The organism is Phenylobacterium sp. (assembly GCF_036501465.1).
Lineage (GTDB): Bacteria > Pseudomonadota > Alphaproteobacteria > Caulobacterales > Caulobacteraceae > Phenylobacterium.
Map to the genome: position 1 here is coordinate 1 of NZ_DASYAF010000066.1, position 54126 is coordinate 54126.

The following is a 54126-nucleotide window of genomic DNA, read 5'->3' on the forward strand; positions in this document are numbered from 1 at the left end:
GCCAGCCTGTCGGTGAGCTTCATCCGGAAGTTCTCGTACTCGGCATCCTCCAGCGCCAAGCGCAGGTTCGCCACCATCTCCGGGGTCGGGCGGCGCGGTCCGACGAGGGTCTGCAGGTGCGCCCAGCTGATCTGCTCCGCCCTGCCGGCTTCGAGGTAGGTCTGGAGCGGCCCGTAGATGTGCGAGTAGCCCTGCTGTTCGGCGTTCGGGAACAAGCTGGCGCGCCCGCTCTGGGCGGCCGACTCCAGCTGGAAGGTCGAAACCGGGAAGGTGCTCGGGCGACCGATCCAGAGCACGGGCCGGGTGGGCTTACCGGCATCGACCGCGTCCAGGACCGCCGCGATCTCCTTCAGCCGGCGGTCGATACAGGCCCCCTCCGAGCGCCGCCATTCCAGGGCGCCGAGGTTGGTCGCGATCTCCGTTCGCACCGCCTCCCGGGCTTCCTGGGCCTGGCCGCGCCCGTGCACCCACGCGGCCAGTTGCTCCGCGCCTAGCGCCGTCAGCACGCCCACGACGATGATCACGTATTCCTTCAGAAACTCCCGAAGGCCGTGCCAGGGCTTGGGTTTGTGGATGTCCATGCGCCCCCGGCGGTTCACAGAACGGGACTGTAGACGGACTCACCGAAGGTCCGCCATGGGTCGGTCTCTGGCCAGGCCTTGAACGTCGCTTTTCCGGCGCGGAGCCAGAGTCCGCAACTGGCGCGGGGCCGACCTTGCGCGGTCCCTTGGTTGGGGGCGCCCACAGATGGGGAACGGACCTTAGCGGCGCGCCCCGATATCGAACGATGCAGGCCAATAGGGCCCCCAGAGGTTGTCGAGGCGACCAAATGATCGCCGCGCCCACATGCCGGCCTAGCCGACCTGGGTCTTGCGAAAGGCGTCCTTCATGAGGATCCGCCCGCGCGAGAAGGTGAACAGGTCGCAGCCCCGCACGGCGTGAAGGCCGTCGCCGGCGCCCTTCCAATAGGTCCAGGTGGTGATGGCGCGGTCGTTGAGGAACAGCGGTTCGTCGATCACCCTTGGCGCTCCGAGGTCGAGGGCCAACATCGTGGCGATCCCGTCGCGGATTTCGCGCCGTCCGTAGAACGTGGCGCCGGGTTGCGGGCCCACGGAGGCGGCATAGACGCCTTCCGGTGCGAAACAGGCGGCGGCGGCCTCCGCGTCGCCGGCGGCCCAGGCGGCGGTCAAGGTCGCCAGCCGCACGCGGTTGATCGCCTGTGTCTCATCCATCTGACGATCCTCGGCCATGAGGGCGGCCTTGGGCGCCCCTGGATCGGTCAAACATCCCGACTGTTCCGCCAATTGGCGCGCGGAAGGAATTGGCGGGATCGTTGTGATAAGTGGCGAAACCGCCAATGGTAGGGCGGGGCCGATGCGGCGAGAGTTCGGGCGACATCAACGGGAGGTCACCATGAGCAACGTCACATCCCCACCCGCCGCCGCCTCGGAAACAGCCGTCGCCCATTTCGCCGCCAAGCTGACGTTCGAGGCCGATTGTTGGGACGTCCACGACGCCATGAGCCGCGGCGATCAGGACTTCGTGCTGCTGGATGTCCGCGCGCCGGACACCTATGCCGCTGGCCACGTGCCGGGCGCGATCAACCTGCCGCACGGCAAGATCATCGAATCCAGGATGGCCGCCTGGCCGGCCGACACCACCTTCGTGGTCTATTGCGCGGGTCCCCACTGCAACGGCGCCGACCGGGCGGCGTCGCGATTGGCGCGACTGGGCCGACCTGTGAAGCTGATGATCGGCGGCGCGGTGGGATGGCTGGACGAAGGCTTCCAGCATGTGTTCGGCGCCGAGCCCGGCTCGCTGAGCGAGCGGGAAGCGGCTTGATGATCGAGGCTGTCCAGGTCCGCCCGTTCGGGGTCAGCGACATCGCCGCCCTGCGGTGGCTAATGCTGGGCCTTGCCGAGTTCGAGGGCTATGCCGACGCTTTCGCCGTCTCGGAGGCGGACCTGGCGGCCCACGGCCTGGGCGAGGCGCCGCGCTTCCGCGCCTTCGTCGCCGATGGCGGCGACGAAGGGTTGCTGGGCATGGCGGTGACCTATGTCATTCCTTGGACCTTCGACTTCAGGCCTACCCTGGTGCTCAAGGAGATGTTCGTGGCTGAACCCGCCCGGGCGCGCGGCGTCGGACGCGCCCTGTTCGCCGCGGTGGCGGCCGAGGCTGGGCGCATGGGCGCCTCTCGCATCAACTGGACTGTCCTCCCCCACAACACCGCCGCCCAGGCCTTCTATCGGGCCCAGGGCGGCCGGCCCGACGTCGAATGGCAGCCCTGGACCCTGGAGCTGCCGCGACCGGCCCAGGCGGAACGCGGCGCGTGATGGCCGAGGCGTCCTGGCGAAATGCACTTTACCCTGATCGTCCGGTGCGCGAACGCGCGCTAGAGGCGGCCGGCCACTTGGTCTCCGATCGTCTTGCGGACCTCGTCGCCGACCGGCCGGTGACGCCCCGGCTCGATGGGCCAGAAATCCGCGCCCGGCTTGCGGCATTCGATTTCGAAGAGCCCCGGCCGACCTTGGAGGTCGCTCACGCCATCACGCAGCTTCTGGACGAGGGGCTGGTGCAGAGCGCGCATGCGCGTTGCTTCGGCCTGTTCAACCCCACCCCGGCGTTTCCGGGCATCGTGGCCGACATGCTGTCCGCCGCCTGGAACCCGCAGCTCGCCGTCTGGTCGCACGCGCCGGCCGCCGTCGAGGCCGAGTTGCATGTGCTGACCGCCGTGGCGCAACGCCTAGGCCTGGCGGTCGAGCCGGGGTCGTCGCATTTCACCTCCGGCGGGTCTGAGGCCAATGGCGCGGCCCTGACGGTGGCGCTCACCCGGCGGTTCCCAACCTTTGGCGCGGCGGGCGCCGCAAGCCTCGGTGCGCAGCCTCGCGTCTACGCTTCGTCCGAGAGCCACCTGGCCTGGCTGAAGCTGCTGCACCAGGCTGGGATTGGCCGGCAGGCTTTGCGCTTGGTGGACGTTGGCGCGGACGGTCGGATGGACCCGACCCGGTTGCACGCCGCTATCGCGGCGGACCTCGACGCCGGCGACATTCCTGCGCTGGTGGTTGCGACCGCGGGGACGACCAACGCCGGCGCCATCGACCCGCTGGGGCCCATTGCCGAGCTCGCCGAGGCGGTCGGGGCGCACTTCCATGTGGACGCGGCCTGGGCCGGGGCGGCTGGGTTCAGTCCGGCCCTGGCGCCGGCGCTGGCCGGGATCGAATGCGCCGACAGCGTCACGGTCGACGCCCACAAGTGGTTCTCGGCGCCGATGGGCGCGGGGATGTTCTTCTGCCGCAGGAAGGCGTGGCTCACCGACGCCTACCACGTGGCCACCGACTACATGCCGAAAGGCGCCCCGGCTGACGATTTCTACACCCAGTCCCAGCAGTGGTCCCGGCGGTTCATCGGCCTGCGCCTGTTCATGATCCTGGCCGCCCTGGGGCGCGAGGGCGTGGCGGCGCAGATCAACCATCAGGCCGCCATGGGCGATCTGTTGAAGCGGCGGCTGGGCGAGAGCGGCTGGCGGGTGATCAACGACACCCCCCTGCCGGTCGCCTGCTTTGTCGACGTCGGCGGCGCCGAGCCGGAGGCGGTGATGCGCCGGGTCGTCGACACGGGACAGGCCTGGATCTCCACCACCCGCACGACTGGTCACGCTTGCCTGCGCGCCTGCATCACCAGTTTCCTGACCACCGAAGATGACCTTGAGGCCCTGGTGACAGCACTGGACCAGGCCCGGAAGGCGCGCCGATGAGCAACCTCGGCGCCACCCGCGGGCCGCTGGTCGTGGTGGTGGCCTACGACCGGCTCTGCATATTCGAGTTCGGCATCGCCTACGAAGTGTTCGGGCTGCCGCGGCCCGAAATGGGCGAGGACTGGTACCGCTTTGCGGTCGCCGCAGCCGAGCCCGTTCCGCTGCGGGGGCCGGTGGGACTGGAAGTGCTTGGCGACGGCGGGCTGGAGCTGCTGGCCGCCGCAGACCTGATTGTCCTGCCGGGCTGGCGCGATGCGCGCGAAGACCCGCCCGCGCCCTTGGTTGAAGCGCTGCAAACCGCGCAGGCCCGCGGCGCGCGGATCATGTCGCTCTGTTCCGGCGTGTTCGTCCTGGCCAAGGCCGGGCTGCTGGACGGCCGCACAGCGACCACCCACTGGCGCTACGCCAGCCTGTTGCGCGAACGCTATCCCGACATAAGGGTCGACGCCGACGTCCTCTACGCGGACGAGGGCGCGATCCTCAGCTCCGCCGGCAGTGCGGCCGGCATCGACCTTTGCCTTCATGTGGTGCGCCATGACTTCGGGCCCGCGGCGGCCAATGTGGTGGCGCGCCGGCTGGTCGTGCCGCCGCACCGCGAGGGCGGCCAGGCTCAGTTCATCGAGCGCGCCGTGGCGCCGGCCCGGGAAGGCGCGCGACTCGGCCCCTTGTTCGACTGGATCCGAGAGCGCCTGCACGAGCCCCTACCGCTGAAGCGGCTTGCGGCTCAGGCCGGGATGAGCGAGCGCACCTTGATCCGCCGCTTCAAGGCTGCGACCGGCCTTTCTCCGGGCGAATGGCTGCTTGAAGAGCGGCTGGCGCAGGCCAAGACGCTGCTGGAGGAGTCGCGTCGGCCAATCGACGACGTCGCCGAAGGCTGCGGCTTGGGCTCTGGCGAAAACCTCCGACGACACTTCCGGCGTCGCTTCGACGCCAGTCCTGGGAGATATCGCGCCAGATTTGGCCGTGCGCCAGCGGGAGATCATCCGACGGCCGTTCTGGGGAAGTTGGCCTGAGGGGAGCTGGGTGACGCCAGTCTGAAACCAGCCTCGGCCGGCGAGATGCGCGCGCTGAAGATCTCGGCCATAGACGGCGACGACGACGGCGACGGCCGCCCAGGTCAAGGCGGTGTTCAGGATGAGCGGCGTGAGGCTGCCATTCGCCTGCCCGAGGACCCCCAGGGTGCCGAGGGTGGTGTTCATGGCGGCGTGGAACAGCACGGGCATCAGGATGCTCCGGGTGTTCACATAGGCCCAGCCCATCAGCACCGACCAGGCGGTGGTGAGCAAGGCGAACCAGAGGAACGGGATGTGGCCGACCACGCTGGCCCCCTCGGGAAACAGAAACAGCGGCGCGTGCCACAGCGCCCAGACGACGCCGATGATCAGGCTGGCGGTCAGGGCGTCCATACGCTCGCGAAGCTTCGGCAGGATGTAGCCGCGCCAGCCGAGATCCTCGGCGAGCGGCCCGCCCATGAAGATGTTGACGAGGAAGGCGATCGGAATGACCAGCGGCCAGGCGTCGCGCCGAACGCCGGCCGGCAGGCTGAGGGCCGGAACGTGGCCGCCAAGAAGCACGCCGAGCCCGATCGCCGCGTAGGCGATGGCCGCGGTCCCGAACAGCACGACGGCATACCAGCCGAAGCCGACGCGCCATTTGAACAGTCTTCCGAGGTAGCGCTTCACGCCCGCCCAACCCTCGGACACCGCCGTCAGGAGGATGGCGGCAAGGCTCGGCGCCCAGGCGCCCGGGATGATCGCCAGCAATAGAGACTTCGGCGCCAGATAGCCGACCGGCAGCCAGATGGACCAGGCGATCGCGAAGGTCAGGATGAAAAAAGCCAGCCTCGGCCGGCGCAGAAAGATCTGTTGCATCGCGTCTGGCTCCCAGCCCGGCCTGCCCGAGTAAATAAAACGAATAGTCGTTTTTTATTATGGCGTCAACGATCCATATTCTATGGAAAAACAACGTCTTGACTCTTTATATCGAATATGCATTCGTTATTTATGCCGAAGATTTCCGTCGCTCGGAAGGACGAACGCCGCCGCCAGATTCTCGTCGCGGCTATGAAATGCTTTGGCCGCAGCGGCTTTCAGGACGCGACCATCCAGGACATCTGCGCCGAAGCGGGGCTCAGCCCCGGCGCCGTCTACAGCTACTTCGAGAACAAGGATGCGATCGTCCAGGCGACGGCTGAACTCGGTGAGCGGCTCGCGGCCCGGCGTGAGTCAGCTGTCCAGGAGGAGAGAGAGCCCATCGAGCAGCTGCGGGCCTTCTTCAGGGAGTTCGGCCGGTCCGACGCCGCGCACGGCAACCAGTACGATCTGCGCATCTGGGCCGAGGCCATCGGCAACCGCGAGGTCAGATCGATCTATCTTCGCCAGCGCGGCGAGGTGGTCGCCTCGCTCGCGCGCCTGCTGGAGCCAGCGGCGCAGGCGTGTCGCCTGGACCCGGCCGTCCTGGCTGACTTGACCACGGCCGTCATCGCCGGGTGCGAAGTGCGCAAAGCCATCGAGCCGTCGAGCGACGTCGCGCCGGTCTTGGAAGCCCTGCTCCAGCTCATAAGCGGTCCAAGTCTCAAGGCAGACCCTGATGTTGCTTAGGGCGTTGAACGCGGCCTTTCAGAAGGCGCCTGCGGCGCGTGGAGGTTCGGGTCGGCGCGCCGGCCCAGGCTCGCGGCCCTCAGGCGTCGAATTCGGACCAGCCGCCCATCGCCATGGCCGCCGCCTTCGCCGCCTCCCGGACCTCGTCGGCGATCGCGACATTCTCGCTGGCCCGGGCGACCACCATGCCGCCGATACACAGGGCGGCGATCGCCAGCGCTTCGGCGCGGGTCGGCCGGCCCGTCGCCGCCGCAGCATCCGTCTGGAGGTGCGCGATCATCGCCTCCAGGGCCGTCTCGTAAGCTCGCCTGACATTGCCGTCGCTCCGCGCGACGTCGCTGGGCAAGGCCACCATCGGGCAGGAATCCTGGACGTCCTGGAAGTGCTGCCGGGATAGATAGGCGCGCACGATCTGCGGCCCGATCGGCCCTTGGGCGGGATCGACCTCGACGCCTTCCCAACGGTTGCCGCATTCCGGATTGGTGAAGAAGCAGTCCATCGCCTCGGCGTAGAGATCGCTCTTGCTGGAGAAGTGGCGATAGAAGCCGCCCCGGGTCAGGCGCGCGTCGGCCATGATCTGGTCGATCGAAACGCCCTGGAACCCATGCTGATTGAAAAGCCTCTGGGCGCTGCGGACGATCCGCGTGCGGGTCTGGGCGCGATGTCCGGGTGCGTAGGGCACAGACGAACCTCTCATTCCAAAACAAATTCTTCGCGGCCTAGTATGGCCATTCAGAAGATGTTGTTGAACATCTTTTGTGACGTGTTTGCCTCCGATCGAAGGTTAAGGCGCCGCTTCGTCGCGACCTCGGCCTTGCAACAGGAGCTCCGCATGACTGAAGTGATCCGCCAGGACGTGACGTTCGAGGCCACGCCGGATCGGGTGTTCGAAGCCCTTGTCGATGGTCCGACGTTCACCCGAATGACGGGCGCGCCAGCCGAGATCGACGGTTCCGCCGGCGGTTCGTTCTCCTGCTTCGGCGGAGCGATCACCGGCCGCAACCTTGAGGTTGTGAAAGGCCGACGACTGGTGCAGGGCTGGCGCGCCGGACCCTGGCCCGAAGGGATCTACTCCCTCGTTCGGTTCGAGCTGGAAGGTCAGGGTGATGGGACGAAACTGACCTTGGAACACAGCGCCTTTCCGCCTGGCCAGGGCGATCATCTGGGGGCGGGGTGGGAAGCCAACTACTGGGCGCCGATGCGCAAGATGCTCGCTGACCATGCCGCGTAGAACCGAGACGCCAAGCTTTCCTCCCTGCCTCATCCAATTCCGGGAATCTCTATGCCACTGATCACTTCAAACGATCTCTCGATCGATGCTGATAGACGTTCAATCTTCGGAGCTGTTGCGTTGCTCGCCGGCCTCGCTGCAGCGGGCCGCGCGCCCGCGCAGCCCATGGCGGTCAAGCCCGGGCGGGCGGAGACTGCGGGCCGCACCTCGCTCCATCAGGAGGTGACGTTCGCCGCCGCGCCGGCGCGCCTCTATGCCGCCCTGCTGAGTTCCAAGGCCTTCACCGCCTTCAGCGGCTTTCCAGCCACGATCGACCCCAGGCCCGGCGGCGCCGTCTCGCTGTTCGGCGGCCAGGTGATGGGCCGCAACATCGAACTGGTTCCCAACCAGCGGATCGTCCAGGCCTGGCGCGCGGTGGAAGACTTCCCGCCGGGGGTCTATTCGCTGGTCAAGATCGACCTGACGCCCAAGGCCGGCGGAACCTTGCTGACGCTGGATCACACCGGCTTTCCGCCCGGACATTTCGATCACCTGAACGCGGGCTGGGCGCCCCACTATTGGGAGCCCTTGAGGAAGTTCTTCGCCGGCTGACCGGCATGCGCGTGCGCCGAGCGTCTGCTTGCCAGCCCGTCGGCAACGTCGCCTCCCGGCCCAACTCGGTCGCTGAACTCGCCTTCCGGGCCTTGAGCGCATGGAGGCCGTCAGCCTCGGCTTTGCAGCATCTGGCGCTTGGCTTCGCGGCTGTCGAAGTCGGCGGGCCAGGCGAAGTGGCAGCGCCACTTGACCCGGCCGCAGCCGGGGCAGTTCCAGGCCACGCGGCGGGCCACCTGCTCCAGCGGCGTGCCCGTGCCGCCGGTCTTCAGCTCCATCATCCGGGCGATGACGCGCTCGGGATTGTAGGTCTTCTGCCAGCCGCACAGGGAACACGCGATCATCACCCGCGCGCCGGGATAGTGCCGGTGGTCGCCGAGCGTCGCCTTGTCGCCGATCGGCAGGATACGCATCTTCACGTTTCGCATGTGCAGAACAAAAGCAGAACATATGGCGGTTGGCGAGTCCGGATTTCGCGGAACCTCCCGCCGGGCCGCGGCTTCCGTGATCGAGGCGGGTCATGCATCACCACACCCAACTGTTCTGGCTGGCGGGCGTCATCGTCGCGATCCTGGCGGCGATCCTGTTGCTGCGCCTGGGTTTCAAGCGCCGGTCGCTGTCGCGCGCCCAACAGGCCAAGATCGACGCCGGCGTGCCGCTGCCGGAGGTCAAGGATCCCAATTCGCCGGGACCACAAAAGCTCGACCGCTAGAGCTTTCCCCCGCTCATCCCGGCGAAAGCCGGGACCCATGGGGCGGCAGGAACAGAAAGCGCGGTGGTTCCACCTGAACCTCAGCCTGGGTCCCGGCTTTCGCTGGGACGAGCGGGGTTTGGGGCGCTTGGAGGACTGTGCGCCTGGGCCCTATGCTCAAGCCAGCCAACAGGGAGACAGGCTCATGGGCGGGCTGGTGAAGGTGACCGACGCGGGTCACGTGCGCACGATCATGCTGGACCGCGCGGAGAAGAAGAACGCGCTCAGCCAGGAACTGGCCTGGGGCGTGGTGGAGGCGGTGGACGCCGCGGCGGTCGACGACAACGTCTGGGTGGTGGCGATCACCGGCTCGGGCGACGCCTTCTGCGCGGGCCTCGACCTGTCGCCGGGTTCGGAGCCCTATTCGCCCTACACGGCCCAGACGGCGATGCTCGACGACATCGGCTGGGTGGGCCAGTTCCTGCTGGCGATCCGCAAGCGCTGCGACAAGCCGGTGGTGGGCGGGATCAACGGCGTGGCGGTGGGCGCGGGCCTGGGCCTGGCCATGGCCTGCGACGTGCGGCTGATCGCGTCCAGCGCGCGGCTGATGGCCGGCTACACCCGGATCGGCGGCTCGCCGGACGCGGGGCTGACCGTCACCCTGCCGCAGGCCATGGGCTACGAGAAGGCCATGCGCTTCATGATGGAGAACCGCACCGTGGTCGGCGCCGAGGCGGTGGACTGGGGCATGGCCGGCGAGGCGGTGAGCGACGCAGAGTTCGCCGGACGGCTGGCGGACTATTGCCGCAGCCTTTGCGACTGGTCGCCGATCACGCTTCGCCTGCTGAAGCGCGGCATGGTGCGCAGTTCCGAGAGCGCCGACCTGGAGAGCCAGCTGCGCTACGAGGTCTCCAACATCCGCAGGGCCTTCGGCAGCGAGGACGGCCAGGAGGCGCGCCGCGCCTTCCTGGAGAAGCGCAAGCCGGTGTTCATGGGGCGATGAAGGGCGGACGCCGAGGCGTCCGGGCAGCAGATCGCAGTTCGCTGAGGCCCGGTCGGCGACTCTCGTCTAGGATGCAGCTTCAGAATCCACTAGGTTGAGACGAGTCCCGCATCGCGGGCCGCCAAGTCCGCGCATGTGGAGTTCCATGGTTTCGCCAGCCGACCTGCCGGGTCTGTTCCTGAAATTCGACTACCCGGAGGCGCGCGACCTGGCGAAGGCGTTCCTGGGCCTCAACGCCGCGGTCCTGGTCTTCACCCTGACCTTCTCGGACCGGGTGGTGGGGCTGGCGCCGGGCTATCGTCCCGCCAAGGTGGCGATGATCGGCGCCTGGTCGGTGTTCCTGGTCGCCGTGGCCGCCATCGGCGCGGCGATCGGCGGCCTGGTCCTGGCCGGCGGGCGGGCGGTGTACGGCGGCGACTTCGAAGGCGAGGCCCAGCGGTCCTACGCCCTGCTGGTCGGCGCGGGCCTGCTGTTCATCGTCGGGCTGAGCGCGATGGTCGCCGCGGCCGTGCTGAAGATGCGGCTGCGCGAGGAGCCCTGAACCAGGCTGGACCTAGCGCGGCGCGCAGTCGTCATAGCGCGGGCAGGCCGTCAGGCCGGCCTCGCAGGCATGGCCGCGCAAGGCCAGCTCCACCGGCGGCGGCTGGCAACAGGGCAGCACCTGCGTCAGTCGGATGAACAGGGCGACGCCCACCAGCCATCCCATGATCGCAAGCCAACGCCGCTCGCGTGGCGAGAGGCTAATCGCGCGCACCATTTCAATAACTCCCCGGCGGCGCCCAATCCCCGGCGGGCTCCATGGACTGGCCATGTGCCCATGATGGGCGCCTGGGGCGATGTGTAGGAGTGACGCTGCGACGGATTGTCGTCGTATTTGTGATTAAATTCCGGCAGCTTAGCCGTAGAAGTTACAGCTAAGCTTTAGCCATGGTAGAGCTTCGGGTCAATCGCCGCCGCCCATTGGATTGAAGCGGATCGGCACGCGAATCGTCTCGCCCTCGACCGGCGCGCCATCGGCGCTCCAGAAGGTTATCTTCAGGGTCGAGGCGAGTTTCACGCCGGCCGCTGGGGCGCAGGGTCCCGTCGCCGCTCACCCTGCAGCGGGGTGACACCGCGGCCGGCGGTGAGGCCATTGGCCGCGGCCTCTGGCGGCGACGGCCAGGGCGCCCTGGACCGGTCGAAGCCGACGATCCAGGCCGGTGCTGGGAAGCCGGGGCAGCGCCGGCAAGCTTCACCATTCACACCCTGACGTTGTATGGTTCCCGGGTAAAAACCAAAAACTTTGTGATCTCTTCCGAGCTTGACCCGGGAACGGCGTTAGGTGACACCACTCTGCGTTGTGGGGGGCTTTCGAAAAGTTCGGGAGCTGCGGATGCGAAATTTGGTCGGGTTATGCGCCGTCGGGATGGCGGCGCTCCTGGGGTCGGGCATGGCGTCGAACGCCTGGTCGGCGGTGTTTCTAGATGACAATTTCGACGCGGAGGCGGTCCCGCCTGGCGGCTGGGTGAGGAACGATGCGGCGTTCATCAACTTCGACGTCGTCACCGGAACGGTGGACCTGCTGGCCGGCGGCAATCCGTTCGGCCTGGTAGGATCGGGGACCAACAGCACCGGCAATGTCATCGACCTGGACGGCTCGACGATGGCGGGCGGCACGCTGCAGACCAAGAGCAGCTTCGCCTTCAACGCCGGCGACGTGGTGACGCTCAGCCTCGACGTGGGCGGCAACCAGCGGACCGGCGTGGATGACCTGTTCGCCGGCTTCCGGTTCACCGGCGCGCCGGGGATCACCGGGGCGACCGCCACGGGGTTCGGCGCCCCCGTGCTGTCGCCCGGCATGCTGACAGGGACGACGAACCTGGACTTCACGGACCCGTTCCAGGTCTTCACCATCAGCTTCACGGCGACCAGCGCCGGCAGCGTGAGCGCCTTCGTCGGCACCGACAGCGCCGACAACCGGGGCCCGCTGTTGGATCGGGTGACGCTGTCGGACCTCGCCGCCGACATTCCGGAGCCGGCGAGCTGGGCGCTGATCATCATCGGCTTCGGCGGGATCGGCGGCGTCCTGCGCCGCGGTCGCGAGCGTAGCGCCAGGGCCTGAGGCCAGCGGGGCTCCAGTCACCCCGCGCAGCCTAGGCTAAGGTTGGGGGCCCGGCGCCTTTGGCGGCGGGCCCTTGACGTCCCGGTAGGCGACGGAGAAGTCCGGCGTGCGCCGGCGCGCCATGCGCTGCTCGATGAGCGCGGCCAGCAGGGCGGCGACGATCACCCCCGCCAGCGGATGGCCCGTCAGCGGGTGCAGGTGTCGAAGAAGCTCCAAAAACTGGCTGCTGGCCATGGCCGGAACCGTAAAACACGACGCGATGAGGCCCAATCTAAACGCCTATGCCTAAACGGCCGTGAAGCAAGTTGGCTAACGCCGCAAAAAACCAAAGAAAAAGCCCCGACTCTGGGGAGCCGGGGCTTTAACGTCAGTGTTTACACAACCCTTAAGGGTCTATTCGCTGCCCTTGGTTGCGCCGCCGGCCGCCTTGGCCTTGGTTTCCGCCTCCTGGCGCCGCGCGCCGCCCAGCATGCCGGGAAGCGCGTAATTGCCCTCGTGGCAGGCGTATTCGTAGACGATGCCCTGCAGCTTGTAGAACTCGTACTCGCCGCCCCACGGCTTGGCCCAGGTGGTCGGGTCGTCGATCGTGTACTGGTAGAGCACCCGGTCGCCGCCATCACGGGTGAAGCGCTCGGTGACCTTCAGGTTCTTCCACGAGCCGTTGTAGGCCTGGGCCTGTGGGATGTTGGTGGTTTCCACCACCAGGGTATTGCCCTCCCAGTGGCCGATCGAGTCACCCATCCACGGCCGCACGCCGTCGGTGCGGTGGGTGCTGTTCAGCCGGATGATGCGGGTGTCGTGCACCATCTCCACGTCGATGGCGATGGACTCGGGCGTCTGAACGAACTGGTAGTTGTTGTTGTAGAAGCCGTTGGGCAGCATCGGCGGGCCGGCGTTGCGGCCGAAGCCCAGGATGCAGCGCTCGCCCAGCGAACGGTTCTCGGGGTTGTCGAACGAGCCCAGGCCGCCGCGGCCGAAGCCGCGCGGCGCCTGAACCGAGGCCAGGCGCGCCGGCGGCTGGCCGTTCGGGGTGGTCAGGAACGAGGTGCGCGGTTCGCCGTGCACACGCATCACCGAGGAGCCCGGGTCGAGCCAGCCGCGGTTGTAGCCGCCGACGTCGCCGCCGGCCGCGGCGAACTCCGGACGGATCTTGGCCGGATCGATCTTGGGCGCGGCGGCCGGGGCGTTGGGGTCGGTGGGCGCATTGCCCTCCTTGACCTCTTCCACCACGGCGTTCTCGAGCTTCTTGACCTCTTCGGGGGTGTAGACCAGCCGGTCGCCGAGCGCGGCGGGACGCGTCTCGCGGGTCAGGGTGGCGTTGGACCAAAAGCCCGACAGGTCGGGATGGCCGTCGGCGGCCATGGGGACCTTGCCAGGCGCGGTCTTGGCGGCTTTTTGCGGGGCGGCCTTGGCCGGCGCGGGCTTGGCGTCGTCGGCGGCGATGGCCACGAGCGGAACGGCGCAGATCGCGGTTCCGAGGGCGAGGATGAGAGCGCGGTTCACGGCGGACTCCAGGAAATTTCGGTTGGCGCGTCCGTCCTTGTTCCTGGCGGTGGGCGCAGCGGAGATGACTTAATCAAACTACGGCGAGCGCTGTTCTCGGGCAATGAATCCGGGTGAGGCCGGGGTCGCTCGAGGGCATGGCCTTTCGCAGCGCCGCCCCTTTGCACGTCGATCTTTGCGGAACTGTTTCAGCAGGCCGCCACGGGGGGCGCGATTTTGCCGAAGTTGGCGCGCTCAAGTGCGGCAGATCGGCTCACCGGCCTTGCCCCTCAAGGGCTTGGCCACCCCTCCAGCGAGCCGGTCAAGAGCCCCCGACGCTACGAACTCTCCAAGCGCCGGGGGCTCCGCCCGTCGGCGACAAGGCACGCAGCCGCCGCCAGGCCGCCCCAGGAGTAAGGTCCATCGCCTGACCGGCGGATGAACCAAGGTCGAGCTTTCAGGATGTTCAGCGCGGCGCCTCGTCCGGGGTCGCCGCTTGCGGCGGAACGCTCGCGGGCGGAGCAGAGTCGGCAGGCGGGGCGTCCGTGGGCTGGGCGTCGCTGGACTTGGTGTCGCCAGGTTGGGCGTCGGCCGGCTGGGCGGCCGCGGCGCCGGCGTCGGCGCCCAGCGCATCGGCCGCCGCCGCCGTCTCGTCGGGCGCGGCTGCGGCGTGGCGGACCGGCGCGGGCGTCGGGTCCGGCAACAGCGGCGCGGGCGTGGCGGCCGCGGCGAGGTCGGTGCGCAACGGCGGCCCCTGAGGCGCGGGGAACGCCGCCGCCTCGTCTTGGCGCAGCTGATGGCCCAGACCCTCGGCGAAGGCGCCCACGGCGATCACCGAGAGCGCGGCGACCGCAAGGCCGCTGATGCGGCGCGAGTGCGGCCGGATGTCGAGCGTGGCCATGACCTCGCAACCCGCCAGAGTGCGAACGGTTCCCGCGGGTCGCGAAGGACGGCGGCCTGGGCGCTGCTGGCGCCTAGTTGCCGATCGCCGACGTGCGCTTGCCGGCCGCCGACAGCGGCGCGCCATAGCGGGCGCGGTTGGCGGGGGTGTCGGGGATCGGGCCGTTGGTCGAAATCTGCGGGCCATAGGCGTCCGGATCCGGCTCGGTGGCGCTGGTCGGCGTGCCGTAGCGGTCGACGTAGGCCGACGAGCTGGACGCGTCGGCATAGGCCTGGTGGATCTGGCCCATGGCGTCGCGCACCGCGCGATCCTGGCAGGACTTGCCGAGGTTGGCGGCGCTCGGGCTGGCCTCGTTCAGCTGGGTGCAGACCCGGCGCGCGGCGCTGTTGACCCGAATTTCGAGGCGGCGGCGGTCGCCGGCGTAGTTCAGGTCCAGGTCGGCGTAGCTGACCCGCTCGCTCAGGCTGCGGATCCGGAAGCCGGGCAGGTGGCCGGTGACGGTAAGCGCCTCGACGCTGGTGTCGTAGGCGGGCTGGGCCGGCTGGGCCAGGGCGGGCGCGGCCATGAGCGCGGCCGATGCGGTGAGGGTGGCGAGCGCGAGCGTGCGCATGGGTGGGCTCCTTGTTGAAGGGGCCGCGCCGGGAGCGCCTCGCAAGGGGGCGCCGCGCCGCGGCCCCCGACGGGGAGCTAAACCTCGGCGGACCAGCGAGGTTCCCGCCCGGGAAGCAAAGCCCGCCGCCTAGAGGCCCTAGAAGTAGGCCGTCGCCTTGAACTGCACGGAGATCGGCTCGAGCGGGTGGACCTGGAAGTCGGGAATGCCCTCGGCCGGCTCGCCCTTCAGGCGCGCGGCGTAGAAGTAGGCGGCCGCATCGGCCTTGGTGTTGGTCAGGTTGAAGACCGAAAGCTGCAGCCGCAGCTTCGGGCTCACCCTGTAGCCGATGTCGGCGTTGAACTCGGAATAGCCCTTGTCCTGCGGGAACTCCTCGCCGTCGTTGATCGGGTACTTGCCCAGCGCGCGCCACTGGAGGCCGCCGAACCAGGGCCCCAGGTTGTCCACCAGCACCCCGAACGAGCCGATGAAGGTGGGCGCGTTGGCGATGAACGGCTGGGCGAGGTCGAAGGCGGTGAGGTCGCCGGTGTAGCGGGCGCGGCTGAAGGCCAGGTCTGTGTTCAGCTCCAGCCACTCCAGCGGCTTGTACTGGGCGGAGACTTCCACGCCCCGGCGGCGGCTGGGGGCGCTGGCTTCGTCCTGGCCGGCGTCGGCGTTGTAGGTCAGCTCCGAACGGAAGTCCTCCTGGAAGACGGAGAGCTGCACGGCGACGTTGGGGATCAGGTTGGTGCGGATGCCAAGCTCCTCGCCGGTGGCGGCGGCCAGCAGCGGCGTGCGCCCGGCGGCGCCCGGCACGCCCTCCAGCGGCACGGTGCCGAACACCCCGCGGACGTCGTCGGAATGGAAGCCGCGACCGGCCGAGAGATAGAGCTCGGTCTGGTAGAAGGGGCCGAAGACGATCGAGCCCTTGGGCTGGAACAGGGTCTGGCTTTCCGCGCCGGAGAAGCCGGAGATGAAGCTGTGGTCGGTGGCGCGATAGTACTCCTCGCGCAGGCCCACGATGGTGCGCAGCCACGAGGTCCAATAGGTGGTGTTCTCGATATAGGGGCCGAGGTCGAGCAGATGCACCCGGTCGGCGTTGCAGGCGCCGTTGGTGGCCGGGATCTGGATCGCCGGGCCGTCGGGCTGCTCCTCCGAACAGGTGGGCAGCACCTGGCGGTGGTCGGTGTGGCGGCGGTCCACATAGGCGTCGTCGTAGCGCAGCTGCACGCCCACGGTGGTGTCGGTGGAGATGTCGCCGAACGCCTTCAGCAGGCGGAACGCCGAGGCGCCGCCCAGCGTGGTGCGGGTCTCGTCCTGTTTTTCCTGGTCGCCGTTGACCGGGTCGTCGAGGAAGTGGGTGAAGTCGTTGAACAGGAACATCCGCCAGCGGATCGCATAGGCGTTGGCGGTGAAGCGCCAGCTCGCCCCGTCACCGGCGTCGCCCTTGGCGGCGAAGTGGCTGGAAAGGCTGATGCGCTCCGAATAGCTGCCGTCCGACGGGTCCAGGGTGCCGAAGCGGCTGATCAGCCCTTCCCGGATGGCCCGCAGCGGCTGGTCGGTCGTCATGTTCCCCTGGCCCTTGTAGTACATGGCCGTGAGGTCGTAGCCGTCGTCGGTCTGGCCGTGGCTGTAGCGGACCACGCCGTCGATCTTGCGGAAGTTGTCCGGGTGGTCGAACGGCCCGTCCACGTGGCCGAGGTAGAACCCGCCCAGGACCCGGTCGCGGTCGTCGATGTGGTAGGTGCCGCCGATGAAGCCGTTGTAGACGCCCAGCGTGCCGAGCGTGGCCGACATCTGGTTGGGGATCTCGTCGGCCAGCTTCACATGGGTCGAGACCACCGCGCCGAAGTCGCCGACCGCGGCGTAGTAGGGGCCCTTGGTGTAGTCGAGGCCATTGGTGACCTCGGGCATCATGAAGTTGGCGTCGGAATAGCCCTGGCCGTGGGTGTTGGTGGAGCGGTTGACCGGCATGTCGTCGACGAAGTTGGCGATGTCGGTGCCGTGGTCGAGGTTGAAGCCGCGCACCAGGTATTGCTGGGCCTTGCCCTCGCCGGAATGGACGGTGACCACCAGGCCGGGCGTGGTCTCCAGCAACTGGCCCACGCGGTAGACCGGGCGCAGCTGCAGCTCCTCCTGGGTGATCGAGCCCTGGGAGGCGGTCTCGGCGATGCCCATCAGGTTGATGCGCGAGCCGGTGACCACCACCTCGCTGACCGCCTTGGTCTTGGCCGCGGGCTTCGCAGGGGCGGGCGTTCCCGGCGCGGGCTTGGCGGATGCGGGCTGGGTCGCCTGGCCCGCGGCCTCGGCGTCGTTCGTCCCCGCATGGGCCGGGGCCGCCAGGATGAGGCTGAGCGCGCCGGCGGCGGCGAACAGGGAGCGGCGGAGGCTGGGCCGGGCCGCGGTGGCGGAAAAGGTCAACTCGGATCCGATCGTGGGCGCATAAAAAGCCCGCGCCGCTCGGGTCGCCGGGGAGGTGGCGCACGGCGCGGGAGACGGCAACCTCCACCGCCGGCGCGCCACGCCAAGTTTCTTACGGTTCCCGCGGGGTTACAGGACGTTACAGAGTAGCGGTCACTGCGGTTTGGGCTTCTTCTTCGCCTTGGTCTTGGCCGGCGGAGTCGAAGGTTCGAGCATGACGGCCGCCGGGTCGGCCGCGGGCTTGGGATCGGCGGCGGGATCGGCGGGCGGCGGGGCCTCGGGGCTCGCGGCGGCCGGCGCCGGGTCGGAGGTCGCGGCTTCGGCGTGTGCGGCTTCGGGGGGCGCGGCCTCGGCCGGCTTGGCGTCCGCACCCGCCGCCGGGGCGGGCTCGGCCGGGGTGTCGTCCTCGGCGTTGACCTTGAAGGCGCCGCCCAGCAGGGTCGCGTTGGCCTTCAGCGCCTTGGCGGTGACCTCGCAGCGGCCCGGCAGCGCCCAGCTCATCCACTCCTGGGCCAGGCGCGCGGGCGTGACGTCGGGGGCCGCGCGCCAGACGTCGGCGCCCTTGGACACGGCCTGCGCGCCCAGGGTGTTGATCGGCTTCAGGCTGGCCTTTTCGGCGGCGGTCAGGGCGGACTGGAACAGCTTCAGCTGCGCGCGGCCCTCCTTCTGCATGTCGGCATAGACCTTGAGGTCGTCCGACAGCTTGCGGTCCGGTGGCCGGAACTCCGATTCGATGCGGGTGACCTCGGGCATCACCTGGTCGTGCAGGTCGAGATAGCCGCGCAGCATGCCGTAGCACCAGCCGACGAACTGATAGTCGTCCTTGGGCGCGCCGGCCGGCAGCCTGGGTTCTTCCGCGGCCTCGGGCGGCGGGGCGGCCTGCGCCTCGGCCGCGGGCTGGCCTTGCAGGAAGAGGGCGAGAGCGATTGCGATGGAAGCCATGCGGGCCTGAATACCTCGAATTCCAGCGAAAATCAGGCGGGCGCGCCGAAGCCGCCGCCAGGTGTGCTTGTTGTCTATGGCTGCGCCGGCCCGAAGCCGCCGCCGCCGGGTGTTTCGATTTCGATGATGTCGCCGGCGGCGACCTCGACGGCGAAGCAGCCGGGAAGCTCGGTGACCGTCCCGTCAGCGGCGACCAGGCGCTGGCGGCCGGGCAGGGCGGGGCCGCCGCCCTTCAGCCCCTGCGGCGCGTGCTCGCGGCGCGACGACAGCAGGGCCGCCTCCATGGGCGCCAGGAACCGGATGCGCCGGCGCGAGCCGTCGCCGCCTCGCTGCGCGCCCGCGCCGCCGGAGCCATGGCGCACGCCGAAGCTCTCCACCCTGACCGGGAAGCGGCGCTCGAGGATCTCCGGGTCGGTCAGGCGCGAGTTGGTCATGTGGGTGTGGCAGGCGCTGGCGCCGGGCGCGTTCGCCGTCGCGCCGGAGCCGCCGCAGATGGTCTCGTAGTACTGGCGGGTCTCGTCGCCGAAGGTGAAGTTGCTCATGGTGCCCAGGCAGTTGGCCATCACGCCCAGCGCCGCATAGAGCGAATCCACCAGGTGCTGGCTGGTCTCGACATTGCCGGCCACCACGGCGGCGGGCGGGCGCGGATCGAGCATGGAGCCGGGGCGTGTCTTGATCTCCAGCGGCTCCAGGCAGCCGGCGTTCAGCGGGATGTCGTCGTCCACCAGGGTGCGGAACACATAGAGCGCCGCGGCGTCGACGATGGCCGAGGGGCCGTTGAAGTTGGTGGGCAGCTGGTCGGCGCTTTGCGTGAAGTCGAGCGTCGCGGTCCCGGCCGCCGCATCGACGGTGGTGGTGACCACGATCTCGCCGCCGCCGTCCACCGGCACGCGGGCGTGGCCGTCGGTGAGCTTGCCCACCGCGCGGCGCACGGCGGCGGCGGCGTTCTGCTGCACGAAGGTCATGTAGCGGGCGACCACGTCGGCCCCGTAGCTGCGGATCATGTCGGCCACGGCGGCGGCGCCGGCCTGGCAGGCGGCGATCTGGGCCTTCAAGTCGGCGAGGTTCTGTTCGGGATTGCGCGCCGGCCAGGGCCCGGAACCCAGAGCGGCGCGGGTCTCGTCCTCGAGGAAGCGGCCTTCGCGCATGATTGGCAGGGCGTCCAGCATCACGCCCTCCTCGTCGATGGTATGCGAGAAGGGCGGCATGGAGCCGGGCTGGACGCCGCCCACGTCGGCGTGGTGGCCGCGCGCGGCGACGTAGAAGGTCGGCTCCTCCCCCGAAGCGAAGACTTCGGGGGAGGTGTCGGCGGAGCCGACGGAGGGGGCGCGCGGTGGCCGACCCCCTCCGCCTCGCGTCTTCGCGCGATCCACCTCCCCCGTTTCGACGGGGGAGGAGCGATCCATGAACACCGGCATGACCACGGTGATGTCGGGCAGGTGGGTGCCGCCGGCGTAGGGGTTGTTGAGCGCGAAGGCCTGGCCGGCCTGGAGCTTCGGATGGCGGTCGCGCACGGCGCGGACGGAGGCGCCCATGGAGCCCAGATGCACCGGCATGTGCGGGGCGTTGGCCACCAGGCCGCCATCGGCGTCGAACAGGGCGCAGGAGAAGTCCAGCCGCTCCTTGATGTTCACCGAGTGCGCGGTGCGCTCCAGGGCCGCGCCCATGGCCTCGGCCACGCCCATGAAGCGGCGGTTGAACAGCTCCAGGGTGACGGGGTCGGGCTTGTCCAGGGCGATGGCCTGGGACCGCGCCGCGCCGGTGGCGGAGAGCCGGATCAGGCCGTCGGCCTCGGCGCGCGCCCGCCAGCCGGGGGCCACGGCGATCTGGGTGTCGGCGCGGACGATGAGCGCGGGGCCTTCGATGGTCTTGAAGCTGTCGGCGGAGATCACCGGGGCGTCGCGCCAGGCGCCGTGGGCGAACATTCTCACCCGGCCGTCCCGGCGAAAGCCGGGATCCGAGCCGAGTTCGGGGTTTGCTTGCGGCGTCGCCGTCGCCGATGCGCCGCTTGGGGCCCGGCTTTCGCCGGGATGAGCGGATTTTGAATGAGCCGCCGCCTCCACCGCCGCGATCAGGATGGCGCGGGCGGGTTCGGTAAAGCCGAACAGGCGCTGGTGGGCGTCTTCGAAGGCGGCCTTGGCGGCGGCGAGGTCGCAGAGGGCGACCGGCAGTTCGGCGTCGGCGCCGTCGTAGCGCAGGCGAAGCGTGCGGTGGATCGCGCCGGGCTCTGCGCCCTGGTCGGCGAGCGCGGCGCGGGCGGCGGCCTCGACCTCGCCCAGCAGGGCCTCGGCGCGGGCCAGGCCGTCCGCCGACAGCGGCGCCTCCAGCCCCGCCTGGCGCAGGGCGCTGAGTTCGGCCTGGCCGATGCCCCAGGCGCTGAGCACGCTGCCGTAGCGTGGGCAGAGGATTTCGCCCACCGCCAGCGCCTCGGCGGTCTGGCAGGCCACCTGGCCGGCGGCGCCCCCGAAAGCTGTCAGGGCATGATCGCGCGGGTCGAAGCCGCGCTCGGTGGAGATGCGGCGGACGGCCTGGGCCATCTGCTCCACGGCCACGGCCACGAAGCCCTCGGCGGCGGCCTCGACGCTGGCCGCGCCCATGGCGGTCGCAAGCTCGGTGAGGCGGGCGCGGGCGGCGGCCGGATCGAGGGGCGCATCGCCCTTCGGCCCGAACACCTGGGGGAAGAAGCGCGGATCGAGCCGGCCCAGCACCAGGTTGGCGTCGGTGACCGTCGCGGGGCCGCCGCGCCCGTAGGCCGCCGGGCCCGGATCGGCGCCGGCGCTGGCGGGCCCCGCGCGGGCGCGCATGCCGTCGAAGGTGAGGATCGAGCCGCCGCCGGCCGCCACCGTCTCCACGTCCAGCATGGGCGAGCGGATCTTGGCGCCGGCCACCTTGGCGACATCGCGCCGCTCCAGCCGGCCGGCGAAGCGGCAGACGTCGGTGGAGGTGCCGCCCATGTCGAAGCCCAGCACGGCCGGGGCGCCCGCCTGGACCGCGGTCCTGGCCACGCCCACCACGCCGCCCGCCGGGCCGGAGACCACCGCGTCGCGGCCCCGGAAGGCTTCGGCGTGAACCAATCCGCCGGAGGAGGTCATGAAGAACAGCGGCGCGCCGGCCACCGCCTCGGCCACCTGCTGGACGTAGGCCTGCAGGACCGGCGTCAGATAGGCGTCGGCGATGGTGGTCTCGGCCCGCGGGATATAGCGCGGCAGGGGTGAAACCTCGTGGCTCAGCGCAACGAATGGGAATCCGGCGGCCCGGGCGATCTCGCCCGCCGCGCGTTCATGGTCGGGATTGAGGTCGGCATGCAGCAAGGCGATGGCGCAGGACCGGTAGCCCTCGGCGACCGCAGCGCGCAGCTTGGCGGTGAGCGCCTCGCGGTCCAGCGCGCGCACGACGCCGCCCTCGGCGTCCAACCGCTCGTCGGCGGTGACGACGCCCGAATAGAGCGGCGGCGGCCGCACGATGGTCAGCGCGAAGAGCTCCGGCCGCGCCTGGTCGCCGATCAGCACGCTGTCGGCGAAGCCCTCGGTGGCGACGAACAGGGTCCTGGCGCCGGCCCGTTCGAGAAGCGCGTTGGTGGCGACCGTGGTGCCCATCTTGATGGATTCGACGCGGTCCGCCGGGAAGGGCGCGCCGGGCGCGGCGCCCAGGATGCGGCGCATGGCCTCGACCGCGGCGTCCGGATAGGCCGGCGAGGCGGAGAGCAGCTTCACCGAGGTTTCCGCGCCGGCGTCCGGGCCGCTCGCAACCTGGCCGATGACGTCGGTGAAGGTGCCGCCCCGATCGATCCAGAAGCGCCAGGTTGTTTCGGCCATCTATCGGCGCCCAACAGAAAAGGGGGCGATCCAGAAGCGCCAGAACCTATCCAAAACTTAACCTGTCCCGCGATTGCTTCCCGAGCCGCCCGCTCGTATGGCTGCTTATCCCAATGAGCTTCTGGCGCAAGATAGCCGGACTCGCCGCTCGCCGCCTCGACGAGGCCGAGTGCGATGTCTGCCCTCCGGGCCTGCCCGGCGAGGACCCCGCGTTCTCGACGGCCGTCACCGCGCTTGGGGCCAAGCTGGCCAAGGCCGACGGCGACGCCCAGACCGGCGAATGGGACGCCTTCTCCGAGGTCTTCCATCCCGAGCCCGGCAGCGAGGGCAATGTGCGCCGCCTCTACCAGCTGGCCCGTCAGACCACGCGCGGCTTCGAGGGCTACGCGCGGCGCCTGCAGAAGCGCTACCACGCCTGCCCGCAGCTGCTGGAGGACGTGCTGGACGGGCTGTTCTACATCGCCGTCTCCGACGGGACGGTGACGGCGGACGAGCTCGTCTACCTGGAGCGGGTCTCCGAGTTGTTCGGCCAGAGCCCCCTGGTGTTCCGCCGGGTCAAGGCCATCCACATGGGGGCCGAAGCCGACGATCCCTATGTGGTGCTGGGCGTGGCTTACGACGTCTCCGACGGCGAGCTGCGCACCGCCTGGCGGGCCATGCTGAGCCAGGCGCACCCCGATCGCGCCCGCGCGCGCGGCCTGCCGAAGGAGTTCGTCGAGGTGGCCGAGGCCAAGGCCGCCGCGATCAACGCGGCCTTCGACATGGCCATGCGCGAGCGGCGCGCGATGGCCGCCAAACCGCCGCTCAAAGGCGCGGCATAACCCCGCGTTTGCGTCGCCCGGTGGTTGTCCGTGGTTGACGCAAGGCAACCATGGGACAAAATAAGCCTTATATGGCTCCGTACTGGGCCAATGAGGACGCCATGGTGAAAGAGTTCGCCGTCCGGCACGGATCCGCCCTTCGCAGCCTGGCTGTGCTGGTGGGTTTCATCGCGACCGCCGCGGCGGTGGTGGTCGGCGCCGTCCTGGCCGTGGTCTTCGCCGCCACCCTGGCCCTGATCGCCGTGATGGCCAGCGCCTTGTTGGGCTTCGCCGGCCTGGCGCTCCGGGCCCGCCGCACGGCCCGCGCCCGCACCGACGGCGTCATCGAAGCCCGTCACCTGGGCGGCCACCACTGGGTCGCCTACGGCTGGAACGAGAGCCGCTAGCGCCTCCTTCTTCCGCTTGTTCCCGCGGCTGTCATCCCGGTTTTGCGGCACGCAAGACCGAGCCCCATGAACTCCGCATCCGAGGTCCAAGCACGGCGTCGCCCGTGGGGCATGCTCTGCTGCTTCGGCGCCAGGGGTCCCGGTCTTTGCTGCGCAAAACCGGGATGACACTCGCGGAGAGCTTCACTACCGTCTTTCAAACACCTGTTCGGAGGACGGCATGAGCATCGGCGTGATCGCGACCTTGAAGATCCAGGACGGCAAGACCGCCGAGTTCGAGGCGTTCTTCGGCGACCTGGCCCGGCAGGTGCGGGCCAACGAGCCCGGAAACCTGGCCTATCAGCTCACCAAGAGCCGCGCCGAGCCCGGCGTCTACAAGGTGCTGGAGGTCTACAAGGACCAGGACGCGCTGACCCATCATGGCGGCACCGATTACTTCCGCGCGGCCGGCCCGAAGTTCGCCGGCGTGCTCGCCGGACGCCCGGAAATCGAATACCTCGACGGCGTCGACTGACCGGCGAGGCTCCAATCTTAAGGCTAAGCTCCGGAATTAGCGCTTTTTTTCGCGTCTCAGGTGAATCTTACTCAAAACTTAACGCCGTTCTTCGAAATTGCTTGCCAAGCTATGAATCACCTCTAAGGGTGCGCCTCCAAGCCGCAAGTTGCGGTCGGCCCGTTTGGACCTTGGGGGTAGTTATGAAGCTTATTTTCGCCACTGGCGTGCTTGCCGCCCTGGCGGTCGCCGGCAGCGCCAGCGCCGCCGTCAACCTGATCAACAACGGCAGCTTCGAAAGCGGCACGCTCGACTGGACCTACACGGGCACCGGCGACGACGTCGGTCCGACCGGTCACCCCGCGGTGGTCATTCCCTACAATTCCAGCGCGAGCTATCCGGGCGGCGCCTTCGGCGAACCGATCCCGGCGGACAACGCCGTGGGCTCGGGCAGCCCCGATGCGGTCGGCAACAACGCGCTCTACTTCGTGGCCGACCACTCGCAGGAAAGCCTGTCGCAGTCGGTGTTCCTCGACGTCGGCCTCTACACCATCGGCTTCGACGTCTATGTGCCGTTCAACGGCCACTCCAACTCGGGCGACGCGACCTTCGACGGCACGATCGCCGGCGTGGACCTGGCGCACTTCAGCGCCCATGCGACGACGCCTGGCGAGTGGTTCTCGTTCCATGGCGTGGCGGACATCACGGTGGCCGGCAACTACGACACCGCCTTCACCTACAACTCGGGCCTGGCCCCCGCCGCGGACTTCGTGGTCGACCGGGCCTACATCGTGGCCGGCAACGTGGTTCCGGAGCCGACGACCTGGGCGCTGATGATCATGGGCTTCGGTGGGGCCGGCGCCATGCTGCGCCGCCGCCGCCAGGTCGCCCTGGCCGCCTGAGCAGCTCAAGGCGCGGTCCAGCCGGACCGCACGGAATAAGCCAAGCCCCGGCCGCAAGGCCGGGGCTTTTGCTTGGCCGCTCAGTTGCGGGTCGGGATCACCACCGGCAGCTTCTCGTAGCCCTTCACGAACGAGGAGTTCACGAAGGTCGGCCGGCCGGCGACCTCGATCTTCGGGAAGCGCTTGATGATCTCTTCCCAGATGATCTTCAGCTGCAGCTCGGCCAGGCGGTTGCCGACGCAGCGGTGGATGCCGAAGCCGAACGACAGGTGCTGGCGCACCCGCTCGCGGTCGATGATGTAGTCGTTGGGCCGCGCGATCACCTCTTCGTCGCGGTTGCCGCTGACGTACCACATGGCGACCTTGTCGCCGGCCTTGATGGTCTTGCCGCCCAGTTCGAAGTCGCGGTTGGCGCTGCGGCGCATATAGGCCAGCGGCGTCTGCCAGCGGATGGTCTCGGAGACCATGGAGGGGATGAGGCCCAGGTTGTCGCGCAGTTTGCGGTCCTGGTCGGGGTTCTGGTGCAGCGCCAGCACCGAGCCGGAGATGGTGTTGCGCGTGGTGTCGTTGCCGCCGACGATCAGCAGGATCAGGTTCCCCAGATACTCCATCCGGTCCATGTCGCGGGTGCTCTCGCCGTGCGCCAGCATGGAGATCAGGTCCGAGGCCGGCGGGGCGTTCACCCGCTCGTTCCACAACCGCATGAAGTAGTCGACGCACTCGAACAGCTCGGCGCGGCGCTCCTGCTCGGCGAGTTCCGGGTCGGTGGAGGAGAAGACGCCGCTCTCCGGCGCGGCGGTGGCCACGTCGGACCAGCGGGTCAGCTTGCGCCGGTCTTCCCATGGGAAGTCGAACAGGGTCGCCAGCGTCATGGTGGTCAGCTCGATGGAGACCTTGTCCACCCAGTCGAATTCCACGCCGATCGGGCAGTCGTCGAGGATCGCGGCGGCGCGCTCGCGGATCACCGGCTCCATCTTGGCCAGGTTCGCGCCGGCGACGATCGGGCTCACGGTCTTGCGCTGGGCGTCGTGCTTCGGCGGGTCCATGGCGATGAACATCGGCAGCGTGAAGTCCTCCGCCGGGTCCGGCAGGACGATGGTCGGCTCCGAGGAAAAGGCCGCGTGGTCGGTGTCCACGGCCATGATGTCGTTGAACTTGGTGACCGACCAATAGCCGCCGACCTCCTCGTCCGGGCTCACCGACCAGTGGACCGGGTCCTCGGCGCGCAGGCGCTCGAAATAGGGGGCCCAGCTGTCGGTGCGGAAGATCTCGGGGTCCGAGGGATTGATCTCGGCGAGCGGCATGCCGTAGGCCGCCTCGCGCGCCGCGCGCTTCAGGTCGATCGAGCCGTCATCCATGGCCTTGTCCTCCGCGGGCGGGCGGCCTCCCGGCGGGACGCGCTCGGACGGGGTCGGCCTTTGCGGGGCCAGTATTCGCGCAAAGCGCGCGCAGGGGAAGCGCCGCCGCCCGGGCTGCCGTCGCGGAAGGGCGCGGAAATCCGCCGAAACGCGTTCGCCGAACGCGCCGGTTTAACCGAATTGTAGAGCTTCCTCAGGCCTACTGCCGGGGCAGGATCGCAGGGGGCGGTCCGAGCGGCGACTCGCTGTATCTACCGCCCCCTGGATCCTGAGCAATCGGAACGCGAGGCGAGTGGCCTCGGCTGCGGAGGTTGTAGTGGTCGCGCGCGCATCTGATCGGTCGTTTCGGAGCCTGTCGGGCCTCGAGAAGACCGCGTCCACGAGCCGTGTGCTGAACCTCGCCGCCGTGGCGAGCCAGAACGCCGGGGATCCCGAGTACGAAGCCGCGCCGTTCTTCAAGGCCAGCTCGCTGAACGGGGCGGTGATCATCAAGCACCGCCTGCGCGCCGACGAGCAGTACATCTTCGAAGTCGCCAAGCGCATCTCGACCAAGGTGATCATCCCCTTCGAGCGGACGGACCTGGGCCTGGGCGGCCGTTCGCTGTTCGTCGGCCAGCGCGGCTGGCAGGAGCTGCTCTACCAACTGCGTGGCGACCAGGACGAGGAAGCCCGCGACATCGCCCTCCTGGAGGCGCTGGACGAGCTGCCCTCGCTCGACCCCTTCCTGCTGCGCGAGCACCTGAAGCGGCGCGATTTCCAGATCGCCAACTGCTATTTCGCCATCTCCGCCGCCGACCTGGACCGCATGCAACGGTTCGTCTCCGGCGAAATCTCCAAGCTGGTGGACCTGGCCTACGGCGGCGGCGGCGCCAAGAGCGGCAGCCAGAACAACATCTCAAAGCTGGTCAGCCTGCTGCTCGCCGGCCAGGACGACACCCGCCTGGAGCCCCTGCGCCTGACGCTGGGCCTGGAGGGCGAGAACTTCCGCGAGGGCATCTTCAGCTGGAAGGGCTTCCTCTACTACAAGTGGGTGCTGAACAGCCTCTGGCCGCAGCTGCGCGAGGTGATCGCCGAACTCACCGAGATCAAGGTGGTGGGCCCGCGCGACTACGAGATGATGAGCCAGGTCAAGGACGTGGGCGCCCGGGTCAACCAGGCGATCCTCAGCCAGGTGCGCCAGGTGCGCAGCACCCTGCAGGTCTATGACGACGCCTTCGGCGAGCTGACCCAGGCCGGCAACCCGATGGCCTTCCGCAACTTCCTGCTGAAGTCGCCGGAGATGTTCATCACGCTCGGCGAACGCACCGGCATGGTGAGCCACATCGCCAGCTTCTGGCGCTACCGCTTCCCCAAGGGCCGGCCGCTGAAGGTCGAACTCGACGAGCTGTTCGAGATCCTGCAGGACTTCCACCAGGGCCTCGGCGACGACGAGGACAAGGCCAAGTCCGCCCTCGGCGAGGGCGAACTCATCGATCCCAGCAATTCCGAGGCGATCGGCAAGGCGGTCTAGGGCGTACTCCGCTCGGCCGTCATGGCCGGGTTCGTCCCGGCCACCCATAGACACCGCCGCCACAGATTGATCCGCAGGGCCCGCGCGTATGGGTCGGGGATGACGGTCAGCGACGTGTTCGGATTCAGGCCGTCGCGAGGTTGGCGCGGCGGCGGCGGATCAGGGCGCCCGCGCCGCCGAAGCCCAGGATCATCAGGGCCCAGCCGGCCGGCTCGGGGATGGCGCCCAGGCCGCCGGCCGGCGGGTCGACCGCGGTCAGCAGGCCCGCCGAATGCTCGGTGAAGCCCTCGCCGGGGCGCGCCTGGTAGAGCTCGTAGGTCGTCGCGTTGTCGGAAAACAGGTTGTACTCGGCGCCCGAGGCGCTGGCGAACAGCAGGCCCGGGTTCGACAGCACCGGCGCGGCGGTCCCGCCCGCGTTGTCGGCGAAGAAGACGTTGTCGTAGATGAACCAGCCGTCGGCCGAATAGGACGCGTTGGGCAGGCCCGGGTTGGCGATCAGGGCGGTGACGGTGTCGCCGTCCACGTCGCCGGTGACGCTCTGGACATTGTAGCCGCCGACCGAATTGACGGTGTCCGAGGTGACCAGGGTCAGGTCGGCCTCGAACGGCGAATTGCCGTCGGTGGCGGTATAGTCGAGCACCCAGATCGCCGCCTGGGCGTGGCCCGCGGCCAGCATGGCGGCGGCGGCCAGCCCGGCCGCAAGCATCGTGGCCGAAGCCTTGGCAGAACGGATCATCGCAAACCCCCGTATGGCCTGTCGTGATCGCACGGCCATGCTTAAGGTACGGTTCGCGTATGGCTGAGGTTGGCGGCCCCGGTTGCGGCGGGCTGTCGCAGCGGGTCAGGCGTTGAAGTTGAGCTTCAGCCCCGGCCTGGGCCAGCGCGTCCTGTAGAGCTTGCCGGTGGAGGAGGCCGTGATCCAGGCGTCCATCATGTCGGCGCCGCCGAAGCAGATGTTGGTGCAGATCAGGTCGGGGAAGGCGAAGTGCTCGATGCTCCCGTCGGGGTCGAAGGCGGTGATGCCGCCGTTGATGATGGTGGCCACGCAGACCTTGCCGCCGGCCTCCACCGCCAGGCTGTCGAGCAGCTGGTAGTCCTGCAGGTTGTGGACCACCCGGCCGGGCGCGAAGCCGGGGCCCGGGGCCAGCACGCCCGGCTCGGCGACGTCGAAGGCCCACAGGCGCGCCAGGTTGGTGTCGGCCACATAGACCACCGTCTCGTCCGGCGACAGGCCGATGCCGTTGGGCGCGTTCAGGTGGTCGCGCTGGCGGCTGATCAGGCTGCCGTCGGTCTTGGCGTAATAGACCCCGCCATAGGTGCGGCTGCCCGGCGTGCCGCAGCCGTGGTCGGTGAACCAGACCCCGCCCTGCTTGTCGAAGACCAGGTCGTTGGGGCCGATCAGCCGCTTGCCCTCGCAGGCGTCGTAGACGGTGGTGAGCTTGCCGCTCTTCAGGTCGTAGCGCTGCAGCGAGCCGCCCTTGTGGCTCTCCGGGGTCGGGCCGGGGATGGTCAGGCCCTGCATGTCCAGCCACTCGAAGGAGCCGCCGTTGTTGGTGATCCAGATCGCCCCGTCCGGGCCGATGGCCGCGCCGTTCGGCCCGCCGCCGGTCTCGACCACGGTCTCCTTCCGGCCGTCCGGGGTGACGCGGGTCAGCCGCTGGCCCTTGATCTCGGTCAGGATCACCGAGCCGTCGGCCATGGCGATCGGCCCTTCCGGGAATTCCAGCCCGTCGCAGACTTCCTGGATGTCCATGGCGCGTCTCCCCGTTTCGTTGTCGGACGAGACCCTAGCCGAAGATCAGCGGCGTTCCAGCACCCGGATGACGAAGCCGTGGTCGTCGCCCTCGCCGGCGAAATAGGCCTTGGCCGAGACCTCCTTCCAGACGGCGGGGTCGAGCGGCGGCAGGACCACGTCGCCCGCAGGCTCGGCGTCCACGTCGGTCAGGTAGACGCGGCCGGCCCGCTGCAGGGCCAGCTCGAACAGCGAGGCGCCGCCGATCACGCAGACCTCCCGCGCGCCGTCCTCGGCCGCCTGCTCGCGGGCGATGGAGACCGCCTCGGCGAAGTCGTCGCAGACCACCGCGCCCTTGGGCTCGAAAGAGCCGTCGTGGCTCAGCACGATGTTGGTGCGCCCGACCAAGGGCTTCTTCGGCAGACTCTCCCAGGTCCTGCGGCCCATGATCACCGGCTTGCCCATGGTCACGGCGCGGAAGTTGGCCAGGTCGGTCTTCAGCCGCCAGGGCAGGCCGCCGTCCTGGCCGATGACGCCGTTCCGGGCCCGCGCGATCGGGCCGGCGGTGAGGGTGATCTGGGGCATGGCTAGGCCATACCATCATCCGGGGTCACACCGCGATGGGCGCGGCGATGCTCGGGTGGGCCTGGTAGCCCTTCAGCTTGAAGTCGTCGAACTCGAAGCTGAACAGGTCGGGGCGCGGGGCGATCTCCATGACCGGCAAGGGCAGGGGCTCGCGGGCCAGCTGCTCGCGGGCCTGGTCGATGTGGTTCAGGTAGAGGTGGGCGTCGCCCAGGGTGTGGACGAACTCGCCGGGCTGCAGGCCGGTCACCTGGGCCATCATCAGGGTCAGGAGCGCGTAGCTGGCGATGTTGAACGGCACGCCCAGGAAGACGTCGGCCGAGCGCTGGTAGAGCTGGCAGCTCAGTTTCCCGTCAGCCACGAAGAACTGGAACAGGCAGTGGCAGGGCGGCAGGGCCATGTCGTCCACGTCGGCCGGGTTCCAGGCCGAGACGATGTGGCGGCGGCTGTTGGGGTTGGTCTTCAGCGCCTCGACCACGGCGGCGATCTGGTCGATCACCCGGCCGTCCGGCGCGGTCCAGGAGCGCCACTGCTTGCCGTAGACCGGGCCGAGCTCGCCCTCGGCGTCGGCCCATTCGTTCCAGATGGAAACCCCGCGCTCCTGCAGCCAGCGGACATTGGTGTCGCCGCGCAGGAACCACAGCAGCTCGACGATGATCGATTTCCTGTGCAGCTTCTTGGTGGTCAGCAGCGGGAAGCCCTGCGCCAGGTCGAAGCGCATCTGCCGGCCGAACACGCCCAGCGTGCCGGTGCCGGTGCGGTCACCGCGCCGGACGCCGTGGTCCAGGATGTCGGCCAGCAGCTCGAGGTACTGCCGCTCCGGATGGTCGGCGGCGGCCTCATAGACCGGCTGGATGGCGGCGTGGGCGTTCATCGAGCCAGCAGCATCGCGCTGATTCGTGGCGAATCGGTATCTGCCGCACCCGATGATTCACAGGGATTCGCGACTTATCCGCTGAACCCGCCCTCGTCCAGGAACACCAGCTCCTCCGCCGTGGGCTCGCGGCCGAAGGCGACGTTGCGGTGGGGGAAGCGGCCGAACCGGGCGATGATGTCGCGGTGGAGCGCCGACCACTTGATGTTGTCCGGATCGCCCGCCTCGGTGGTGAGCGCCAGGCTGTAGTCCTGGTCGGTCATGTCCTCGGAGTGCGCGAAGGGCAGGTAGAAGAAGTTGCGCAGGATCGGTTCGACCTCGCGGTCGAAGCCGCGCTCGATGGCCGCGCGGGCCAGGACCCGGGCCTTGGGGTCGGTGGCGAAGGCGTGGGCCGAGCCGCGGTAGAGGTTGCGCGGGAACTGGTCGAGCAGGATGACCAGCGCCAGGGCCCCCTCGGCGGTCAGCGCCCAGCTGTCATACTCCCCGCGGGCCGCGGCGTGATGGGTGGGCTCGAACTTCAGGCGGATGGCCTCATCGAAGGCGCGGGCCTTCTTGAACCACTTGTCGGGCCCGGCGGTGCGCCAGAAGCTGATGATGTCGTTGATGTGCGCCGGCATAACAGGTTTCCTGACGGGAGGCCTTGGGCCCCGTTCAAGCGGGGTTCAGCGCCGTCTGCAAGACTCCGGTGGGACGAGAAGGGCGTTCAAGCGCAACCTTATGGGCCTTCCGGCCCTTGGAGGGAGACCATGAAACAGATCCTTACGACTTCGGCCCTCACCCCTGTTCTGTTCGCCGGCCTTCTGCTCGCCGGCGCGGGCGGGACGGCGGCAGCCCAGGAGCAGCACGACCGCGGCCAACAGGCCCAGCCGCAAGGCCACCCCGGCGGCGGCCATCCCGGCGGTCAACCTGGCGGCCATCCGGGCGGCCCGCCCGAACGCCAGGGCGGTCCGCATGGCGGCGAGGTCCACGGCCCGCCCGGCGGTGGTCCGCGTGGCGAGGGTCGCGGGCCGGGCGGACCGACCCCCGGTGAACGGCCTCAGGGCGAACGCCCGCACGGCGAGCGGCCCCAGGCTGAGCGGCCTCAGGCTGGGCGACCCCAGGGCGAGCGCTTCCAGGGCGCTCCGTCCGGCGGCGATCGTCACGAGGGCCATCCGGCCCAGGTGGTGACCCCGCCGCATGCCGGCGGCGGGCGGCAGGGCGGCGGTCACTTCGAGGCCTGGGGCGGTCGCCCCGGCGGCCCCGCGCCGCATTGGACGGCCGGACGCTTCCCGCCGGTGATGACCTGGAACCACGACCGGTTCCGCCTCGGCGCCTATCGCCGGCCCCCGGGCTTCTTCGTGCGCGCCTGGGCCTTCGGCGACATCCTGCCCCGGCCGTGGTTCGCGAGGTCCTACTGGCTGCTCGATTTCCTTGACTACGACCTGCCCTATCCGCCGCCCGGCTACACCTGGGTGCGGGTGGGCCCCGACGCCCTGATGATCGACGAATATTCCGGGCGCATCGTGCAGGTGGTGCGCGGGATCTTCTGGTAGGGCGCTAGATGTAGCCGGCGGCCCGCAACGCCGCGATCGAGGCCTTGGCCGAGGTGTGGTGGATGAAGCGGCCGCCGGCGGCTTCCCAGGCCTTGGCGTGCCAGGGCCGGTCGTCGACCAGCACGTCGCCCGGCTCGCAGTGTTCGCGCTTCAGGGCGGCCATGGTGGCGATCACCGGCACGCCGGGGAAGTGGCGCGCGGCCCAGGCGCGCTTCTGGGGCTCGGCCCATTTGCCGTGCGGCATGCCGGTCAGGATGATCGGGGCCTTGGCCTTGACCGCCGCGTAGAGCTCCAGCGCGTCGGGCGTCAGGTCGAGGTGCTCGAAGAAGCTTTCGGCGCGCGACAGCTTCTTCCAGAAGGCGTCGGAGCCATGCACCCGCTCATAGGTCTCGGCCGGCACGCCCAGCACGGCCAGCGCCCCCTTGTCGAAGTCCGCCAGGACCCCGTCGCAATCCAGGTAAATCTGCCGCCTCAAGACTGTTGGTTCATCCCGCCAGAGGTCATCCGGCTTGGCAGGCGGGACAGAGGCCGCGGGCTTCCAGGGTGACTGAGGACACCGCATAGCCCTTGGCGGCGGCCGCGGCGCGGCCCGGGGTGAAGTCCGGCTCGAACTCCTCGGCCGCGCCGCAGCAGTCGCAGATCAGGAAGGCGGCGGAGTGGCCGTCGCCGTCCAGCCGGCAGGGCACATAGGCGTTCATGCTCTCGATCCGGTGGGCGAAGCCCAGGCGTTCCAGGAATTCCAGCGCGCGGTAGACGGTGGGCGGCTTGGCCGGCTCGCCGCCCTCGCCGAAGGCGGCGATCAGGTCATAGGCCTTCAGCGGCGAGTCGGCCCGGAGCAGCAGTTCCAGCACCCGGCGGCGCGGGTTGGTCAGGCGTTCGCGGACGTCGGCGCAGCGATGCTCGGCGTCGGCCAGGGCGTGACGCAGGTCGCGGCCCTTCAGCCCGGGATGGGCGCCGTCCTCGTGGTGGCAGTCCGGCGAGTGCATACGGAAGAGGTAAGCCTCATGCGGCGGGGCCGCAACGGCGCGACGCTAGACCTCTTCCGTCTCGTTGGCCGCCGGACCGTCGGCGCGGGGGCCGCGGCGGCGGCGCGGGCGCGGGGCCTCGTCGGCGTCGGCGGCGGCGGTTTCCCGCGAAACGGGGGCGCGGGCGGCCGGAGCCTGCAGGAAGGCCGGAGCGTGGCTTTCGCCGCCTTCGGCGTCGCGCAGCACGCGGCTGCGCGACCGCGCGGGCGGCGCGGAACGCTGCTCCTCCGAGGCGGGCGCGGCCAGCGGGGCCTGGGCCTGCGGCTCGACCACCGCCAGGGGGTCGCGCGCCGCCCCGTCGCGGTCGGCACGGTCGTCGCGGTTGCGCTCGAAGCGGGGCCGGTCGTCCCGGGGCCGGTCGTCGCGGTCCCGATCGAAGCGCGGCCGATCATCCCGGGGCCGGTCGTCGCGGTTGCGGTCACGGTCCTCGCGGGGCCGGTCGTCCCTGGGACGCTCATCCCTGGGACGCTCATCCCTAGGGCGGTCATCCCTGGGCCGGTCGTCGCGCCAGCGATCGCGACGGCCCTGTCCGTCCCGATTGCCGTCCCGATTGCCATCCCGGTCGCGGTTCTCGTAGCGCGGCCGCTCGTCCCGGTCGCGATCCCGGTCGCGCTGGCCGTCGCGGGGGCGGTCGCCATTCTGCCAGCCGTCGGCGGCGGGCGCGCCTTCGGGCGGGGCGGCGGGGGCCTCGGCGGCCGCGGCGTCGGCGGCCTCGGCGGCGGCCTGGGCGCTTTCATCCTCGAAATCGATGTCGAAGCCGGAGGAGAAGTGGTCGCGGCCGAGGATCTCGCTGGCCGGACGGGTGGGCTGCATGGCCCGCAACAGGCGGAAATAGTGCTCGGCGTGCTGCAGGTAGTTCTCGGCCAGCACCCGGTCGCCGGCCGACGAGGCGTCGCGGGCGAGCTGCTGGTACTTCTCGAAAACGTGCTGGGCGTTGCCGCGGACCTTGGAGCCTTCCGGCCCGTTGGAGTCGAAGGCCCGGTTGGCGTTCTGCTGTTGCGGCTTGCCGCCACCACCGCCGCCGCCGCCACGGTTGCGGCCACGCTGACGCTTCATACCCTTGAAATCTCTCATTATCCGATAACCGTCTCAGTTCCCTTCAGCCGACTTTTCGGGCGGCCTCGCTTGCCTTCAGCGGGATCGGGCTTCAGACCCGGTTCGATTTCGAAGGCGTTGGTGTTCCCCGTCTTCCGCCCGGAAGCCTGACGTGACGCCTTTGGGAAGCCGTCGCGCCCTGTCGGGTCCTGCGTGCGCCCTCAGTGGGACACCTCTACCGGAAGCCGACAAATTTGGGTGGAGACACCTACTTAACTAGCGAGTCGGCCTCAGGTTTCCAAGGGGTTTTTCACACCTGCGACAACCCTGTCCCGTTCGCCGAGGTCCTTGAGGGTCTGGACGCCGCCCGCGCCGGCCTGCCGGAACAGCGCCTCGACGGGGGCTTTCTGGTCGTAGCCGATCTCCACGGCGAAGCGGCCGCCGGGCCTCAGCACCCGCAGGATCTCCGCCGCCAGCACCCGATAATGGGCCAGGCCGTCGGGGCCGCCTTCCAGCGCCAGGCGCGGTTCGTGGTCCCGCACCTCGGGCTCCAGGGTCTCGATCACATGGGTGGCGATATAGGGCGGGTTGGAGACCACCAGGTCGAAGCTGTCGTCGCCCAGGCCGGTGGTCCAGTCGCCGCGCAGCAGGGCCACGCGGCCGGCCAGGCCGAGGCTCGCGGCGTTGTCGCGCGCCACCGCCAGCGCTTCCTCGGAGACGTCGACGCCCAGGCCCCTGGCCGCAGGCCGCTCCGACAGGATCGACAGCAGGATCGCGCCGGAGCCAACGCCCAGGTCCAGCACCGACCAGGCGGCCTGTTCGGGGAAGTCGCGCAGCACCCATTCGACGAGGGTCTCGGTGTCGGGCCGCGGCGTCAGCACGTCGGAATTGACGCTGAGCATGATCTTCCAGAAGCCCTTGCGGCCCAGGATGTGGCTGACCGGCTCGCGGCGTTCGCGGCGGCCCAGATAGTCTTCCAGCCTCGCCGCCTGCTCGGGCGTCAGCGCCCGGTAGGGATCGCCCACGATGTCGGCGCGGGTGGCGTCGGCGGCGGCCTCGACCAGCAGGCGTGCGTCGATCACCGGGCCGGAGAGGCCGGCGGCCTCCAGCCGCGCCTTGGCGCCCTGCCAGGCCTGCAGCAGGTTCAGGCTCATGCGCCAAGCTCCTCCGAGACCGGTTCCAGCTTGGGCGTGGTCACCGCATCGCCCACGCCCACCAGGCCGGCGGAGGTCACCCGCACATAGACGCCGCAGAACAGGTTCCCGAAGTGGTCGAACAGCGCCTTGGTGACCGCCTGGTCGGCCTCGGCGGTGTCCGGGTTCACGTGGGTCGCCACGCAGCGGACGATGGACTTGAACACCTCGGCCCGGGCCCAGCCGACCATCAGCGGCTTGCCGATCCAGCCGTTCTCCGCCCAGGCGGGCCAGCCTTCCACATAGAGGTTGGCGCGAAAGCGCAGCGGGTCCAGCGCCACGCCCATGCGCTCTCCGAGATCGCGGACGCTCGCCAGGTTGATGATCGACACCTGGCCCAGCGGATGGTCGGTGAAGCGGTGCTGGCCGGGGGCCGCCAGCACGCGCAGCGGACCGCGGACGTCGTCGCCCAGCAGGTCGGTCAGCCACGCCTCGAAGGCCGCGCGGCCCTGCGGCTCCGCCAGCCGCACCGTCAGGTCCGGCGCGCCGGGGGCGCAGACGCTCAGGGTCCCGGTCGCCTCGTCATAGCGGGTGCGCGCGGCGGCGACCTTGGGGATGGCGGCGAGCACGGTGAACTTCTGCTTGGCCACGAAGGCCGGCGCGGCGGCGTCGAAGCCGCTGGGGCCGTTCTCCACGGCCCACAGGCGGTCGAACGGGAAGCCCTGGCCGGGCGCAAGCTGGACGGCGCTCAGGGGTTCGGGCGTGAAGCCCTTGATCGGGTGGCGACAGATCGCCGCGACGTGGCCGCTCATGCCCCCGGTTTGCGGCAAGAGCGCCCATGCCACAAGCGCCGCGGATGGCTAAGGTGGCCGCGATGACCCTGGCGGAGACCTACGAGCACGGCCTGGCGGCCCACCGCGCCGGGCGCCTGGACGAGGCGGAACGCGCCTATCTCGAGGTGGTCGCCCAGGTCGACCACCTGCCCTCGCTGCACAATCTCGGCGTCATCTGCGACGCGCGGGGACGGTTCCTGGAGGCCGGCCAGTGGTACCGCCGCGCGGCGGAGGCTGCCCCGCAGAGCGCCAAGCGCCAGGAGGCGCTGGGCATCCACCTGCGCACGGTCCGCGACTGGGACGCCGCCGAGGCGGCCTATCGCAGGGCGCTGGCGCTGGATCCCGCCTCGCAGGCGGCGGTGGACCTGGCCTTCGTGCTGCTGGCCCAGGGGCGCTATCCGGAGGGCTGGTCGTTCTATGAGAGCCGGGCCCGGCGGGCGAAGATGGCCAAGCGGTTCGGCACGCCCGAATGGCAGGGCGAGCCGCTGGCCGGCAAGCGGCTGCTGATCTGGCGAGAGGAGGGCTTCGGCGACCAGATGATGATGGCGCGCTTCCTGCCGCAGCTGGCGGCCGACAGCGTCGTCTATGTGGGGGCCGGGGCCCTGCAGCGGCTCTTCGCCCCGTTCGGGATGGACTACGCCGTCTACGACGCCGGCGAGGCGCCGCGACCCGAGCACGACGTCTGGATGCTCTCCATGTCGCTGCCGCACCGGGTCGGCATGACGGCCGAGGGCCTGAGCGGCACGCCCTATCTGTTCGCCGAGCCTCGCCGCTCGGCCGGGCGGATCGGGGTGGTGACGCAGGGCCAGGCGGCGAACCGCAACAACGCCTTCCGCTCGCTGCCGGGCGCGGCGGCGGCGCGACTGATGGCGCTGCCGGGAGCGATCGGCCTCGACCCCGCCGAGACCGGGGCGCGGGATTTCCGCGACACCGCCGAGATCATCATGGGCCTGGACCTGGTGATCACCGTCGACACCTCCGTCGCCCACCTGGCCGGCGCGCTGGGGCGTCCGGTCTGGGTGATGCTGGCCGCCCATGCGCTGGACTGGCACTGGCCGCGCGCCGGGCGCTCGGCCTGGTACGACAGCGCCCGGCTGTTCTGCCAGGAGACGCCGGGCGACTGGGACGGGGTGGTCGAGCGGGTGATCGCGGCCCTCGCCGAGGCGAAGATCGACGGCTAGCCGAACTCGTCCTCCAGGGCCGAGAGGCGCGCGGCCTGGTCCTCGGCGATCAGCGGATCGATCACGTCGTCCAGCGCCTCGCCCTCCATCACCTTGGGCAGGTTGTAGAGGGTCAGGTTGATCCGGTGGTCGGTCACCCGGCCCTGCGGGAAGTTGTAGGTGCGGATGCGCTCGGAACGGTCGCCGGAGCCCACCTGACTCTTGCGCGCGTCGGCGCGGGCGCTGTCGAGGGCCTCGCGCTGCTGCTCGTAGAGGCGCGCCTGCAGCACCTTCATGGCCCGCGCCCGGTTCTGATGCTGGGACTTCTCCGAGCTGGTCACCACGATGCCGGTGGGCAGGTGGGTGATGCGCACGGCGCTGTCGGTCTTGTTGACGTGCTGGCCGCCCGCCCCGGAGGAGCGGTAGGTGTCGATGCGGATGTCCTGGTCCTTGATGTCGATCTCCACGTCCTCCGGCTCCGGCAGGACGGCGACCGTGGCGGCCGAGGTGTGGATGCGCCCCTGGGCCTCGGTGGCCGGCACCCGCTGCACCCGGTGGACGCCGCTTTCGAACTTCAGGCGGCCGAAAACGCCGTCGCCGGTGACCGCGGCGATGATCTCCTTGTAGCCGCCGGCGTCGCCCTCGGAGACGCTGTCGATCTCCACCCGCCAGCCGCGCTCGGCGGCGTAGCGCTGGTACATGCGGAACAGGTCGCCGGCGAACAGGGCGGCCTCGTCGCCCCCGGTGCCGGCGCGGACTTCGAGGATCGCCGAGGCGTTCTCGTCCTTGTCCTTGGGCGCCAGCAGCAGGGCCACGTCGCGTTCCAGGATGGGCAGGCGTTCCTTCAGGGCCTCGAGCTCGTCGCGGGCCATGGCGGCCATCTCGGCGTCGTCGCCGTCGGCCATGGCTTCCAGGTCGGGCTGCTCGGCGCGGGCGCGCTGCACCGCCTCGACCGCCTCGACCACCGGCTTCAGCTCGGCGTGCTCCTTGCCAAGGCGCACGATCTCGGCGCCGTCGGTGGCCGCGCCCATCCGCGCCTCGATCTCGCGGAAGCGGTCGAGCACCTGGTCGAGACGGGCCTGGGGGAGTCGCAAGGTCTGGGTCGCCGGAAAGAGGGGAGCTTCCTCTAACCCCCCAGCCGCGCAAGCAAAAGGCCCCCGCCGTCGCCGGCGGAGGCCTTCGCGGATTTCAGCGGATGGCGCCTAGGCGCGCACGCCCGACAGCGGGGCGTTGCCGAAGGCGCCCAGCTTGACGTTGCCGCTCATGGAATCGCCGCTCACCGTGGCGGTGAACTCCAGGGTCATCGGCATCGGCTGGGTGATGTCGGCGCTCCAGGTCAGGGTGTCGCCGTCGACCTTGCCGGAGACTTCGCTCTCGCCCATGCGGCCGGAGGTCTTGCCGGTGAAGGTGTCGCCGTTGGTGGTGATGGAGGCGTTGACCTCCTGGGCGCCCATCGGCGTGTTGATGGTGATCTTCCAGTTGCCGTCCGCAGCCGCCATGTGGGTCTCTCCCGAAGAATTTGGAGCCGCACCTAAGCGCGGATGCGAAAGCCGCGCAAGAGTGACTCGGGCGTCATTTTTCCCATCCCTCCTCTTTAGGGGAGGGACAGATCGCCAAGCGATCAGGGTGGGGAAGTCGGGATCAGACTCGGACGTTGGTGTTCTGGACCACACACCCCCAGCCGACCTCGGCTTCGCCTCGGCCACCCTCCCCTGAAGAGGAGGGATGACGGCGCTCTATTCCGCCGCTTGCGGAACCTCGGCGGCCTTGAGCTCGGCGGCCTTGGCTTCGACCAGCTCGACGATGTGGTCGACCATGCGCTCGTTGTCCATCTTGTGGTCGGGCTTACCGGCCACATAGACCATGCCCGCGCCCTTGCCGCCGCCGGTGAAGCCCAGGTCGGTCATCAAGGCCTCGCCCGGGCCGTTCACCACGCAGCCGATGATCGACAGGCTGATCGGCTGGGCGATGTGGGCCAGGCGCTGTTCCAGCGCCTCGACGGTGCGGATCACGTCATAGCCCTGCCGTGCGCAGGAAGGGCAGGCGATGATGTTCACCCCGCGGTGGCGGAGACCCAGCGATTTCAGCAGGTCGAAGCCGACCTTGATCTCCTCCACCGGGTCGGCGGCGAGGCTGACGCGGATGGTGTCGCCGATCCCGGCCCAGAGCAGGTTGCCCATGCCGATGGACGACTTCACCGTGCCGGTGCGCTGGGCGCCGGCCTCGGTGACGCCCAGGTGCAGCGGGCAGTCGATGGCCTCCGCCAGCAGGTTGTAGGCGGCCACCGTCATGAAGACGTCCGACGCCTTCACGCTGATCTTGAACTCGTGGAAGTCGTGGTCCTGCAGGATGCGGGCGTGGCGGAGCGCGCTCTCCAGCATCGCGTCGGGGCAGGGCTCGCCGTACTTTTCCAGCAGGTCGCGCTCCAGGGAGCCCGCGTTGACGCCGATGCGCATGGAGCAGCCGTGGTCGCGGGCGGCGGCGATGACTTCGCGCACCCGGTCGGGGCTGCCGATATTGCCGGGGTTGATGCGCAGGCAGGCCGCGCCCGCCTCGGCGGCCTCGACGCCGCGCTTGTAGTGGAAGTGGATGTCGGCCACGAGCGGGACCTTGGCCGCCTTGGCGATCTCTTTGAACGCCCTGGTGGAATCCTCGTCGGGGCAGGAGACGCGCACGATGTCGGCGCCGGCCTCCTCCAGCTGGCGCACCTGGGCGATGGTCGCCTGAGCGTCGGCGGTGAGCGTGTTGGTCATCGACTGGACGCTGATCGGGGCGTCGCCGCCCACCTCCACCTTGCCCACGCGGATCTTGCGGCTCTTGCGCCGCTGGATCGCCCGCCAGGGACGGACGCTCGTGTGGTCTTTGGGGGTGTGGTCGGGGTCGCTCATGCCCGGCGAAAATAGGCGGTTCGGGCCGCGAACCCAAGCCTTGCCGGGCAAACGCCTTGGGATCGGCGTCAATGGGGGGCGGTCGCCCCGGGCGGGATGGGCTTGGCGGGCGCCGGCGCGGGCTTGGCCAGCGCGGTGGTCTTTGCCGTCCCGGCGGCCGGAGCGGCCTTGGCGGGCTGGGACGATGGCGCGGTCGAGACAGCGGGGGTCGGCGTCGGCGGCGGGGCGGCGGCCTCGGCCAGCTTGGAGAGCAGCACCTGCGGGGCCGGCAGCACGCCCTTGGAGCGGCCGCCCACGAACACCTGGAAGTAGTTGGGCTGGGCCACGTCGGCCATCAGCCCGCCGACGTTGGGCACGCGGAAGGCGTCGCCGGCGGCGAACTGGCGGACGAAGTAGATCTGGCCGTCCTGGCCGCGGATCACCAGGGAGGCGGGCTTCAGCGCCTGCAGGATGACCGGCGAGGCCTGCCCCTGCGGCGCGCCATAGACCTGGCCGGTGACCTGGAAGATCGGCGGCAGGGTCGACGGGTCGACCGGCGGCGCCACGGGGATGCCCTTGGCGGCGCTGGGGGGCTTGGTCACCGTGCCGTCGGGGTTGATGATCGGCATGCCCGGCGTCTCGTAGGGCGGCGGGATGGTGGACTCCACCGGGGCCGGCAGCGGCAGGCCCAGGGCCACGGTCGGCGGCTCGGGCGAGGCCAGGGCCTTGGCGGTGGCCTGGGGCGAGGCGGTGGGCGGCGGGGGCGCGCCGGCCAGCATGGCCCGCTGGGCGATGTTCCACAGGATGATGGCGATCAGGATCACCACCACGCCGCCGACGATGGCCACGATCCTGGGGTCGCCGGCCTCGGTGACGCCGACCGGGTTGCGCAGCGGCTCGTCCAGCATCGGCTCCTCGGCCTTGAACCGCTCGACCGCGGCGTCGCCGTCCAGGCCCAGCGCTTCGGCGTAGGCGCGGATGTAGCCGATGGTGAACGGCCGCGACGGCAGCCGGTCCAGCCGCATGGCCTCGATGTCCGCCAGATAGGCGCGGCGCACCCGGGTCATGTCGGCCAGGGTCTCGAGCGACAGGCGGCGCTGTTCGCGGACGGCTTTCAGGGCCGATCCGATGTCGGGGCCGGCGTGCAGGTCGGGGGCGTCGCGTTCGCTCACGACCAGACCTTGGACACCGATTCCCGGCGCTTGTTAGACCGCCACATAGAGCTTGCGCGCCAGGGTCTCGATCTCGTTGCGCACCTGGCCCGCGCTGGACTTCAGCAGGGCCGCCACGCCGCGCCTGGCCGCCTCGCGGTCGCAGGAGAGCACCATCTGCTTCACCGGGCCCACCCCGGCCGGCGGCATGGACAGCCGCTCGAAGCCCAGGGCCACCAGGGTGAAGGCCTCCAGCGGCCGGCCCGCCATCTCGCCGCAGACGGAAACCGGGGTGCCGGTTTCGGCGCAGGCGCGCTGGATCTGCTCGAGCGCGCGCAGCGCCGGCGGCGACAGCGGGTCATAGCGGTCAGCCATCCGCGGGTTCCCGCGGTCGGCGGCGAACAGATATTGCATCAGGTCGTTGGTGCCGACGCTGACGAAGTCGGTGAGCGGCAGCAGCGCGTCCAGGTGCCAGACCACCGATGGCGCCTCGATCATCGCGCCGACGTCCAGCCGCGACGGCGGCGCCCGGCCACGGCGTTGCGCCCAGGCGATCTCGACGTCCACCAGCTGCCGCGCGGCGCGGAACTCGTCCACGTTGGCGACCAGCGGGAACATGATCCTGAGCGGTCGGCCGCGCGCGGCGGCGATCAGGGCGCGGAGCTGCAGGCGCAGCAGGGCCGGGCGGTCCAGGCCCATGCGGATCGCCCGCCAGCCCAGCGCCGGATTGTCCTCCCGCTCGGCCTCCATGTAGGGCAGCACCTTGTCGCCGCCGAGGTCGAGGGTGCGGAAGGTCACCGGCAGGCCGCCCGCGGCGTCCATCACGCGGGAATAGAGCGCGGTCTGGGCGTTAAACCGCGGCATCTCCTCGGCGACCATGAACTGGAATTCGGTGCGGAACAGGCCGATGCCCTCCGCCCCGGTCTCGGCCAGGATGTCGAGGTCGACGTCGAGGCCGGCGTTCATGAACAGGCCGACCTTGGCGCCGTCGCGGGTGTAGGCCGGGGTGTCGCGCAGCTTGGCGAACTCGGCGCGGCGCTGGCGGCGCACGTCGATGCGCGCCTGGATCGCCTTCACGACGTCGGTGCGGGGCCGCAGATAGGCCTCGGCGGACTCGGCGTCGACGATCACCATGTCGCCTTCGGAGACGTGGTCGCGAAGGCCGGGCAGGCGGCCGACGCAGGGGATGTCGAGCGCGCGGGCGACGATCGCGGCGTGGCTGGCGGCCGAGCCTTCCTCCAGCAACAGGCCGCGCAGCTTCTTGCGGTCGTATTCCAGCAGGTCGGCGGGCCCCAGGTTGCGGGCGATCAGGATGGCGTTGTCGGGCAGCTCGCGCGCCGTATGGCCGTCGCCCGACAGGTGGCGCAGCAGGCGGTCGTTCAGGTCTTCCAGGTCGTGCAGACGCTCGCGCAGGTAGGGGTCGCGGGCCTGGCCCAGGCGGGCGCGGTGCTCGGAGCGCACCCGCTCCACCGCCGCCTCGGCGGTCAGGCCGTTGCTCACCGCATCGCCCAGGCTGCGCAGCCAGCTCTGTGAGTGGGCGAACATCCGATAGGTGTCGAGCACCTCGAAGGAGGCGTCGACCAGCCCCGCGTCGCCGGCCAGCATCTGGTCGATCTGGGCCTGCAGGCTCGCGATGGCGGCGGCGAGCCGGCTTTCCTCGGCGGCCACGTCGTCGGACAGCAGCTGCGAGGGCGCGACCGGCGGCTCGTGCAGCACGGCCACGCCATAGGCCAGGCCTTCGGCGAAGCGCGCGCCCTTCAGCCGCTCGGGCCGGTGCGGGGCGATCTCGACGCCCTTGAGCTCGGTCTCGCCGATCAGCTCGCCGGCGGCCACCATCTCGGCCAGCACCATGGCGACGATCTGCAGGTCCTCGACCTCGTCGTCGGTGTAGATGCGCGCGGTGCGGTTCTGGACCACCAGCACGCCGATGGCGCGGCCGCCGCGCAGCAGGGGCACGCCCAGGAAGGCGTGGTATGGGTCTTCGCCGGTTTCCGGGCGGTAGGAGAAGGCCGGGTGCTCGGGCGCGTCGGCCAGGTTCAGCGGCCGGCCCAGCTTCATGATCTCGCCCACCAGGCCTTCGCCCGGCTTCATGCGGGTGACGTGGACGGCGTTGGGGTCGAGGCCCTCGGTGGCGAACAGCTCCATGTCGCCCGACGCGCGGCGCATGTAGAGCGAGCACACCTCGGCCACCATGGACCGCGCGATGATCCGCACCACCATGTCCAGGCGCGTCTGCGCCGGGCCGCCGCCCGCCAGCGCTTCCCGGATCTGCCGAAGCAGGCTGCGTTGACCGCGTATGGCTACGCCTTGAACCGCCATCCGACCCTTCTCGTCCTCCTCCCTGATATTTTTCCGCGTCCTAGCAGGTTTGCGCCGCGGATCGGAGCCTGAAAGGGGCGATTGCGGCCTTAAACGCCATTGCCCAGCAAATGGGCGCCTATACTTGAGCTTTTCCCCCAGCGGCCGCATCGTCGCGCCGAAAGCATAACAAGCGACGCCCGAGGTTCATTCCGGGGCGCGTGTTCGGGGGAACGCCATGCTGCGCAAATGGGGCTTCTTCATCCTGGGCCTGGCCCTGATCCTGGGCGGATCCTTGCTGGCCCACGCGGTCGAGACGGCCGGCGGGGTGAGCCTGAAGGACGTCCGCTTCCCGGGCGAGAAGCCGGGGCTGACCCAGGCGGCGCTGCTCTATGTGCCGTCGACCGCCACCGCCGCCCATCCGGCGCCGGCCGTGCTGGTCAGCCACGGCTACATCAACACCCGCGAGATGCAGTCGCCCTTCGCCATCGAGCTCGCCCGGCGCGGCTTCGTGGTGATGGCCATGGACATGGTGGGCCACGGCTATTCCAACGGCGCGGTCGGCCAGGTGCGCGACCTGGGCGGGCCGGCGGCGCTCGCCTACCTGCAGAGCCTGCCCTACGTGGATAAGGCCAACATCGGCCTGGAAGGCCACTCCATGGGGGGCGTGCCGATCACCGCGGCGGCCGGCGCCCAGCCGGACGGCTACAAGGCCATCGTCTATGAAGGCTCGACGCCGGGGTTCCTGGGGGCCAAGGGCCCGGCCAGCTACCGTAACCTGGCGGTCGTCGAAGGCCAGTACGACGAGTTCGCGGCCCTGATGTGGGGCGAGCCCAAGGGCTCGATGGTCAACCAGTCGAAGAAGATGGCCAAGGTGTTCGGCCAGCCTTCGCCGATCGTGGTCGGCAAGATCTATGGCAACGTCGCCGACGGCAGCGCCCGGGTGCTGGAGAACCCGCCGGTGACCCACCCGTGGGAGCACTTCAGCCGCGCCGGCGTCGGCGGCGCCGTCGACTGGTTCGAGAAGACGCTCTCCGGCGAGGCCAACCCGCTGAACCCCTCGGACCAGATCTGGCTGTGGAAGGACATCGGCACGGCGATCGGCTTCGTGGGCTTCGTTCTGCTGCTGATCGGGACCTTCGAGGTGCTGCTGAGCACGCCGTTCTTCGCCAGCCTGGCGCATCCGGCCGAGCCGGTGGCCGAGCGGCGCGGCTGGAAGTGGTGGCTGGCCTTCGTGCTGACCGCCGCGGTCCCGGCGCTGACCTATTTCCCGCTGATGAAGTTCGGGAACCTGTTCTTCCCGATGATGCTGTTCCCGCAGTCGATCCAGAACCAGCTGCTGGTCTGGGCCTTCGGCAATGCGCTGATCAGCCTTGTGCTGAGCTTCGTGCTGCGCGGCGGCAAGCCCAGCTTCACCCACGCCTGGGGCAAGTCCGCCCTGATCGCGGCGGCGACCATCGCGGTGGGCTATCTGTCGCTGGCCTTCGTCGACGTGGTGTTCAAGGTCGACTTCCGCTTCTGGGTGCTGGGTCTGCGCCCGCTGGACGCCCATCACGCGGTGATGGCGATCCCCTATGCGGTGCTGTGGGGCGTCTACTGCCTGGTCGCCATGCGCGCGCTCTGCGCCAACCTGGCGGTGAAGGGCGAAGGGTTCCTCGTCCAGAACGGGACCTGGAAGCTGGCGCTCAGCCTGGGCTTCATCGTGCTGTTGGTGGTCGAGTACGCGACCCTGTTCCGCACCGGCTTGCTGTTCACGCCCACCGAGCCGCTCAACACCATCGTGGCGATCCAGTTCGTGATCGTGCTGGCGGTGCTGGGGGCGCTGACCGCGGTGACCTACCGGCGGACCAACTCCTACATCCCCGGCGCGCTGATCTGCGCCCTGTTCCTGAGCTGGTACATCACCGGCGGCACGGCCACCCACTGGTACCCGGGGTTCAAGCTGCCGACCCCTGGCGCGGCGCGGGCGCGGTAGGGCTTTCTGCTGACGACGCTCGCCAATGTCCGCTTCGAGCGGAGGCTGTGCGAGGGCGATGCAGACTTGACGGGCCCCCGGTTCCGCCATCTCCGTCGCCTCCAACGAAAGGATGGCAATGGCGGACATGGCTGAGTGGCGAAACCCCGAGATCGCGGCGATGGCGGCCCTGATGGCCTCGTACGCCCCGCCACCGGGCGCGCCCGAGCCGTCGTGGGCCGAGCGCCGTATGGGCTTCGACGCCATGGGCGCCGCGGCCCCGGTTCCGGAAGGCGTGACCGTGAGCCCGATCACCCTGGGCGGTGTTCCGGCCGAGCAGATCACGCCGGCCGGCGCGGACCCCACCCGGACGATCTTCTACCTGCACGGCGGCGGCTATTGCCTCGGCGGCATGGACAGTCACCGGACCATGGTGGCCAAGATGGCGCTGGCCGCCGGAGCGACCGCCTTCAACGTCGACTACCGCCTGGCGCCGGAGCATCCTTTCCCGGCCGCCGTCGATGATGCCGTGGCGGCCTGGCGCGCCTTCCTGGCCATGGGCCGCGACCCGGGGCGGACGGTGATCGCGGGCGACAGCGCCGGCGGCGGCCTTTCGGTCGCCTGCAGCGTGGCCGCGCGGGACGCCGGCCTGCCGCTGGCGGCGGGCCTGCATCTGATCAGCCCGTGGGCGAATATGCAGAACGCCAGCCCGGCTTATCGGGCCAAGGCCGACACCGACTTCCTGGTCACCCAGCAGGGCATCGACGACTTCAAGGGCGCCTATCTCGGCCAGGGCGACCCGAAAACCCCGCTGGCGTCGCCGGTGTTCGCCAACCTGGCGGGCTTGCCGCCGATCCTGATCCAGGTGGGCTCGGAGGAGATGCTGATGAGCGACTCCACACAGCTCGCGGAGGCCGCCGGTCTGGCGCGGGTGGATGTCACCCTGCGCATCTGGCCTGACATGGTCCACATCTGGCCGTTCTTCGCTCATCTGAGCGCCGGCGGCCCGGCGATTGCGGAGTCCTCAGCCTGGATCAGGGCGCGGGTGGCCTAGCGGCGTTTCGAGCCCTTCGATGGGCTTGGCCGCGGCCGAACGGCGGCGTGGCCGGGGTTTGGCGGCTGGAGGCGAAGCCCCGCCTGCGCTGGCGATCGCTGCGGCCATCTCCGCCTGCCAGCGCTCGAGCATGTCCGGCGAGGCGAGCATGAGCGGCGCCTCCGAGACGAGGCGATCGACGAAGGAGACATAGCCCTCGTCGTACATCATCCGGTGCCGCCCCCAGGCCAGCCTGAGCTGGGGTGACTGCAGGCCCCAGCGAAAGGACTTCTCGAAGCTGGTGAAATCCGCCGGGTGCACCAGGCCGCGGCGGTGCTGCGCGAAGGTATCCTCGCCGTTCTGGAACACCGCCCGCGCATGCGCCGAAAAGCGCATCACATCGACGGCGCTGACGTCCTTGCCATTGCGGGCGATCCTCATGTCCATCTGGGCGAACGCTTCGCTCGCCATCCGCTCATTGACCTCCATGACCCGGGTGGTGCGGGCCAGCTTCATCATCGCCTGCTGGCTTATCGCGGCCTGTTTCGCCTGCACGTTCAGCTGTCTGACCTGGAAGTAGAGGAACACGAGCGAGGCCACGACCGCGACGCCGCTGACGAAGCTGCCAATCGATGCGAGATTCGACAGATTCATGGAGCGCCTCCGGAGGGTGTTGCTCCGGACGATACCCATTGGCTGACGTGAGCGCAGCCCATGGCGCCCAACTTACGGATCGTGGTGACGGAACGGCCGTCGGACCAGGGGTTCGATGTCCGTTGATCCGGGCCGGAGTCCGTTCAGGTCCGCATCGCGCCGATCCGATAGGCGCAGCGGCGCGCGCCGGCCAGGATGTGGTCGGTGCGTTCGACCGTGACGCCGTCGCCCAGCGCCGAACGGAAGAGGGCCAGTTCGGCGCGGCAGAAGCCCTGGCAGGCGGCGGCCGCGGCGCATATCGGGCAATGGTTCTCGACCAGCAGGTAGGAGCCGTCCTCCTGACGCGACCACTTGGCCATGTAGCCCTCGGCGGCGCGCAGGGCGGTGAGGCGGGCGAGCCGGGCCTCGAAGGTCTGGGCCGGGGCGAGCGCCTGGGCGTAGGCCGCCGCCTGGGCCTGTTCGCGCCGGGCGATCAGGCGCTCGACGCCGTCCTCCCCGAACTCGGCGCGCACCGCCTCCAGCATCTCCAGGGTGAGCTGGGCGTGGGTGTCGGGGAAGCGGCCCTCAGCCTTCGCGCCCAACGACCACAGCCGGCGCGGGCGGCCGACGCCGCGGCGCTCGGTGGCGTGCTCCACCAGGCCGTCGGCGGCCAGCCGCTCCAGGGTCTGCAGGGCGGCCTGGCGGCTGACGCCCAGGCGTTGGGCGACGGCGAGGGTTTCCTGCGGCCCGCGCATCTTGAGGTTCAGCAGGATCTGGTCGGTCGGGCTTCGCATTCGACAAGTCAAGCATTGCAATATTCGGTGCGAGCGTCTAGCCAGATTCGACAATAGGAAACTTGTCGAAATGTCTGAAGCCGGAAAGGACGGACAGAACCGCTGGGCGGACCTGCTGGCCGACGGCCGGCTGCCGCGCTTCGCGCTCATCATGCTGGGCGTCTGGCTGAACGCCGCCGACAGCCTGGTCACCGCCACCATCATGCCCAGCGTCGGCGCCCAGCTGGGCGGCTACGGCTATTTCAGCTGGGCGACGGCCGGCTACCTGGTGGGCGCGATCCTGGCGGGCGCGAGCTCGGGCCGCGTCTCGGAGATTTTCGGCCTGCGGGGCGCCACGGCGATCGCTGGCCTGATCATGGCGGGCGGCTGCGTGATGAGCGCGCTCGCCCCCGACGTCGGCGTGTTCCTGGCCGGCCGCCTGATCCAGGGCCTGGGCTCCGGTTGGATCAGCGGCTTCGCCATGGTGGCCATCGCCCTGCTGTTCCCCGAGCGGCACCTGGCCCGGGTGTTCGCCGCGGTGACCTTCGTCTGGGGGATCGCCACGGTGCTGGGGCCGCTGTTCGGCGGCGCGGTGCTTGAGGCCGGCAGCTGGCGCGAGGTGTTCTGGCTGTTCGCGGGCCAGGCGGCGCTGTTCGCCGCCGCCGCGCCCTTCCTGCTGGCCGGCGCGTCCAGGGCCGGCGGCGGCCCGGGCGTCCCCTGGACCCAGCTCGGCGTGCTGGGCCTGGGCGTCGGCGCGATCGCCGTGGCCGACGTCTTGACCAGCGCTGGTCTCTCCATCGGGCTGGTGAGCCTGGGCCTGGTGATCCTGGGCGTGGTGGTCTGGCTGGACGGCAGGCTGGCCGTGCGCCTGCTGCCGCATCGGGCCGGCGACCTCTCCACCGTCTGCGGCTCGGGCTATTTCGCCATGTTCGCGCTCACCGCCGCCACCATGGGCTTTGCGATCTACGCCCCGCCGATCCTGCAGCAGCTGCGCCACTTCACCCCGCTGTGGGCCGGCTACGCCATCGGCTCGGAGTCGGCGGCCTGGACGCTGGCGGCCATGCTGGTGGCCAATGTCACCGGGCGCTGGGACGGCCGCTGGATCCGCATCGGCGTGATCCTGCTACTGGCGAGCCTGGTGGTGCTGGCCTGGACCATGGCCGACGGGCCGTTCGCCTGGGTGCTGGCGGGCGGCGCGCTGATGGGCGCGGCCTTCGGCTTTTCCTGGTCGTTCCTGAGCAGGCGGCTGATGCTGGCGCTGTCGGACGAGGACCGGGCGATCGGCTCCTCGGCGATCACCGCGGTGCGCCAGACCGGGGCGGCGGCCGGCTCGGCGATCAGCGGGGTGGCGGCCAACCTGGTGGGGTTCTCGGGCGGCCTCACCGACGCGACGGCGCGCGCCTCGTCCTTCTGGGTGTTCGCCGCGGTGATCCCGCTGGCCGTGGCCGGCGCCTGGGCGGCGTTCCGGATGACCGGCTCGGCCCAAAGAGCCTGACCGCCGATCCATACTCCGGTCGTCCCGGCGAAAGCCGGGATCCAAATGGAATCCGGAATGGATCGCCGGCCCTGCTGAGATCCCGGGCGCAGCATGGATCCCGGCTTTCGCCGGGATGAGCGGAATTATAGCTGGTCCAGGCCGTAGGCCGCGTGCAGGGCGCGCACGGCGAGCTCGGTGTAGGCCGCGTCGATCAGCACGCTGATCTTGATCTCCGAGGTGGAGATCACCTGGATGTTCACGCCCTTCTCCGCCAGCGCCTGGAACATGGTCTTGGCGACGCCGGTGTGGCTGCGCATGCCGACCCCGATCACCGAGACCTTGGCCACGTCCTCGTTCACCGCCACGTCCTCGAAGCCGATGGAGGTCTGGGCGGACCGCACGATCTCCACGGCGCGGGCTGCGTCGCGCTTGCCGACCGTGAACTCCATGTTGGCCGCGCCCTCGCTGCGGGCATGGCTCTGGACGATCATGTCGACGTTGACGTTGGCGTCCGAAAGGGCGCCGAACAGCTGCGAGGAGACGCCCGGATGGTCGGGCAGGCCCAGGAGGGTGATCTTGGCCTCGTCGCGACTGTAGGCGACCCCGCTGACGATGCGCTTTTCCACGATCTCCTCCTCGTCGCACACGATGGTGCCCTGGCCGGGGGCTTCGCCCGGCTCAACGAAACTGCTCAGCACCCGCACGGGCACGTTCTGGGCCATGGCCAGTTCGACGCTGCGGGTCTGCAGCACCTTGGCGCCCAGCGAGGCCATCTCCAGCATCTCCTCGTAGGAGATCTTGCCGAGCTTCCTGGCCTTGGATTCGATGCGCGGGTCGGTGGTGTAGACCCCGTCCACGTCGGTGTAGATGTCGCAGCGCTCGGCCTTGATCGCCGCGGCGATGGCGACCGCGCTGGTATCGGAGCCGCCGCGACCGAGCGTGGCGATGCGCCCGTCGCGGGTCACGCCCTGGAAGCCGGCGACCACCGCCACCTCGCCCTTGTCCATGGCGGCGATCAGCTTGTCGGGCTCGATGTCGTCGATGCGCGCGCGGCCGTGGGCGTCGTCGGCGATGATCGGGATCTGCCAGCCCAGCCACGACCGCGCCGGGACGCCCATATTGCGCAGCGTCATGGCCAGCAGGCCCGCGGTGACCTGCTCGCCGGAAGCCACCACCACGTCGTATTCGTCGTCGGAAAGCGGCAGGCCCTGCGCCGCCGCGCCCGAGCCGTCGGTCCAGGCCACCAGCTCGTTGGTCTTGCCGGCCATGGCCGAGACCACCACGGCCACGCGATGCCCCGCCTCGACCTCGGCGTTCACCAGCCGGGCCACCCGGCGGATGCGCTCCAGGTCGGCCACCGAAGTGCCGCCGAATTTCATCACCAGCCGGGACACGAAGCGCCAGGACCCCCTGCATCAAGAGCGCGCCGTTCTAGCGACGGGGCCCTAGCGGCACAACCTCGCTTGACGGCGGATAGCGCGAGAACTATCTAACTACCTATCTAACAGGAACTTGGCATGGACAGCTCCCGCCTCGCGCAGGTCGTCGGTTCGAACATGACGGTCTCCGACAAGATCAGGGCCCTGGACGCCGCCGGATACCCGCGCGCCGACATCGCCCGAGTGCTGGGCAAGCGCTATCAGCATGTTCGCAACGTCCTGGAGGCGGACCGGCTTCATCCCCCGCGCGGCGGCCGGGACGAAGACCGGGCGGCATCCGCGCCGCCCATCGACGGACTGCAGGAGGCGGGGCGCGAGTTCGTCGGGACCACGCGCCTGAATGTGGAGGCGGACGGCTCCCTGCGCCTGCCGCCGGACCTGCTGAACGCCCTGCAGGCCAGGCCGGGATCGGTGGTCATCGCCGAGATGCAGGCCGATGGCGTCAAGCTGTTCAGCAATTCCGCCGCCTGGGATCGGGTCCGCGCCATGGTGAGGCAGTTCGGCCTCGATCCGGGCCGGGACCTGGTGGCCGAACTTATCGCCGAACGCCGCGCGGAAGCCGCCCGGGATGACTGATGTGGTGCTGGACGCTTCGGCGGTGCTGGCCCTCATCCTCGAGGAGCCCGGCGCCGCCGGCGTTGCGGCGCAACTCGACGGCGGTCGGCTCTCGACGGTCAACCTGGCCGAGGTGGCGCAGCGCCTTGCCGATCGGTGGACCGACGCCCAGGTCGGCGCCGTCCTGGCCGCCTTCCCCTTCGAGGTCGTCGACTTCGATCGCGCCACCGCGGTGCGGGCCGGCCTCATGCGGCGCGTCACCAGGGCTCACGGCCTGTCCCTAGGAGACCGGGCCTGCCTGGCCCTGGCCGAACGGCTGGCCGCACCCGTCCTCACCGCCGATCGCGCGTGGGCGGAACTGGACCTGGGCGTGGAAGTCGTGCTGATACGTTGAGGTCATGAGCGCCGCCGCCAAGTCCTCCATCGATCCCGCCGAGGTCGAGCGGTTCTCGAAGATCGCGGCGGAGTGGTGGGACCCCAAGGGCAAGTTCGCCCCGCTGCACAAGTTCAACCCCACGCGGCTCGCCTTCATCCGCGACCAGGCGCTGCACCGCTTCGGCCGCGACGAACGCGCCCGGCGGCCGTTCGAGGGGCTTTCGCTGCTCGACATCGGCTGTGGCGGCGGCCTGCTCTCCGAGCCCATGAGCCGGCTGGGGTTCGCCGTCACCGGCGTCGACGCCTCCGAACGCAACATCGGCACGGCCGGCGCGCACGCGGCGGAGCAGGGGCTGGCCATCGACTATCGCGCCTCGACCGCCGAGGCCCTGCTGGCGGCCGGCGAGCGGTTCGACGTGATCCTCAACATGGAGGTGATCGAGCACGTGGCCGATCCGGGCCAGTTCCTGCGCGACTGCGCGGCCATGCTGAAACCCCCCTCCGATACGCCGGGTGGGCTGATGATCCTGGCCACCTTGAACCGCACCCTGAAGGCCTTCGCCCTGGCCAAGGTCGGGGCCGAATACATCCTGCGCTGGCTGCCGGCCGGCACCCACGACTGGTCGAAGTTCCTGAAGCCCGAGGAGTTGCGCGGTTTCCTGGCTGAAGAACCGCTGGTTGTGGACGGCCCCTTCGGCGTGGTCTTCGATCCGGTCACCGGCCGCTGGAGCCAGAGCCACGACGCCGAGGTGAACTACATGATGACCGTCGCCCGCGACACGACGGCCTAGGAACGGTCACACGGCTCGGGCTAGGATAGTTCATGCCTTCGTTACGCGTGTTGGGGCACGCCTTCCGGGCTTGGCGGCGCAACCTGCGCTGGCGCAAGCATGAGCCGGAAACGCCCTATATGGCCGATCTGCTCGCGGGCGCGCCGCTCTGCCTGCACGTGGGCGCCAGCGACGGGCGCCACGCCTATGTGATGACCCAGGTGGCGCCCAAGGCGAAGATCTATGCCTTCGAGCCCGCCGCCTTCTCGATCGCGGTGCTGAAGCTGACGCTGGCCTGGCACGGCATCGCCGACCGGGTGACGCCGGTGCGCGCGGCGGTGGGCGACAAGCCGGGCGAGATGCTGCTGGTCACCCCGCGCAAGATCACCGGACGGATGGGCCGGGCCTACGCCTTCGTGGCCGACGAGGCGCCGCAGGGCAAGGCGCGGCCGGACCTGCAGGACACCGGCATGGAGCTGGAGCCGACCCCGGTGGTCACCCTCGACGACTTCTGCGCCGAGCATGGTGTGGCCAAGGTCGACTTCATCCGCATGGACATCGAAGGCGCCGAGCTGATGGCGCTGAGGGGCGCCGCGCGCATCCTCGACCGCGACCGCCCGCACGTGCTGATCGAGATCCATCCCCAGATGCTGGAGGCCCGTTTCGGCGGCACCGCCGAGCAGGTGATCGACCTCTTCCGCGGCCGCGGCTACCGCATGTTCGCGCTGAACGGCGACCGGCTGGAGGAATGTTTCGAGGTCGCCCGCGACCGGCCGTGGAAGGACTATTTCTTCATCCACCCCGCCCGCGCCGGCCGCCTGCCCGACGGCGTGTTCAAGGCGCGGATGGCGGCCTAGGGACCCAGGCCGGGGCTGCCCGCCCCGGAGCCAGGGCGGATGTTCCCGCCCCGATCGATGTGCGTCCGGAACCTCCGGCGGCGCTGACCGCTAAGCTCGTTCCACCCACGACGTGCAATCAGGCTCACATGGCTCTCGAAATTGCGGTCGGACCGCAGAAGCTGGTGCTCAACCAGGGTTCGAGCTTCGCCGTCACCGACCAGGACGGCCAGATCAACTGGCCGACCGACAAGGGCGTCTACTATTCCGACACCCGGCTGATCTCGAGCTGGCGGATCTATGCCGACGGCGAGCCGTGGGACCTGCTGAATTCCGGGAACATCGCCTTCTTCGCGGCCCGCATCTTCCTGGCCAACCGCAAGCTGATGACCGAGTCCGGCGAGGTCGCCGCGGGCGCGCTGGGGCTGACGGTCGGCCGGTCGCTGGAGGGCGGCATGCACGAGGATC

At 69.9% G+C, this 54126-nt stretch carries 57 protein-coding genes and 1 pseudogene (1 of these 58 only partly in view); 26 read left to right on the plus strand and 32 right to left on the minus strand.

The features are described from left to right. Positions 1–581: hypothetical protein (locus tag VGL85_RS06715; RefSeq protein WP_331587315.1), on the minus strand; the 581-nt coding region annotated here is incomplete at its 3' end. A 273-nt stretch (positions 582–854) separates the two neighbouring features. Next, a complete protein-coding gene (locus VGL85_RS06720) occupies positions 855–1232 on the minus strand; it encodes a nuclear transport factor 2 family protein (RefSeq protein ID WP_331587317.1) in 378 nt (125 codons plus the stop codon). Positions 1233–1413: 181 nt separating this feature from the next. Here VGL85_RS06720 and VGL85_RS06725 point away from each other — a divergent pair, with 181 nt between their 5' ends. The 4 genes from VGL85_RS06725 to ftrA are packed head-to-tail and all read left to right on the plus strand — an operon-like array spanning position 1414 to position 4767. Continuing rightward, positions 1414–1842, plus strand: coding sequence for a rhodanese-like domain-containing protein (locus VGL85_RS06725; protein ID WP_331587319.1), 429 nt, complete (start codon positions 1414–1416; stop codon positions 1840–1842). After that, positions 1842–2333, plus strand: coding sequence for a GNAT family N-acetyltransferase (locus VGL85_RS06730; RefSeq protein WP_331587321.1), 492 nt, complete (start codon positions 1842–1844; stop codon positions 2331–2333). Before VGL85_RS06725 ends, VGL85_RS06730 begins: the two co-directional genes overlap by 1 nt. A gap of 44 nt (positions 2334–2377) precedes the next feature. After that, on the plus strand, positions 2378–3754 hold the full coding sequence (locus VGL85_RS06735) for a pyridoxal phosphate-dependent decarboxylase family protein (RefSeq protein WP_331587323.1): 1377 nt from the start codon (positions 2378–2380) through the stop codon (positions 3752–3754). Continuing rightward, on the plus strand, positions 3751–4767 hold the full coding sequence (gene ftrA, locus VGL85_RS06740) for a transcriptional regulator FtrA (protein WP_331587325.1): 1017 nt from the start codon (positions 3751–3753) through the stop codon (positions 4765–4767). Before VGL85_RS06735 ends, ftrA begins: the two co-directional genes overlap by 4 nt. Before the next feature lie 189 nt (positions 4768–4956). On the opposite strand, the pseudogene VGL85_RS06745 reads toward ftrA, so the two are convergent. Next, positions 4957–5625 (minus strand): annotated as a pseudogene (locus VGL85_RS06745) (type II CAAX prenyl endopeptidase Rce1 family protein); the annotation flags it as partial. Between the two features lie 132 nt (positions 5626–5757). Between VGL85_RS06745 and VGL85_RS06750 the strand changes: the two are divergent. After that, positions 5758–6354 carry a TetR/AcrR family transcriptional regulator gene (locus VGL85_RS06750; RefSeq protein WP_331587327.1) on the plus strand — a complete coding sequence of 199 codons (597 nt, stop codon included), beginning with the start codon at positions 5758–5760 and terminating at the stop codon, positions 6352–6354. A gap of 79 nt (positions 6355–6433) precedes the next feature. Here VGL85_RS06750 and VGL85_RS06755 read toward each other — a convergent pair whose 3' ends face one another. Further along, on the minus strand, positions 6434–7036 hold the full coding sequence (locus VGL85_RS06755) for a TetR/AcrR family transcriptional regulator (RefSeq protein ID WP_331587329.1): 603 nt from the start codon (positions 7034–7036) through the stop codon (positions 6434–6436). 42 nt (positions 7037–7078) lie between these two features. Here VGL85_RS06755 and VGL85_RS06760 point away from each other — a divergent pair, with 42 nt between their 5' ends. Next, positions 7079–7585, plus strand: a complete 507-nt coding sequence (locus tag VGL85_RS06760) for an SRPBCC family protein (protein WP_331587331.1) — start codon at positions 7079–7081, stop codon at positions 7583–7585. A 165-nt stretch (positions 7586–7750) separates the two neighbouring features. Continuing rightward, entirely contained in the window at positions 7751–8176 is a 426-nt protein-coding gene (locus VGL85_RS06765; RefSeq protein WP_331587333.1) for an SRPBCC domain-containing protein, read from the plus strand. Between the two features lie 110 nt (positions 8177–8286). On the opposite strand, the gene VGL85_RS06770 is transcribed toward VGL85_RS06765, so the two are convergent. Beyond that, complete coding sequence (locus tag VGL85_RS06770) at positions 8287–8589, minus strand: hypothetical protein (RefSeq protein WP_331587335.1); 303 nt, start codon at positions 8587–8589, stop codon at positions 8287–8289. 107 nt (positions 8590–8696) lie between these two features. On the opposite strand from VGL85_RS06770, the gene VGL85_RS06775 reads away from it, so the two are divergent. From VGL85_RS06775 to VGL85_RS06785, 3 genes are all read left to right on the plus strand, one after another. Further along, positions 8697–8888: a hypothetical protein gene (locus VGL85_RS06775; RefSeq protein WP_331587337.1), complete on the plus strand. Its 192-nt coding sequence runs from the start codon at positions 8697–8699 to the stop codon at positions 8886–8888. Between the two features lie 184 nt (positions 8889–9072). Continuing rightward, positions 9073–9870: an enoyl-CoA hydratase/isomerase family protein gene (locus tag VGL85_RS06780; RefSeq protein ID WP_331587339.1), complete on the plus strand. Its 798-nt coding sequence runs from the start codon at positions 9073–9075 to the stop codon at positions 9868–9870. Positions 9871–10015: 145 nt separating this feature from the next. After that, positions 10016–10411, plus strand: coding sequence for a hypothetical protein (locus VGL85_RS06785; protein ID WP_331587341.1), 396 nt, complete (start codon positions 10016–10018; stop codon positions 10409–10411). A gap of 12 nt (positions 10412–10423) precedes the next feature. Here the strand turns inward: VGL85_RS06785 and VGL85_RS06790 are convergent, their stop codons facing one another. Next, the gene (locus VGL85_RS06790; RefSeq protein ID WP_331587343.1) at positions 10424–10627 is read right to left on the minus strand and encodes a hypothetical protein; all 204 of its coding nucleotides are present in this window, start codon (positions 10625–10627) and stop codon (positions 10424–10426) included. 615 nt (positions 10628–11242) lie between these two features. On the opposite strand from VGL85_RS06790, the gene VGL85_RS06795 reads away from it, so the two are divergent. Then, positions 11243–11971, plus strand: coding sequence for a PEPxxWA-CTERM sorting domain-containing protein (locus VGL85_RS06795; RefSeq protein ID WP_331587345.1), 729 nt, complete (start codon positions 11243–11245; stop codon positions 11969–11971). Positions 11972–12007: 36 nt separating this feature from the next. Here VGL85_RS06795 and VGL85_RS06800 read toward each other — a convergent pair whose 3' ends face one another. From VGL85_RS06800 to VGL85_RS06830, 7 genes are all read right to left on the minus strand, one after another. Further along, positions 12008–12187, minus strand: a complete 180-nt coding sequence (locus VGL85_RS06800; protein ID WP_331587347.1) for a hypothetical protein — start codon at positions 12185–12187, stop codon at positions 12008–12010. Between the two features lie 177 nt (positions 12188–12364). Continuing rightward, positions 12365–13474 carry a hypothetical protein gene (locus VGL85_RS06805; protein WP_331587349.1) on the minus strand — a complete coding sequence of 370 codons (1110 nt, stop codon included), beginning with the start codon at positions 13472–13474 and terminating at the stop codon, positions 12365–12367. 445 nt (positions 13475–13919) lie between these two features. Beyond that, on the minus strand, positions 13920–14354 hold the full coding sequence (locus VGL85_RS06810; RefSeq protein WP_331587351.1) for a hypothetical protein: 435 nt from the start codon (positions 14352–14354) through the stop codon (positions 13920–13922). A 73-nt stretch (positions 14355–14427) separates the two neighbouring features. Continuing rightward, the gene (locus tag VGL85_RS06815; protein WP_331587353.1) at positions 14428–14964 is read right to left on the minus strand and encodes a UrcA family protein; all 537 of its coding nucleotides are present in this window, start codon (positions 14962–14964) and stop codon (positions 14428–14430) included. 138 nt (positions 14965–15102) lie between these two features. Beyond that, complete coding sequence (locus VGL85_RS06820; RefSeq protein WP_331587355.1) at positions 15103–17364, minus strand: TonB-dependent receptor; 2262 nt, start codon at positions 17362–17364, stop codon at positions 15103–15105. Between the two features lie 153 nt (positions 17365–17517). Continuing rightward, a complete protein-coding gene (locus VGL85_RS06825; protein ID WP_331587357.1) occupies positions 17518–18306 on the minus strand; it encodes a hypothetical protein in 789 nt (262 codons plus the stop codon). A gap of 74 nt (positions 18307–18380) precedes the next feature. Then, a complete protein-coding gene (locus tag VGL85_RS06830; protein ID WP_331587359.1) occupies positions 18381–22121 on the minus strand; it encodes a hydantoinase B/oxoprolinase family protein in 3741 nt (1246 codons plus the stop codon). A 113-nt stretch (positions 22122–22234) separates the two neighbouring features. Between VGL85_RS06830 and VGL85_RS06835 the strand changes: the two genes are divergently transcribed. From VGL85_RS06835 to VGL85_RS06850, 4 genes are all read left to right on the plus strand, one after another. After that, positions 22235–22942, plus strand: coding sequence for a DnaJ family molecular chaperone (locus tag VGL85_RS06835; RefSeq protein ID WP_331587361.1), 708 nt, complete (start codon positions 22235–22237; stop codon positions 22940–22942). 71 nt (positions 22943–23013) lie between these two features. Beyond that, positions 23014–23328, plus strand: a complete 315-nt coding sequence (locus VGL85_RS06840; RefSeq protein ID WP_331587363.1) for a hypothetical protein — start codon at positions 23014–23016, stop codon at positions 23326–23328. 220 nt (positions 23329–23548) lie between these two features. Next, positions 23549–23842, plus strand: a complete 294-nt coding sequence (locus VGL85_RS06845; protein ID WP_331587365.1) for a putative quinol monooxygenase — start codon at positions 23549–23551, stop codon at positions 23840–23842. Positions 23843–24024: 182 nt separating this feature from the next. Next, a complete protein-coding gene (locus VGL85_RS06850) occupies positions 24025–24723 on the plus strand; it encodes a PEPxxWA-CTERM sorting domain-containing protein (RefSeq protein ID WP_331587367.1) in 699 nt (232 codons plus the stop codon). 80 nt (positions 24724–24803) lie between these two features. Here VGL85_RS06850 and VGL85_RS06855 read toward each other — a convergent pair whose 3' ends face one another. Then, positions 24804–26081: a cytochrome P450 gene (locus tag VGL85_RS06855; protein WP_331587369.1), complete on the minus strand. Its 1278-nt coding sequence runs from the start codon at positions 26079–26081 to the stop codon at positions 24804–24806. A 388-nt stretch (positions 26082–26469) separates the two neighbouring features. Here VGL85_RS06855 and VGL85_RS06860 point away from each other — a divergent pair, with 388 nt between their 5' ends. Then, entirely contained in the window at positions 26470–27591 is a 1122-nt protein-coding gene (locus tag VGL85_RS06860) for a hypothetical protein (protein ID WP_331587371.1), read from the plus strand. Positions 27592–27715: 124 nt separating this feature from the next. Here the strand turns inward: VGL85_RS06860 and VGL85_RS06865 are convergent, their stop codons facing one another. The 5 genes from VGL85_RS06865 to VGL85_RS06885 all read right to left on the minus strand — a co-directional run bounded on the left by VGL85_RS06865 (position 27716) and on the right by VGL85_RS06885 (position 31396). Continuing rightward, positions 27716–28327, minus strand: coding sequence for a PEPxxWA-CTERM sorting domain-containing protein (locus VGL85_RS06865; RefSeq protein WP_331587373.1), 612 nt, complete (start codon positions 28325–28327; stop codon positions 27716–27718). A 105-nt stretch (positions 28328–28432) separates the two neighbouring features. After that, positions 28433–29344: an SMP-30/gluconolactonase/LRE family protein gene (locus VGL85_RS06870; RefSeq protein WP_331587375.1), complete on the minus strand. Its 912-nt coding sequence runs from the start codon at positions 29342–29344 to the stop codon at positions 28433–28435. A 45-nt stretch (positions 29345–29389) separates the two neighbouring features. After that, on the minus strand, positions 29390–29908 hold the full coding sequence (locus VGL85_RS06875) for a dihydrofolate reductase (RefSeq protein WP_331587379.1): 519 nt from the start codon (positions 29906–29908) through the stop codon (positions 29390–29392). 25 nt (positions 29909–29933) lie between these two features. Beyond that, entirely contained in the window at positions 29934–30779 is an 846-nt protein-coding gene (locus tag VGL85_RS06880) for a thymidylate synthase (RefSeq protein WP_331587381.1), read from the minus strand. A 74-nt stretch (positions 30780–30853) separates the two neighbouring features. Next, on the minus strand, positions 30854–31396 hold the full coding sequence (locus VGL85_RS06885; protein WP_331587383.1) for a DUF924 family protein: 543 nt from the start codon (positions 31394–31396) through the stop codon (positions 30854–30856). A gap of 129 nt (positions 31397–31525) precedes the next feature. Here VGL85_RS06885 and VGL85_RS06890 point away from each other — a divergent pair, with 129 nt between their 5' ends. Continuing rightward, on the plus strand, positions 31526–32311 hold the full coding sequence (locus VGL85_RS06890; RefSeq protein WP_331587384.1) for an RcnB family protein: 786 nt from the start codon (positions 31526–31528) through the stop codon (positions 32309–32311). A 4-nt stretch (positions 32312–32315) separates the two neighbouring features. Here VGL85_RS06890 and VGL85_RS06895 read toward each other — a convergent pair whose 3' ends face one another. From VGL85_RS06895 to VGL85_RS06915, 5 genes are all read right to left on the minus strand, one after another. After that, positions 32316–32786 (minus strand): 5' nucleotidase, NT5C type, encoded by a 471-nt coding sequence (locus VGL85_RS06895; RefSeq protein ID WP_331587386.1) that lies wholly within the window; start codon positions 32784–32786, stop codon positions 32316–32318. 25 nt (positions 32787–32811) lie between these two features. Further along, positions 32812–33297, minus strand: a complete 486-nt coding sequence (locus VGL85_RS06900) for a Fur family transcriptional regulator (protein ID WP_331587388.1) — start codon at positions 33295–33297, stop codon at positions 32812–32814. Between the two features lie 45 nt (positions 33298–33342). Then, positions 33343–34410 carry a DUF4167 domain-containing protein gene (locus tag VGL85_RS06905; protein WP_331587390.1) on the minus strand — a complete coding sequence of 356 codons (1068 nt, stop codon included), beginning with the start codon at positions 34408–34410 and terminating at the stop codon, positions 33343–33345. A gap of 251 nt (positions 34411–34661) precedes the next feature. Continuing rightward, positions 34662–35525: a peptide chain release factor N(5)-glutamine methyltransferase gene (prmC, locus tag VGL85_RS06910; protein ID WP_331587392.1), complete on the minus strand. Its 864-nt coding sequence runs from the start codon at positions 35523–35525 to the stop codon at positions 34662–34664. Beyond that, positions 35522–36316: an MOSC domain-containing protein gene (locus VGL85_RS06915; protein WP_331587394.1), complete on the minus strand. Its 795-nt coding sequence runs from the start codon at positions 36314–36316 to the stop codon at positions 35522–35524. Before VGL85_RS06915 ends, prmC begins: the two co-directional genes overlap by 4 nt. A gap of 44 nt (positions 36317–36360) precedes the next feature. Here VGL85_RS06915 and VGL85_RS06920 point away from each other — a divergent pair, with 44 nt between their 5' ends. Then, the gene (locus tag VGL85_RS06920) at positions 36361–37518 is read left to right on the plus strand and encodes a tetratricopeptide repeat protein (RefSeq protein ID WP_331587396.1); all 1158 of its coding nucleotides are present in this window, start codon (positions 36361–36363) and stop codon (positions 37516–37518) included. Here VGL85_RS06920 and prfA read toward each other — a convergent pair. From prfA to ptsP, 5 genes are all read right to left on the minus strand, one after another. Continuing rightward, positions 37515–38591, minus strand: coding sequence for a peptide chain release factor 1 (prfA, locus tag VGL85_RS06925; RefSeq protein WP_331587398.1), 1077 nt, complete (start codon positions 38589–38591; stop codon positions 37515–37517). The two genes, VGL85_RS06920 and prfA, sit on opposite strands and share 4 nt — an antisense overlap. Before the next feature lie 108 nt (positions 38592–38699). Further along, positions 38700–38996 carry a hypothetical protein gene (locus tag VGL85_RS06930; protein ID WP_331587400.1) on the minus strand — a complete coding sequence of 99 codons (297 nt, stop codon included), beginning with the start codon at positions 38994–38996 and terminating at the stop codon, positions 38700–38702. Between the two features lie 237 nt (positions 38997–39233). Further along, positions 39234–40385, minus strand: coding sequence for a flavodoxin-dependent (E)-4-hydroxy-3-methylbut-2-enyl-diphosphate synthase (ispG, locus tag VGL85_RS06935; RefSeq protein WP_331587402.1), 1152 nt, complete (start codon positions 40383–40385; stop codon positions 39234–39236). Positions 40386–40453: 68 nt separating this feature from the next. Then, complete coding sequence (locus tag VGL85_RS06940; RefSeq protein ID WP_331587404.1) at positions 40454–41536, minus strand: helix-turn-helix domain-containing protein; 1083 nt, start codon at positions 41534–41536, stop codon at positions 40454–40456. Positions 41537–41569: 33 nt separating this feature from the next. Beyond that, positions 41570–43834 (minus strand): phosphoenolpyruvate--protein phosphotransferase, encoded by a 2265-nt coding sequence (ptsP, locus tag VGL85_RS06945; protein WP_331587406.1) that lies wholly within the window; start codon positions 43832–43834, stop codon positions 41570–41572. Between the two features lie 217 nt (positions 43835–44051). On the opposite strand from ptsP, the gene VGL85_RS06950 reads away from it, so the two are divergent. Together VGL85_RS06950 and VGL85_RS06955 are read left to right on the plus strand one after the other, a co-directional pair. Next, entirely contained in the window at positions 44052–45788 is a 1737-nt protein-coding gene (locus tag VGL85_RS06950) for an alpha/beta hydrolase family protein (RefSeq protein ID WP_331587408.1), read from the plus strand. A 127-nt stretch (positions 45789–45915) separates the two neighbouring features. Next, positions 45916–46821, plus strand: a complete 906-nt coding sequence (locus VGL85_RS06955; protein ID WP_331587410.1) for an alpha/beta hydrolase — start codon at positions 45916–45918, stop codon at positions 46819–46821. On the opposite strand, the gene VGL85_RS06960 is transcribed toward VGL85_RS06955, so the two are convergent. Both VGL85_RS06960 and VGL85_RS06965 read right to left on the minus strand, forming a co-directional pair. Further along, a complete protein-coding gene (locus VGL85_RS06960; RefSeq protein WP_331587413.1) occupies positions 46792–47454 on the minus strand; it encodes a hypothetical protein in 663 nt (220 codons plus the stop codon). The two genes, VGL85_RS06955 and VGL85_RS06960, sit on opposite strands and share 30 nt — an antisense overlap. A gap of 143 nt (positions 47455–47597) precedes the next feature. Further along, positions 47598–48227 carry a hypothetical protein gene (locus tag VGL85_RS06965; protein ID WP_331587415.1) on the minus strand — a complete coding sequence of 210 codons (630 nt, stop codon included), beginning with the start codon at positions 48225–48227 and terminating at the stop codon, positions 47598–47600. Between the two features lie 70 nt (positions 48228–48297). On the opposite strand from VGL85_RS06965, the gene VGL85_RS06970 reads away from it, so the two are divergent. Then, positions 48298–49701, plus strand: a complete 1404-nt coding sequence (locus tag VGL85_RS06970) for an MFS transporter (RefSeq protein WP_331587417.1) — start codon at positions 48298–48300, stop codon at positions 49699–49701. Between the two features lie 125 nt (positions 49702–49826). On the opposite strand, the gene VGL85_RS06975 is transcribed toward VGL85_RS06970, so the two are convergent. Continuing rightward, the gene (locus VGL85_RS06975; protein ID WP_331587419.1) at positions 49827–51077 is read right to left on the minus strand and encodes an aspartate kinase; all 1251 of its coding nucleotides are present in this window, start codon (positions 51075–51077) and stop codon (positions 49827–49829) included. Between the two features lie 123 nt (positions 51078–51200). On the opposite strand from VGL85_RS06975, the gene VGL85_RS06980 reads away from it, so the two are divergent. The 5 genes from VGL85_RS06980 to VGL85_RS07000 form a co-directional block, all read left to right on the plus strand. Continuing rightward, positions 51201–51698 carry an AbrB/MazE/SpoVT family DNA-binding domain-containing protein gene (locus VGL85_RS06980; protein WP_331587421.1) on the plus strand — a complete coding sequence of 166 codons (498 nt, stop codon included), beginning with the start codon at positions 51201–51203 and terminating at the stop codon, positions 51696–51698. Next, positions 51691–52071 (plus strand): type II toxin-antitoxin system VapC family toxin, encoded by a 381-nt coding sequence (locus VGL85_RS06985; RefSeq protein ID WP_331587423.1) that lies wholly within the window; start codon positions 51691–51693, stop codon positions 52069–52071. Before VGL85_RS06980 ends, VGL85_RS06985 begins: the two co-directional genes overlap by 8 nt. A 4-nt stretch (positions 52072–52075) precedes the next feature. After that, the gene (gene ubiG / locus VGL85_RS06990) at positions 52076–52843 is read left to right on the plus strand and encodes a bifunctional 2-polyprenyl-6-hydroxyphenol methylase/3-demethylubiquinol 3-O-methyltransferase UbiG (RefSeq protein ID WP_331587426.1); all 768 of its coding nucleotides are present in this window, start codon (positions 52076–52078) and stop codon (positions 52841–52843) included. Positions 52844–52962: 119 nt separating this feature from the next. Further along, a complete protein-coding gene (locus VGL85_RS06995) occupies positions 52963–53679 on the plus strand; it encodes an FkbM family methyltransferase (protein WP_331587428.1) in 717 nt (238 codons plus the stop codon). Positions 53680–53807: 128 nt separating this feature from the next. After that, positions 53808–54126, plus strand: the 5' portion of a protein-coding gene (locus tag VGL85_RS07000) for a glycogen debranching N-terminal domain-containing protein (protein WP_331587430.1). 1877 nt of this gene lie beyond the right edge of the window; 319 of the gene's 2196 nt are visible here — the first part of the coding sequence; it begins with the start codon at positions 53808–53810; its stop codon lies beyond the right edge, outside the window.

What these genes read in the sequence shown, in the direction of transcription:
- VGL85_RS06785 (WP_331587341.1), top strand. Translation starts at nt 10,016, where the DNA reads ATGGTTTCGCCAGCCGACCTGCCGGGTCTGTTCCTGAAATTCGACTAC.
- VGL85_RS06965 (WP_331587415.1), bottom strand. Translation starts at nt 48,227, where the DNA reads ATGCGAAGCCCGACCGACCAGATCCTGCTGAACCTCAAGATGCGCGGG.
- prmC (WP_331587392.1), bottom strand. Translation starts at nt 35,525, where the DNA reads ATGAGCCTGAACCTGCTGCAGGCCTGGCAGGGCGCCAAGGCGCGGCTG.
- VGL85_RS06815 (WP_331587353.1), bottom strand. Translation starts at nt 14,964, where the DNA reads ATGCGCACGCTCGCGCTCGCCACCCTCACCGCATCGGCCGCGCTCATG.
- VGL85_RS06730 (WP_331587321.1), top strand. Translation starts at nt 1,842, where the DNA reads ATGATCGAGGCTGTCCAGGTCCGCCCGTTCGGGGTCAGCGACATCGCC.
- VGL85_RS06960 (WP_331587413.1), bottom strand. Translation starts at nt 47,454, where the DNA reads ATGAATCTGTCGAATCTCGCATCGATTGGCAGCTTCGTCAGCGGCGTC.
- VGL85_RS06900 (WP_331587388.1), bottom strand. Translation starts at nt 33,297, where the DNA reads ATGCACTCGCCGGACTGCCACCACGAGGACGGCGCCCATCCCGGGCTG.
- VGL85_RS06875 (WP_331587379.1), bottom strand. Translation starts at nt 29,908, where the DNA reads ATGCCCCAGATCACCCTCACCGCCGGCCCGATCGCGCGGGCCCGGAAC.
- VGL85_RS06790 (WP_331587343.1), bottom strand. Translation starts at nt 10,627, where the DNA reads ATGGTGCGCGCGATTAGCCTCTCGCCACGCGAGCGGCGTTGGCTTGCG.
- VGL85_RS06795 (WP_331587345.1), top strand. Translation starts at nt 11,243, where the DNA reads ATGCGAAATTTGGTCGGGTTATGCGCCGTCGGGATGGCGGCGCTCCTG.
- VGL85_RS06865 (WP_331587373.1), bottom strand. Translation starts at nt 28,327, where the DNA reads ATGATCCGTTCTGCCAAGGCTTCGGCCACGATGCTTGCGGCCGGGCTG.
- VGL85_RS06850 (WP_331587367.1), top strand. Translation starts at nt 24,025, where the DNA reads ATGAAGCTTATTTTCGCCACTGGCGTGCTTGCCGCCCTGGCGGTCGCC.
- VGL85_RS06970 (WP_331587417.1), top strand. Translation starts at nt 48,298, where the DNA reads ATGTCTGAAGCCGGAAAGGACGGACAGAACCGCTGGGCGGACCTGCTG.
- VGL85_RS06840 (WP_331587363.1), top strand. Translation starts at nt 23,014, where the DNA reads ATGGCTCCGTACTGGGCCAATGAGGACGCCATGGTGAAAGAGTTCGCC.
- VGL85_RS06725 (WP_331587319.1), top strand. Translation starts at nt 1,414, where the DNA reads ATGAGCAACGTCACATCCCCACCCGCCGCCGCCTCGGAAACAGCCGTC.
- VGL85_RS06870 (WP_331587375.1), bottom strand. Translation starts at nt 29,344, where the DNA reads ATGGACATCCAGGAAGTCTGCGACGGGCTGGAATTCCCGGAAGGGCCG.
- VGL85_RS06810 (WP_331587351.1), bottom strand. Translation starts at nt 14,354, where the DNA reads ATGGCCACGCTCGACATCCGGCCGCACTCGCGCCGCATCAGCGGCCTT.
- ftrA (WP_331587325.1), top strand. Translation starts at nt 3,751, where the DNA reads ATGAGCAACCTCGGCGCCACCCGCGGGCCGCTGGTCGTGGTGGTGGCC.
- VGL85_RS06985 (WP_331587423.1), top strand. Translation starts at nt 51,691, where the DNA reads ATGACTGATGTGGTGCTGGACGCTTCGGCGGTGCTGGCCCTCATCCTC.
- VGL85_RS06765 (WP_331587333.1), top strand. Translation starts at nt 7,751, where the DNA reads ATGGCGGTCAAGCCCGGGCGGGCGGAGACTGCGGGCCGCACCTCGCTC.
- VGL85_RS06980 (WP_331587421.1), top strand. Translation starts at nt 51,201, where the DNA reads ATGGACAGCTCCCGCCTCGCGCAGGTCGTCGGTTCGAACATGACGGTC.
- VGL85_RS06720 (WP_331587317.1), bottom strand. Translation starts at nt 1,232, where the DNA reads ATGGATGAGACACAGGCGATCAACCGCGTGCGGCTGGCGACCTTGACC.
- VGL85_RS06835 (WP_331587361.1), top strand. Translation starts at nt 22,235, where the DNA reads ATGAGCTTCTGGCGCAAGATAGCCGGACTCGCCGCTCGCCGCCTCGAC.
- VGL85_RS06950 (WP_331587408.1), top strand. Translation starts at nt 44,052, where the DNA reads ATGCTGCGCAAATGGGGCTTCTTCATCCTGGGCCTGGCCCTGATCCTG.
- ubiG (WP_331587426.1), top strand. Translation starts at nt 52,076, where the DNA reads ATGAGCGCCGCCGCCAAGTCCTCCATCGATCCCGCCGAGGTCGAGCGG.
- VGL85_RS06760 (WP_331587331.1), top strand. Translation starts at nt 7,079, where the DNA reads ATGGCCATTCAGAAGATGTTGTTGAACATCTTTTGTGACGTGTTTGCC.
- VGL85_RS06955 (WP_331587410.1), top strand. Translation starts at nt 45,916, where the DNA reads ATGGCTGAGTGGCGAAACCCCGAGATCGCGGCGATGGCGGCCCTGATG.
- VGL85_RS06825 (WP_331587357.1), bottom strand. Translation starts at nt 18,306, where the DNA reads ATGGCTTCCATCGCAATCGCTCTCGCCCTCTTCCTGCAAGGCCAGCCC.
- VGL85_RS06885 (WP_331587383.1), bottom strand. Translation starts at nt 31,396, where the DNA reads ATGCCGGCGCACATCAACGACATCATCAGCTTCTGGCGCACCGCCGGG.
- VGL85_RS06890 (WP_331587384.1), top strand. Translation starts at nt 31,526, where the DNA reads ATGAAACAGATCCTTACGACTTCGGCCCTCACCCCTGTTCTGTTCGCC.
- VGL85_RS06750 (WP_331587327.1), top strand. Translation starts at nt 5,758, where the DNA reads ATGCCGAAGATTTCCGTCGCTCGGAAGGACGAACGCCGCCGCCAGATT.
- VGL85_RS06920 (WP_331587396.1), top strand. Translation starts at nt 36,361, where the DNA reads ATGGCTAAGGTGGCCGCGATGACCCTGGCGGAGACCTACGAGCACGGC.
- VGL85_RS06930 (WP_331587400.1), bottom strand. Translation starts at nt 38,996, where the DNA reads ATGGCGGCTGCGGACGGCAACTGGAAGATCACCATCAACACGCCGATG.
- VGL85_RS06915 (WP_331587394.1), bottom strand. Translation starts at nt 36,316, where the DNA reads ATGAGCGGCCACGTCGCGGCGATCTGTCGCCACCCGATCAAGGGCTTC.
- ptsP (WP_331587406.1), bottom strand. Translation starts at nt 43,834, where the DNA reads ATGGCGGTTCAAGGCGTAGCCATACGCGGTCAACGCAGCCTGCTTCGG.
- VGL85_RS06780 (WP_331587339.1), top strand. Translation starts at nt 9,073, where the DNA reads ATGGGCGGGCTGGTGAAGGTGACCGACGCGGGTCACGTGCGCACGATC.
- VGL85_RS06880 (WP_331587381.1), bottom strand. Translation starts at nt 30,779, where the DNA reads ATGAACGCCCACGCCGCCATCCAGCCGGTCTATGAGGCCGCCGCCGAC.
- VGL85_RS06775 (WP_331587337.1), top strand. Translation starts at nt 8,697, where the DNA reads ATGCATCACCACACCCAACTGTTCTGGCTGGCGGGCGTCATCGTCGCG.
- VGL85_RS06770 (WP_331587335.1), bottom strand. Translation starts at nt 8,589, where the DNA reads ATGCGTATCCTGCCGATCGGCGACAAGGCGACGCTCGGCGACCACCGG.
- VGL85_RS06995 (WP_331587428.1), top strand. Translation starts at nt 52,963, where the DNA reads ATGGCCGATCTGCTCGCGGGCGCGCCGCTCTGCCTGCACGTGGGCGCC.
- VGL85_RS06905 (WP_331587390.1), bottom strand. Translation starts at nt 34,410, where the DNA reads ATGAGAGATTTCAAGGGTATGAAGCGTCAGCGTGGCCGCAACCGTGGC.
- VGL85_RS06830 (WP_331587359.1), bottom strand. Translation starts at nt 22,121, where the DNA reads ATGGCCGAAACAACCTGGCGCTTCTGGATCGATCGGGGCGGCACCTTC.
- ispG (WP_331587402.1), bottom strand. Translation starts at nt 40,385, where the DNA reads ATGAGCGACCCCGACCACACCCCCAAAGACCACACGAGCGTCCGTCCC.
- VGL85_RS06845 (WP_331587365.1), top strand. Translation starts at nt 23,549, where the DNA reads ATGAGCATCGGCGTGATCGCGACCTTGAAGATCCAGGACGGCAAGACC.
- VGL85_RS06855 (WP_331587369.1), bottom strand. Translation starts at nt 26,081, where the DNA reads ATGGATGACGGCTCGATCGACCTGAAGCGCGCGGCGCGCGAGGCGGCC.